57 protein-coding genes (2 of these 57 only partly in view) are annotated in these 55642 nt (G+C 67.9%); 23 read left to right on the top strand and 34 right to left on the bottom strand.

Going from position 1 to position 55642, the window contains the following annotated elements:
- Positions 1-607 carry the 5' portion of a 2-hydroxychromene-2-carboxylate isomerase gene (locus CFB39_RS31075; protein ID WP_089475823.1) on the bottom strand. It extends 32 nt beyond the left edge of the window, so the window shows 607 of its 639 coding nt (coding positions 1-607); its start codon is at positions 605-607; its stop codon lies off the left edge, out of view.
- A 141-nt stretch (positions 608-748) separates the two neighbouring features.
- Positions 749-1570, bottom strand: a complete 822-nt coding sequence (locus CFB39_RS31070; protein ID WP_089475822.1) for an IclR family transcriptional regulator — start codon at positions 1568-1570, stop codon at positions 749-751.
- Between the two features lie 172 nt (positions 1571-1742).
- Between CFB39_RS31070 and CFB39_RS31065 the strand changes: the two genes are divergently transcribed.
- From CFB39_RS31065 to CFB39_RS31050, 4 genes are all read left to right on the top strand, one after another.
- A complete protein-coding gene (locus CFB39_RS31065; RefSeq protein ID WP_089475821.1) occupies positions 1743-2729 on the top strand; it encodes a hydroxymethylglutaryl-CoA lyase in 987 nt (328 codons plus the stop codon).
- Positions 2726-4006 carry a CaiB/BaiF CoA-transferase family protein gene (locus tag CFB39_RS31060; protein WP_089475820.1) on the top strand — a complete coding sequence of 427 codons (1281 nt, stop codon included), beginning with the start codon at positions 2726-2728 and terminating at the stop codon, positions 4004-4006. Before CFB39_RS31065 ends, CFB39_RS31060 begins: the two co-directional genes overlap by 4 nt.
- Before the next feature lie 82 nt (positions 4007-4088).
- Complete coding sequence (locus CFB39_RS31055) at positions 4089-5396, top strand: MFS transporter (protein ID WP_089475819.1); 1308 nt, start codon at positions 4089-4091, stop codon at positions 5394-5396.
- Between the two features lies 1 nt (position 5397).
- Positions 5398-6528 carry an amidohydrolase gene (locus CFB39_RS31050; RefSeq protein WP_089475818.1) on the top strand — a complete coding sequence of 377 codons (1131 nt, stop codon included), beginning with the start codon at positions 5398-5400 and terminating at the stop codon, positions 6526-6528.
- A gap of 28 nt (positions 6529-6556) precedes the next feature.
- Here CFB39_RS31050 and CFB39_RS31045 read toward each other — a convergent pair whose 3' ends face one another.
- From CFB39_RS31045 to CFB39_RS31035, 3 genes are all read right to left on the bottom strand, one after another.
- Entirely contained in the window at positions 6557-7033 is a 477-nt protein-coding gene (locus CFB39_RS31045; protein WP_089475817.1) for an SRPBCC family protein, read from the bottom strand.
- A gap of 124 nt (positions 7034-7157) precedes the next feature.
- Positions 7158-7643: an SRPBCC family protein gene (locus CFB39_RS31040; protein ID WP_089475816.1), complete on the bottom strand. Its 486-nt coding sequence runs from the start codon at positions 7641-7643 to the stop codon at positions 7158-7160.
- Complete coding sequence (locus tag CFB39_RS31035; RefSeq protein ID WP_089475815.1) at positions 7615-7980, bottom strand: helix-turn-helix transcriptional regulator; 366 nt, start codon at positions 7978-7980, stop codon at positions 7615-7617. The genes CFB39_RS31040 and CFB39_RS31035 overlap by 29 nt, the downstream gene beginning before the upstream one ends.
- Before the next feature lie 205 nt (positions 7981-8185).
- Between CFB39_RS31035 and CFB39_RS31030 the strand changes: the two genes are divergently transcribed.
- From CFB39_RS31030 to CFB39_RS31020, 3 genes are all read left to right on the top strand, one after another.
- Positions 8186-8716, top strand: coding sequence for a GNAT family N-acetyltransferase (locus CFB39_RS31030; protein ID WP_089475814.1), 531 nt, complete (start codon positions 8186-8188; stop codon positions 8714-8716).
- A gap of 11 nt (positions 8717-8727) precedes the next feature.
- Positions 8728-9513 (top strand): YhfC family intramembrane metalloprotease, encoded by a 786-nt coding sequence (locus CFB39_RS31025; RefSeq protein WP_089475813.1) that lies wholly within the window; start codon positions 8728-8730, stop codon positions 9511-9513.
- Positions 9514-9622: 109 nt separating this feature from the next.
- Entirely contained in the window at positions 9623-10201 is a 579-nt protein-coding gene (locus CFB39_RS31020) for a hypothetical protein (RefSeq protein ID WP_089475812.1), read from the top strand.
- Between the two features lie 76 nt (positions 10202-10277).
- On the opposite strand, the gene CFB39_RS31015 is transcribed toward CFB39_RS31020, so the two are convergent.
- Complete coding sequence (locus CFB39_RS31015) at positions 10278-10862, bottom strand: TetR/AcrR family transcriptional regulator (protein WP_089475811.1); 585 nt, start codon at positions 10860-10862, stop codon at positions 10278-10280.
- Between the two features lie 342 nt (positions 10863-11204).
- Between CFB39_RS31015 and CFB39_RS31010 the strand changes: the two genes are divergently transcribed.
- Positions 11205-11909: an SDR family oxidoreductase gene (locus CFB39_RS31010; protein WP_089475810.1), complete on the top strand. Its 705-nt coding sequence runs from the start codon at positions 11205-11207 to the stop codon at positions 11907-11909.
- A 64-nt stretch (positions 11910-11973) separates the two neighbouring features.
- Here the strand turns inward: CFB39_RS31010 and fabV are convergent, their stop codons facing one another.
- Positions 11974-13176: an enoyl-ACP reductase FabV gene (fabV, locus tag CFB39_RS31005; RefSeq protein WP_089475809.1), complete on the bottom strand. Its 1203-nt coding sequence runs from the start codon at positions 13174-13176 to the stop codon at positions 11974-11976.
- Between the two features lie 164 nt (positions 13177-13340).
- On the opposite strand from fabV, the gene CFB39_RS31000 reads away from it, so the two are divergent.
- The 6 genes from CFB39_RS31000 (at position 13341) to CFB39_RS30975 (ending at position 18902) form a co-directional block, all read left to right on the top strand.
- Positions 13341-13874, top strand: coding sequence for a GbsR/MarR family transcriptional regulator (locus CFB39_RS31000; protein ID WP_011353812.1), 534 nt, complete (start codon positions 13341-13343; stop codon positions 13872-13874).
- Between the two features lie 88 nt (positions 13875-13962).
- A complete protein-coding gene (locus CFB39_RS30995; RefSeq protein ID WP_089475808.1) occupies positions 13963-15270 on the top strand; it encodes an SDR family oxidoreductase in 1308 nt (435 codons plus the stop codon).
- Positions 15267-15737 (top strand): DUF2269 domain-containing protein, encoded by a 471-nt coding sequence (locus tag CFB39_RS30990; RefSeq protein ID WP_089475807.1) that lies wholly within the window; start codon positions 15267-15269, stop codon positions 15735-15737. Before CFB39_RS30995 ends, CFB39_RS30990 begins: the two co-directional genes overlap by 4 nt.
- Before the next feature lie 100 nt (positions 15738-15837).
- Positions 15838-16710: a thiol-disulfide oxidoreductase DCC family protein gene (locus CFB39_RS30985; protein ID WP_089475806.1), complete on the top strand. Its 873-nt coding sequence runs from the start codon at positions 15838-15840 to the stop codon at positions 16708-16710.
- Positions 16707-18206 (top strand): TIGR01777 family oxidoreductase, encoded by a 1500-nt coding sequence (locus CFB39_RS30980; protein WP_089475805.1) that lies wholly within the window; start codon positions 16707-16709, stop codon positions 18204-18206. The genes CFB39_RS30985 and CFB39_RS30980 overlap by 4 nt, the downstream gene beginning before the upstream one ends.
- 72 nt (positions 18207-18278) lie before the next feature.
- Complete coding sequence (locus tag CFB39_RS30975; RefSeq protein ID WP_089428914.1) at positions 18279-18902, top strand: glutathione S-transferase family protein; 624 nt, start codon at positions 18279-18281, stop codon at positions 18900-18902.
- 94 nt (positions 18903-18996) lie between these two features.
- Here the strand turns inward: CFB39_RS30975 and CFB39_RS30970 are convergent, their stop codons facing one another.
- Both CFB39_RS30970 and CFB39_RS30965 read right to left on the bottom strand, forming a co-directional pair.
- Positions 18997-20397, bottom strand: a complete 1401-nt coding sequence (locus CFB39_RS30970; RefSeq protein ID WP_089475804.1) for a serine hydrolase — start codon at positions 20395-20397, stop codon at positions 18997-18999.
- A 192-nt stretch (positions 20398-20589) separates the two neighbouring features.
- A complete protein-coding gene (locus tag CFB39_RS30965; protein WP_179257765.1) occupies positions 20590-21765 on the bottom strand; it encodes a hypothetical protein in 1176 nt (391 codons plus the stop codon).
- Positions 21766-22060: 295 nt separating this feature from the next.
- Here CFB39_RS30965 and CFB39_RS30960 point away from each other — a divergent pair, with 295 nt between their 5' ends.
- From CFB39_RS30960 to CFB39_RS30945, 5 genes are all read left to right on the top strand, one after another.
- Positions 22061-22480, top strand: coding sequence for an HIT family protein (locus tag CFB39_RS30960; RefSeq protein ID WP_089475803.1), 420 nt, complete (start codon positions 22061-22063; stop codon positions 22478-22480).
- Between the two features lie 255 nt (positions 22481-22735).
- Positions 22736-22900: a hypothetical protein gene (locus CFB39_RS40385; protein ID WP_011353821.1), complete on the top strand. Its 165-nt coding sequence runs from the start codon at positions 22736-22738 to the stop codon at positions 22898-22900.
- A 162-nt stretch (positions 22901-23062) separates the two neighbouring features.
- Positions 23063-23722 (top strand): isoprenylcysteine carboxylmethyltransferase family protein, encoded by a 660-nt coding sequence (locus CFB39_RS30955; protein ID WP_089475802.1) that lies wholly within the window; start codon positions 23063-23065, stop codon positions 23720-23722.
- A 378-nt stretch (positions 23723-24100) separates the two neighbouring features.
- A complete protein-coding gene (locus CFB39_RS30950; RefSeq protein WP_043181055.1) occupies positions 24101-24547 on the top strand; it encodes a hypothetical protein in 447 nt (148 codons plus the stop codon).
- An 872-nt stretch (positions 24548-25419) separates the two neighbouring features.
- Positions 25420-26256, top strand: a complete 837-nt coding sequence (locus CFB39_RS30945) for a bifunctional allantoicase/(S)-ureidoglycine aminohydrolase (RefSeq protein WP_089475801.1) — start codon at positions 25420-25422, stop codon at positions 26254-26256.
- Positions 26257-26460: 204 nt separating this feature from the next.
- On the opposite strand, the gene CFB39_RS30940 is transcribed toward CFB39_RS30945, so the two are convergent.
- The gene (locus CFB39_RS30940; protein ID WP_179255130.1) at positions 26461-27528 is read right to left on the bottom strand and encodes a zinc ribbon domain-containing protein; all 1068 of its coding nucleotides are present in this window, start codon (positions 27526-27528) and stop codon (positions 26461-26463) included.
- A 157-nt stretch (positions 27529-27685) separates the two neighbouring features.
- Positions 27686-28480, bottom strand: a complete 795-nt coding sequence (locus CFB39_RS30935) for an aminoglycoside phosphotransferase family protein (RefSeq protein ID WP_089475800.1) — start codon at positions 28478-28480, stop codon at positions 27686-27688.
- A gap of 237 nt (positions 28481-28717) precedes the next feature.
- Here CFB39_RS30935 and CFB39_RS30930 point away from each other — a divergent pair, with 237 nt between their 5' ends.
- On the top strand, positions 28718-30841 hold the full coding sequence (locus CFB39_RS30930; protein WP_089475799.1) for a penicillin-binding protein 1A: 2124 nt from the start codon (positions 28718-28720) through the stop codon (positions 30839-30841).
- A gap of 8 nt (positions 30842-30849) precedes the next feature.
- A complete protein-coding gene (locus CFB39_RS30925; RefSeq protein ID WP_089475798.1) occupies positions 30850-31461 on the top strand; it encodes a trimeric intracellular cation channel family protein in 612 nt (203 codons plus the stop codon).
- 85 nt (positions 31462-31546) lie between these two features.
- Here the strand turns inward: CFB39_RS30925 and CFB39_RS30920 are convergent, their stop codons facing one another.
- From CFB39_RS30920 to CFB39_RS30875, 10 genes are all read right to left on the bottom strand, one after another.
- On the bottom strand, positions 31547-31933 hold the full coding sequence (locus tag CFB39_RS30920) for a VOC family protein (RefSeq protein ID WP_089475797.1): 387 nt from the start codon (positions 31931-31933) through the stop codon (positions 31547-31549).
- Between the two features lie 119 nt (positions 31934-32052).
- The gene (locus CFB39_RS30915) at positions 32053-32874 is read right to left on the bottom strand and encodes a heme ABC transporter ATP-binding protein (RefSeq protein WP_089475796.1); all 822 of its coding nucleotides are present in this window, start codon (positions 32872-32874) and stop codon (positions 32053-32055) included.
- Positions 32875-32893: 19 nt separating this feature from the next.
- Positions 32894-33982 carry an iron ABC transporter permease gene (locus CFB39_RS30910; protein WP_089475795.1) on the bottom strand — a complete coding sequence of 363 codons (1089 nt, stop codon included), beginning with the start codon at positions 33980-33982 and terminating at the stop codon, positions 32894-32896.
- Positions 33983-33997: 15 nt separating this feature from the next.
- Complete coding sequence (locus tag CFB39_RS30905; RefSeq protein WP_089475794.1) at positions 33998-34915, bottom strand: hemin ABC transporter substrate-binding protein; 918 nt, start codon at positions 34913-34915, stop codon at positions 33998-34000.
- Positions 34912-36003, bottom strand: a complete 1092-nt coding sequence (locus tag CFB39_RS30900) for a hemin-degrading factor (RefSeq protein WP_089475793.1) — start codon at positions 36001-36003, stop codon at positions 34912-34914. Before CFB39_RS30900 ends, CFB39_RS30905 begins: the two co-directional genes overlap by 4 nt.
- A gap of 49 nt (positions 36004-36052) precedes the next feature.
- A complete protein-coding gene (locus tag CFB39_RS30895) occupies positions 36053-38320 on the bottom strand; it encodes a TonB-dependent hemoglobin/transferrin/lactoferrin family receptor (protein WP_089475792.1) in 2268 nt (755 codons plus the stop codon).
- A gap of 245 nt (positions 38321-38565) precedes the next feature.
- Positions 38566-38793 carry a hypothetical protein gene (locus CFB39_RS30890; RefSeq protein ID WP_089475968.1) on the bottom strand — a complete coding sequence of 76 codons (228 nt, stop codon included), beginning with the start codon at positions 38791-38793 and terminating at the stop codon, positions 38566-38568.
- Positions 38794-38986: 193 nt separating this feature from the next.
- Positions 38987-39370, bottom strand: coding sequence for a DUF6232 family protein (locus tag CFB39_RS30885; protein WP_089475791.1), 384 nt, complete (start codon positions 39368-39370; stop codon positions 38987-38989).
- A gap of 124 nt (positions 39371-39494) precedes the next feature.
- Positions 39495-39755: a DUF2866 domain-containing protein gene (locus tag CFB39_RS30880; RefSeq protein ID WP_011353838.1), complete on the bottom strand. Its 261-nt coding sequence runs from the start codon at positions 39753-39755 to the stop codon at positions 39495-39497.
- Between the two features lie 210 nt (positions 39756-39965).
- Positions 39966-41123 carry a porin gene (locus tag CFB39_RS30875; protein ID WP_089428929.1) on the bottom strand — a complete coding sequence of 386 codons (1158 nt, stop codon included), beginning with the start codon at positions 41121-41123 and terminating at the stop codon, positions 39966-39968.
- 307 nt (positions 41124-41430) lie between these two features.
- On the opposite strand from CFB39_RS30875, the gene CFB39_RS30870 reads away from it, so the two are divergent.
- Positions 41431-42237: a MetQ/NlpA family ABC transporter substrate-binding protein gene (locus tag CFB39_RS30870; RefSeq protein ID WP_089475790.1), complete on the top strand. Its 807-nt coding sequence runs from the start codon at positions 41431-41433 to the stop codon at positions 42235-42237.
- Between the two features lie 133 nt (positions 42238-42370).
- Here CFB39_RS30870 and CFB39_RS30865 read toward each other — a convergent pair whose 3' ends face one another.
- The 6 genes from CFB39_RS30865 to CFB39_RS30840 form a co-directional block, all read right to left on the bottom strand.
- Positions 42371-43486: a succinylglutamate desuccinylase/aspartoacylase family protein gene (locus CFB39_RS30865; protein WP_069252629.1), complete on the bottom strand. Its 1116-nt coding sequence runs from the start codon at positions 43484-43486 to the stop codon at positions 42371-42373.
- A gap of 226 nt (positions 43487-43712) precedes the next feature.
- Positions 43713-44495 (bottom strand): ABC transporter substrate-binding protein, encoded by a 783-nt coding sequence (locus CFB39_RS30860; protein WP_089428931.1) that lies wholly within the window; start codon positions 44493-44495, stop codon positions 43713-43715.
- Positions 44496-44721: 226 nt separating this feature from the next.
- The gene (locus tag CFB39_RS30855; protein WP_179257764.1) at positions 44722-45642 is read right to left on the bottom strand and encodes a LysR family transcriptional regulator; all 921 of its coding nucleotides are present in this window, start codon (positions 45640-45642) and stop codon (positions 44722-44724) included.
- Between the two features lie 221 nt (positions 45643-45863).
- Positions 45864-46457, bottom strand: coding sequence for a hypothetical protein (locus CFB39_RS30850; protein ID WP_089475789.1), 594 nt, complete (start codon positions 46455-46457; stop codon positions 45864-45866).
- A 213-nt stretch (positions 46458-46670) separates the two neighbouring features.
- Entirely contained in the window at positions 46671-48059 is a 1389-nt protein-coding gene (locus CFB39_RS30845; RefSeq protein WP_089475788.1) for an NCS2 family permease, read from the bottom strand.
- Positions 48060-48588: 529 nt separating this feature from the next.
- Positions 48589-49266, bottom strand: coding sequence for a TetR family transcriptional regulator (locus tag CFB39_RS30840; protein ID WP_089475787.1), 678 nt, complete (start codon positions 49264-49266; stop codon positions 48589-48591).
- 48 nt (positions 49267-49314) lie between these two features.
- On the opposite strand from CFB39_RS30840, the gene CFB39_RS30835 reads away from it, so the two are divergent.
- Positions 49315-49980, top strand: a complete 666-nt coding sequence (locus tag CFB39_RS30835) for an O-methyltransferase (RefSeq protein ID WP_089475786.1) — start codon at positions 49315-49317, stop codon at positions 49978-49980.
- A 120-nt stretch (positions 49981-50100) separates the two neighbouring features.
- Here CFB39_RS30835 and CFB39_RS30830 read toward each other — a convergent pair whose 3' ends face one another.
- The 7 genes from CFB39_RS30830 to CFB39_RS30800 all read right to left on the bottom strand — a co-directional run.
- A complete protein-coding gene (locus CFB39_RS30830) occupies positions 50101-50637 on the bottom strand; it encodes a DUF3455 domain-containing protein (protein ID WP_089475785.1) in 537 nt (178 codons plus the stop codon).
- Positions 50638-50808: 171 nt separating this feature from the next.
- Positions 50809-51819, bottom strand: a complete 1011-nt coding sequence (locus tag CFB39_RS30825; RefSeq protein ID WP_089475784.1) for an aldo/keto reductase — start codon at positions 51817-51819, stop codon at positions 50809-50811.
- A 22-nt stretch (positions 51820-51841) separates the two neighbouring features.
- The gene (locus CFB39_RS30820) at positions 51842-52957 is read right to left on the bottom strand and encodes an alkene reductase (protein WP_089475783.1); all 1116 of its coding nucleotides are present in this window, start codon (positions 52955-52957) and stop codon (positions 51842-51844) included.
- Between the two features lie 71 nt (positions 52958-53028).
- Entirely contained in the window at positions 53029-53835 is an 807-nt protein-coding gene (dkgB, locus tag CFB39_RS30815) for a 2,5-didehydrogluconate reductase DkgB (RefSeq protein ID WP_089475782.1), read from the bottom strand.
- 133 nt (positions 53836-53968) lie between these two features.
- On the bottom strand, positions 53969-54928 hold the full coding sequence (locus CFB39_RS30810; RefSeq protein WP_089475781.1) for a TIGR03571 family LLM class oxidoreductase: 960 nt from the start codon (positions 54926-54928) through the stop codon (positions 53969-53971).
- A gap of 13 nt (positions 54929-54941) precedes the next feature.
- The gene (locus CFB39_RS30805) at positions 54942-55265 is read right to left on the bottom strand and encodes an adenylate cyclase (protein WP_089475780.1); all 324 of its coding nucleotides are present in this window, start codon (positions 55263-55265) and stop codon (positions 54942-54944) included.
- A gap of 29 nt (positions 55266-55294) precedes the next feature.
- Positions 55295-55642, bottom strand: the final stretch of a protein-coding gene (locus tag CFB39_RS30800) for an MFS transporter (RefSeq protein ID WP_039349950.1). It continues 855 nt past the right edge of the window; only the last 348 of its 1203 coding nucleotides appear in the window; its start codon lies beyond the right edge, outside the window — the gene reads right to left on this strand; the stop codon is at positions 55295-55297.

Genomic DNA, 55642 nt, shown 5'->3' with positions numbered 1-55642 from the left:
TGATGCGGCGCACCTCGGGCGAATCGAGCCACGCGCGCGACGTCGCGCAGTCGGCGAACATGTCGGTCGCATCCTCGCCCCAGAACAGGTCGCCGTCGAGTGCGAAGGTCGGCACGCCGAATACGCCGTGCGCGATCGCGTCGTCGGTGTTTGCGCGCAGTGCGTCCTTCACCGGCTGGGCGTCGACGGCCGTCACGCCTTCCGGAAAATCGACCGCTTCGCACAGCGCGGCGAAGCCTTCCGGCGTCGACACGTCCTGGCCGTCGCGCCAGATATGCCGGAAGATCCGCCGGATCGCGTCGGGAGAATTGCCCATCGCGATCGCGAGGCGCAGCGGCTTGATCGGATTGAACGGGTGCGCGGGCGGCATCCGGAACGCAATGCCGAGCTTGTCCGCGCGATATTGCGCGTGGCGATAGGTGAAGACGCGTTTCGCCGCGATCTCGGCCGGCGCTTTCTGGCCCCAGTGGGCGAGTAGTGCGCCGAGCACGATGGGCCGCGGCTCGAACGCGGCGGCGGCGGGCAACCGGTCGAATTGTTCCTGCTGCAGGTAGGCGAACGGCGAAACGAAATCGAAATACCAGGTGGCGGTGCGCGCGGCGTTCATGGTGGCGGCCCTCAAGCGTGTCCGGTTGGCGGTGGCTCGCGCGGCATGCCCGCAGGCGGCGCGCGATGCATGCATCGGCGGCCAGTGTCGCACGCGGCTGCCTTTTGCGCTGTTGCGTGGCCAGGCGCGCGCCGCCGCCGGTTACGACGCCGCGTCGCCGTGGTCCGCTGGCGATGCGAGCCGCGCGAGGCTGTCGCGCACGGCCGCTGCGTCGTAGCGTGCACCTGAGCCGCCGAGCGCGACGGTCGCCTTCTGTGCGAACGGCAACAGCATCGCGAGCGCCGCCGCCATGGCCGGTGCGTCGGCGAGCCGCGATTTCGGGCCCGATACGGTCAGCGCGCCGACGCACTCGCCGGCGGCGCCGAACACGGGCACGGATGCCGACGCCGTCTCCGGGTCGCGCTCGCCGTACGACGCGGCCCACAGCTGTTCGCGCACGTCGTGCCATTGCGCATCCTGCATGTCGGTGAACGCCAGCAGCACCTTCCCGGACGCGCCCTGGCGCACCGGAAACTCCTCGCCGACCCGAATCGACACGCGCACTGCACGCGCGGGCTCGACCCGGTACAGCACCGAGCGCATGTCGCCCTGGCGCACGTAGAACGACGCCGTTTCGCCGAGTTCGCGGCTCAGCGTCTCGAGCAGCGGCTCGACCACCGGGCCGACCCGGAACGAACGCTGATACAGCGCGGCGAGCCGCAGCGGCTCGTGTCCGATCGCGTACTGGCCGTCGTCGAGCTTGCGCATGAAGCCGCCATGTTCGAGCGCCGTGAGCAGGCGCAGGATCGTGCTCTTGTACAGCCCGGTGCGGCGCGACAGCTCCGCGAGCGACAGCCGGTCGTCGGTCTGCCCGAACGCCCGGAGGATCGCGAACGCGCGATCGAGAACGGCGACGCCGCTGGACGCTTCTTCGACCGGCGAATCGGGCTCGCTGCCGGGGTGATCGGTTGGTGTTTTGGGCACTGCCTGCTTCCTTCTGAGGATGTTCGATCGACTATATCGTTCTGCCTGACAGAACTCAAGTTCCAAAAAATCGCAATTTCACGGGTATACCCCGCTTACGGCCCATTCGACGCGCGCATAGAGTTCTATCAAACAGAACGATGTTCTTTCAGATAGAACGATGGAGTATCAAATGAGCGTTTCCGAATATCCGAAGGTGCTGGTCAGCGAGGTCGGGCCGCGCGACGGCCTGCAGAGCATCCAGGCCGTGATGCCGACGGCCGGCAAGCTGCGCTGGATCACCGCGCTGGCCGTGGCCGGCCTGCGCGAGATCGAGGTCGGGTCGTTCGTGCCGGCGAAGCTGTTGCCGCAGATGGCCGATGTGCGCGAAGTCGTCGCGCACGCGCTGGCGATTCCCGGGCTGCACGTCGCCGCGCTCGCGCCGAACCTGCGCGGCGCCGAGGGCGCATTCGAGGCCGGCGTGCACAAGCTGACGCTGCCGGTCTCGGTGACGGAAGCGCATTCGCTGGCGAACATCCGCAAGACGCCCGCGCAGATGATCGACGAGGTGCGTGCGATCGTCGCGCTGCGCAATGAGCGGTTTCCATCGGTGCAGATCGAGGCGGGCGTGTCGGTCGCGTTCGGCTGCACGATCGCGGGCGCGGTGAGCGACGACGAGACGATCGCGATGGCGGTGGCGATGGCCGAATGCGGTGTCGACGAGATCGGGCTGTCCGACACGAGCGGCTATGCGAATCCGGCGCAGGTGCGCCGGCTGTTCCTGCGCCTGCAGCGCGAAGTCGGCGACAAGGCCGGCGGCGCGCATTTCCACAACACGCGTGGGCAGGGGCTCGCGAACGTCGTCGCGGCGCTCGACGCGGGCGTGACGACGATCGACGCGAGCCAGGGCGGCCTCGGCGGTTGCCCGTATGCGCCGGGCGCGACCGGCAACATCGTCACCGAGGATCTCGTGTTCCTGCTCGAGGCGATGGGATTCGACACGGGTATCGACGTCGACGCGCTGCTCGCCGCGCGCGCGATCCTGCACGCGGCGCTGCCGGCCGAGGCGTTGTACGGCCATGTGCCGGACGCCGGGTTGCCGAAGGGCTTCCGTTACGCGGACGGCCGCGCTCCGAGCGCGGTGCAACCGGAAGGATGCCTGACGGGAGTCGCGCAATGAACGACCACCAACCGGCTTCGACGCTGCCGTACGCAGGCACGCGCGTGATCGAGATGACGCACATGGTGATGGGCCCGACCTGCGGAATGCTGCTCGCGGATCTCGGCGCGGAGGTCATCAAGATCGAGCCGATCGCGGGCGACAGCACGCGCGCGCTGCGCGGTTCCGGCGCGGGCTTCTTCGGGATGTTCAACCGCAACAAGAAGAGCCTTGCCGTCGACGTGAAGGATCCCCGCGGGCTGGAGATCGTGCTGCGGCTCGTCGCGACCGCGGACGTGTTCAGCGAGAACTTCAAGAGCGGCACGATGGACCGGCTCGGCCTGGGCTATCCGGCGCTCTTCTCGCTGAATCCGCGCCTCGTGTACGTATCGCACAAGGGCTTCCTGCCGGGGCCGTACGAGCATCGCACCGCGCTCGACGAAGTGGTGCAGATGATGGGCGGCCTCGCATACATGACGGGCCCGGAAGGGCGGCCGCTGCGCGCGGGGGCGAGCGTGAACGACATCATGGGCGGCATGTTCGGCGCGATCGGCGCGATGGCCGCGCTCGCGCAGCGCGAACGCACCGGCCGCGGCCAGCAGGTGCAGAGTTCGCTGTTCGAGAACAACGTGTTCCTCGTCGCGCAGCACATGATGCAGTTCGCGGTGACCGGGCAGGCCGCATCGCCGATGCCGAGCCGGATTTCCGCGTGGGCCGTCTACGACGTGTTTTCAGTCAAGGATGACGAACAGATCTTTCTCGCGGTCGTATCGGACACGCAGTGGGCGCTGTTCTGCGATGCGTTCGGCCTGGCCGCGCTGAAGGACGATCCGCGCGTCGCGACCAACAACCTGCGCGTGCAGGCGCGTGAGTGGCTGCTGCCCGAATTGCGCGCGCGGCTCACGCCGTATTCGGCCGCGGAGATCGGCGCGATCTTCGAATCGAACGGCCTGCCGTACGCGCCGATCACGAAACCGCAGGACCTGTTCGACGATCCGCACCTGCTCGCCACGGGCGGCCTCGAGGCCGTGACGTTGCCGGCCGACGCGAGCAGCGCCGGGCGGCCGGTCGACACGCGCACCGCGCTGCTGCCGCTGACGCTTGCCGGCGAACGCCTGAGGCTGCGCGCGGCACCGCCCGCACTCGGCCAGGACACGCGCGCGCTGCTCGGCGAGCTCGGCTACACGCCGGACGATGCGCGTGCGCTGATCGAAGCCGGTGTCGTCGCGGGCCAGCATGGCGCGGACGATGCGGCGCCGGGCGGCGCGCCGTCACCGAACGAACTGGCGAGCGCGTAGCGCGGCCGCGATTCAACGAACGAACAAAGGCGTCCCGGCCGTGCCACGCACGGGCGCGGCCGCCCCATCCACGGAGACAACCATGACATCCGCTTCCCCGGCACTGGCCGACGATCGCGAGACCGACGCGTCGCTCGAGCAACGGGCCGTGCGCAAGGCCGCGTGGCGCTTCATTCCGCTGCTCGCGCTCGCGTACTTCTTCAACTACCTGGACCGCACGAGCGTCGGCTTCGCGGCGCTCACGATGAACCGCGATCTCGGCCTGACCGCGACGCAGTTCGGCTGGGGCGCGGGGATCATGTTCGCCGGCTACTGCTTGTTCGAGGTGCCGAGCAATCTCGCGCTGTACCGTTTCGGCGCGCGGCGCTGGCTTGCCCGCATCATGATCACGTGGGGGCTGATGGCGGCCGCGACCGCGCTCGCGACCGGGCCGACGAGTTTCTACGCGATCCGGCTGCTGCTCGGCATCGGCGAAGCCGGATTCTTTCCGGGCGTGATCTTCTTCCTTGCCGTGTGGTTTCCGGCGAGCTACCGCACACGCGTGCTGGCGTGGTTCACCGTGTCGACGCCGCTGTCGTCGCTGATCGGCGGTCCGTTGTCGACGTGGCTGCTGCAGCTCGACGGCGTGCTCGGGCTGGCCGGCTGGAAGTGGATGTTCATCGTCGAAGGGCTCCCGGCGTGCGCGCTCGGTTTTCTCGTGCTGAAGCTGCTGTCCGATTCGCCGGCGCATGCTGCGTGGCTGTCGGACGACGAGCGTGCGGCGCTGCAGCGTGCGTTCGAGCGCGACGGCGCGGCCGCCGGCCGCAAGAAGCGCTTCGGCGTCGCGCTGCGCGACGTGCGCGTGTACCTGCTCGCGCTGATCTCGTTCGGCTTCACGATGGGGTCCTACGGGATCGGCATCTGGCTGCCGCAGATGCTGAAGGCGCACGGCATGTCGACGATGCAGACGGGCTGGCTGTCCGCGGTGCCGTACTTCTTCGCGACCGTCGCACTGCTGTGGTGGGCGAAGCGCGTGGACCGGCGCGGCGGCCCCATCGCGAACCTGGCGATCGGGCTGTTCATCGGCGCGGTGGCGCTCGGCGTGTCGACGCACTTCCTGACGCTCGGGCCGGCACTCGTCGGCATCACGCTCGCGCTGATCGGCACGATCGCCGGCCGCACGATCTTCTACACGCTGCCGTCGCGCTTCCTGTCCGGCCAGGCCGCGGCCGGCGGGCTCGCGTTGATCAACTCGATCGGCGCGCTCGGCGGCTTCGCGGGCCCTTATCTCGTCGGCTACCTGAAGGACAGCTTCGGCACCTTCACCGCCGGCATGCTCGGCCTCGCGATCGTGCTGGCGATCACGACGCTGCTCACGCTGTCGCTGGTTGCATTCGACCGGAGCGAATGACATGGACACCACGATGTCGATCAAGCGACGCCGGCTGCTCGGCGCGGCCGCCGCATCGCTCGCGCTGCCCGCGTTCACCAAGGCGCGCGCGGCCACCCAGGAAGGAGTTTCCCGCATGACGACGCAAAGCAACTATCTCGCGGTCCGCCCCGACTGGCTCGCGTCGGCGCTCGAACCCGCGCTCGAGCCCGACTTGCCGATCGTCGACGCGCATCATCATTTCTATGAGCGGCCGGGCTGGATCTACATGCTCGACGACTATCTGCAGGATGCGCGCTCGGGCCACAACATCCAGGCGTCCGTCTACATGCAGGCGCAGACGCGCTATCGCGACTCGGGCCCGGCCGAACTGAAACCGGTGGGCGAGACGGCCTACGTCGCGGGCGTGACCGAGCCGCTGCAGCACGGCCCGGTGGCGGTCGCGAAAGGCATCGTCGGCCACGCGGACCTGCGCCTCGGCGAACGCGTGCGCGAGGTGCTCGAAGCGCATCTCGAAGCCGGTCGCGGGCGCTTCCGCGGGGTGCGTCACCTGACGACCTGGGACGCCGATCCGACGCTCGCCAATCCGCTGTCGGCGGTGCCGCGCGGGCTGCTGCTCGATCCCGCGTACCGGGCGGGCGTCGCGCAGCTCGCGCCGCTCGGGCTTTCGTATGACGCGTGGCTGTTCTTTCCGCAGCTGCCCGAACTGTTCGAGCTGGCGAAGGCGAACCCCGATACGCGCGTCATCGTCAATCACTGCGGCGGTGTCGTGCGGATCGCCAGTTATGCCGACAAGCGGCCGGAAGTGTTCGAGCGCTGGTCGGCGTCGATGCGTACGCTCGCGCAACTGCCGAACGTGTACGTGAAGGTCGGCGGGCTCGGGATGCGCATCAACGGTTTCGATTTCGAGAAGGGCGAACGGCCGCCGTCTTCCGTGCAGCTCGCCGACACGTGGAAGCCGTGGATGATGACCTGCATCGACGCGTTCGGCCCCGGGCGCTGCATGTTCGAGAGCAATTTCCCGGTCGACAAGGGCTCGTATTCGTTCGTGAACGGCTGGAATGCGTTCAAGCGGCTGACCGCGCAGGCGAGCCCGGACGAGCGCGACGCGCTGTTCCGCGGCACGGTCACGCACGCTTACCGGCTCGGCTGACGCGCGCCGCGACGGGCCCGGCGCTTGCTTACCCGGCCTCCACCAGCGCCGCGAGCCGCGCCAGCGCCATCTGCCAGCCGGTCTCGTTGTCGGCGGCCGGCACGCCCGGCGGCACCCCATCGTGCACCGCGTCCACGCGCGTGCCGCCCGCTTCGTCGGACAGCGTGATCGTGATCGTCATGGCGCCGCGCAGCATCGGGTCGTCGGTCTCGAACACGTCGATCTCGACGATCTGCTCGTCCGGCACGAGCGTGACGAAGCGGCCGTGATAGGTATCGGTGTGCGCGGTGGTCTTGCCGGTGCCGGCCGAAGGCGCTTCATAGCTCAGCGATACCCGCAGCGCACCGCCTTCGCGCGCGTCGTACGCGTGCACACGGCACGTCATGCCGTCGGGCACCTTCCATTGCTCGACCGCGTGCGGATCGAGGAGGGCGCGGTAGACGCGGCCGCGCGGGGCGTTCAGGTGCCGGCTGACCCGGGTCGAATGCGTGTGCGTGTGCAACATGTGGCCTCCCGCGGAGTGCGCACGACGGTGCACGCCGGCGGCCGGCGTGTCGTCATGCTTCCTTCAGGAATCCTAGGCGCGCGAGCGGCGGCATGCAATGACCGCACACGCGGCCGCGGCCGGCTCAGCGCAATGCGGCCGCGAATTCGTCGAGCTGCGTGATGCAGGTGTTCCAGCCCTCGAAGAAGCCGAGCGCTTCGTGGCGCTCGCGCGTGGCGGCGTCCGGATGCATCACGCGCGCTTCGTAACGGCTGCCCGCATCGTCGTCGGCCATCGTGATGATCGCGGTGAAGCCCATCCACGGCGCCTGCGGCCGCCAGCCGCCCGTGAGCATCGACGTGAACGCGATGCGCGATTCGGGCACGATCTCGAGGAAGCAGCCGGGATTGTCGCTGGTGCCGCCATCGGGGCCGCGCATGTACGTGTGGAAGGCGCCGCCCGGCCGCAGGTCGAACGCGCGCACTTCGGTGGTCCACGGTTTCGGGCACCACCATTGCTTCAGCAGTTCGGGGTCGGTCCATGCACGCCACAGCGCGTGGCGCGGCGCACGCAGCGTGCGCGTGATGACGAGATCGTGGGTTTCAACGGGGTCGACGGGGCTGGCTGACATCTTGCTCCTCCTGGTGACGGCGTTCGACGAATTCGACGAGACGATCGGATCGGGCTTCCCACAGTGCGCGCTGCTCGGCGAGCCATGCCTCGGCTTCGGTCAGCCGGCTGCCGACCAGCGTGCAGGTGCGCGAGCGGCCGGCCTTGTGGGTCTGGACGAGACCGCTGCGCTCGAGCACGGCGACGTGCTTCATGAACGACGGCAGTGCCATGTCGAACGGTTCGGCCAGCGCGGAGACGGTCCGTTCGCCGTGGCCGAGCATGCTGATGATCGCGCAGCGCGTCGGATCGGCGAGGGCGTGGAAAACGTCGCTGATGCCGGGTTGAAAGTTAGCCATGTGGCTAAGTATAGGGGAGGCGAACGGCGATGCAACGGAAATTTTCGTCGCGTAGGATGATGGGGCGGTAACACGCGCCGGCCGGGTGCGGCGTTGCCGCGCGCCTGTCGCCGTTGCGCGAGCCGCGACGGCCTGCCGGTGTTTTCTTCCCATCCGGCCGCACGCCGAACCCGCGTGTGCGACCCAACTGACTACCGGAGTTGGCATGACCGAATCCGTTACCGTCCGCCGCGTCGGCGCGGGCGAAGCGAAGCGCTGTGTCGAAGCACTGGCCGACGTGTTGATCGATTGCGTCGAGGGCGGCGCGTCCGTCAGCTTCATGTTGCCGATCGAGCGGGCGACCGCCGTCGCGTTCTGGACGAATGTCGCCGACGGCGTCGCGAACGGCGAGCGCATCCTGCTCGTTGCGGAGGACGCGGCCGGCCGGATCGTCGGCACCGTGCAGGTCGTGACCGCGCAGCCGGAGAACCAGCCGCATCGCGCCGATATCTCGAAGATGCTCGTGTCGCGGCACGCGCGCCGGCAGGGCATCGCCGCGCGGCTGATGGCGGTGGCCGATGCAGCCGCGCGCGACGCGGGCAAGACCGTGCTCGTGCTCGACACCGTGACGGGCGGCGACGCCGAGCGGCTGTACGAGCGGGCCGGCTGGCAGCGTGTCGGTGTCGTGCCGAACTACGCGCTGATGCCCGACGGCACGCTCTGCGCGACGACGTATTTCCACAAGCAGCTCGCGTAACGGCATTCGTCATGCATCCCGTCGCCCCGTTGCTCCTGTTCGTCACGCTCGCGGCGGGTGTCGTGGCGCTGACCGCGCCGGTGTTGCTCGCGGTCGCATGGCGGCGCCGCGCGCAGGTGCCGTTGCGGGTGTTTTTCTACGGGATGCTGACCTTTTTCGTGTTCCAGCCGGTGCTGCGCCTGTCGTGGCAGGTGCCGTTGTTCCGCTGGCTCGCGCACGATCCCGGCTGGCACCTGCCGATGCTCGTGTTCGCGGCGCTGACGGCCGGACTCTTCGAGGAATGCGGGCGCTGGGTCGCTTTCCGGTATCTGCTGCCGAAGCGACATGACCCGCCGACGGCCGTGATGCTCGGGCTCGGGCACGGCGGGCTGGAAGCGATGCTGCTCGTCGGCGTCGGATTCATCGCGCTCGCTGCCGCGTACCTGCTCGCGCGAGCAGGCGTCGTGGTGCCTGAAGGTGCGCAGTCGCTGATCGGGGCGCAGTTCTCCGGCATGACACTCGCGTCGCCGTTACTCGCGCTGTTCGAGCGCGTGAGCGCCATGGCCGCGCACGTGGGGCTGTCGCTGATCGTGCTGCAGGCATTCGTCCGCGGCACGAAGCGCTGGCTCGCGTATGCGATCGCGTTTCATTTCCTGTTCGACCTCGCCGCCGTGCTGCTGACGCGGTACTGGCATGTCGATACCGTGCTGGTCGAGGTGCTCCTGTTCGTGTGCGGCGTGGCGCTTCTGTGGCTGGGTGTTCGCTGGAGCCGCCGGATGACGGGTGCCGGCGAGGCCAGCACGGGGCCTGTTGCCTGATTGGCAAGGCGCCGTCGGGGAATCAAGCAGGGCCGCGGACATCGCCGGTCCGATATATTCACGCAGGAAGACTTCAGCAGAACGAGAACGCCCCGGAACCACCGCCCCGATGAAACGCTCCCATGTCGCTTTTGCCCTCACGGGCCTGCTCGTCGCGCTGCCGATTGCCGCGTATGCGCTCGTCAAGCCGTTGCGCGTCGTCGCGCCTGGGCTGGTCCCCGGTGTGTCGTGCCCGAGCGCCGATATCTGCACGGACGATGCCGCGAAGCTCGGCGACGCGCGGCAGCTCTATCGCGACGGCTATGCGCGCGCGGCGGCGGCCGTCGGTGCATTCCAGGCGGCGCCGCGCGTCGTGTTCTGCTCGACGCGGGCGTGCGCCGATGCGTTCGGCTTGGGCCAACGCGCGGCGCTGACGCTCGGGAATTTCGGCGTGGTGATCGCACCGCGCGGCTGGCAGACCTACTTTCTCGCGCACGAGCTGATCCATCACCGGCAGGCCGAAGTGCTCGGCAACCTGGCCGTCGCGACCCGGCCGCGCTGGTTGATCGAAGGGATGGCGTATTCGCTCAGTGACGATCCGCGCCACCCGCTGGCGGAGCCGTTCGAAGCGTGGCGCACGCGTTTTGATGCGTGGAATGCGGCGCGCGGTGCCCAGCCGCTGTGGGAGGCCGCACGGGCGGTCGAATAGCGCGGCGAGACGTTGAACCATCACCGCGCACGCCGACACGCGGCACCGGCCGACGCACCATGACGTCTTGGCGCGGCTACATCCGCGCGCCCGGATCGTCGCGCCCAACGGTGAGCGTCTCCCGCGCGGCGGCGAGGATCTCGTCGGCCAGCGCCGGATCGGTGCCGGCGATCGCGCGCGACAGCACGAGCGCGCCGACCATCTGGCTGAAGACCGCGACCGCATCGCGACGCGTCTGCGCGGGCGTCGCGCTTTCCGTGGCCACCATCCGTTCCAGTCGATCGAGATACGTGGCGAGGCCGCGCGCATAGCACGCCTGCGCCGCGTCGGTCAGCCGCGGCGCATCGCCGGCGAAACCGGACAGCGGGCATCCGGCCTCGACGTTGTCGCGGTGCGCGGCGGACAGATACAACGCCACCTGCGCGTCGAGACTGCCGGCGTTCGGCGAATCCGCCCGGTCCTGCATCGCCTTTTCCATCACCTCGGCAACCAGCGCGTCCTTCGACTTGAAGTGGTTGTAGAAGCCGCCCTGCGTGAAGCCGGCTTCCTTCATCAGCTCCGTGAGCCCGACCGCGTCGACGCCGCGCGCGCGGAACAGCCGCTCGGCGGCCGCGACGATCGCGCTCCGGTTCTCGGCAGCCTGCTGTCTTGACACGCCCATAGATCCCTCCCTGATTTTGTCGATCGCGTCGATTGGAAAACACAATTGTGATCACCATTGACATGCCCGAGGGGCGAGAACACAATGCACCGCAAAGACGATGGTGATCGACATTGACATCGAGTGTAGCCGACTTGGCGGCGGGCGCAAAGCCGCGGCCGGAACACCGGATGGCAATCGGTCGGGGTCTTGGGCGCCGCCGGGTCACGGGCAGCGGGCGGCTCGCCGTCTGCCGGCGGCGGCGCCACGGTTCGGCAAGCAAAGGGCAGGCTGGTTTTCCACCGGATCTCAGGCGCGCGGCGAGCCGGCGCGCATGCGATTCATCATGCGAAAGGAACGAACATGAAGATCGAAGGTGCAGTGGTGTTCATCACGGGCGCAAACCGCGGGCTCGGGCTCGAGTTCGCGAAGCAGGCCCTCGCGAGAGGGGCGCGCAAGGTCTATGCGGCGGCGCGCGATCCGGCCACCGTGACGCTGCCGGGCGTCGTGCCGGTGAAGCTCGACGTGACCGACCCGGCGGCCGTCGCCGCGGCGGCCGATGCCGCACGCGACGTCACGCTTCTGATCAACAACGCGGGCATTGCGCGGCTCGGCAGCCTGACCGACGACGGCGCGCCCGACGCGTTGCGCGATCACTTCGAAACCAACGTGTTCGGGATGCTGGCGATGTCGCGCGCGTTCGCGGGCATCCTCGCCGGGAATGGCGGCGGCGCGATCCTGAACATCCTGTCCGTCGCGAGCTGGGTGAACCGGCCGATCCTGGCGGGCTACGGCGTGTCGAAATCGGCTGCGTGGGCGCTCACCAACGGGCTGCGTCATTCGCTGCGCGAGCAGCACACGCAGGTCGTCGGGCTGCATGCCGGTTTCATCGATACCGACCTGACGGCCGGCCTCGACGTGCCGAAGGCGACGCCGGCCGACGTCGTGCGCCAGGCATACGAAGCGATCGAAGCGGGAGAGGAGGAAGTGTCGACCGACGAGTTCACGCGGCAGGTGAAGGCCACGCTGTCGTCGGGCGTTTATCTGGAAGAACCGGCGCCGCGTTGACGTCGCCGGTACCGCGAACCTGCCACCCGCGCTACTTGGGCAGCACGGGCGGCGGGCCAACCCATCAGACGGTGGTGTCGATGATGCCCGGGATCTTCACGTCCGGGTTCACGTCCGCGTCGTAGTCGACGCCGGCGATCTCGAAGCCGAACAGCCGCAGGAACTCGGTCTTGTAGCCGGTGAAGTCGGTCAGCTCGTACAGGTTCTCGTTCGTCACGTGGTTCCACTGCGCGACGACCTTCGCCTGCACCTGCGGATCGAGCTCCTTGTAGTCCGCGCGCAGGCGGCCTTCTTCGTCGACGTGCGGCTTCGCGCCGTACAGGCTGTCCTTGAACAGGCCGTACACCTGCTCGATGCAGCCTTCGTGCGTGCCGGCTTCCTTCATCGTCTTGAACAGCAGCGACAGGTACAGCGGCATCATCGGGATCGCCGAGCTGGCCTGCGTGACGACCGCCTTCAGCACCGACACGCGCGCGTCGCCGCCGTGCGCGGCGAGCTTGTCGCGGATCGACAGCACTTTCTTGTCGAGATCCTTCTTCGCTTCGCCGATCGAGCCGTTCCAGTAGATGTCGTGCGTGATCTGCTCGCCGAGATACGTGAACGCGGTGGTCTTCGCGCCGTCGGCCAGCACGCCGGCTTCATCGAGCGCATCGATCCACATCTGCCAGTCCTCGCCGCCCATCACGGCGACGGTGCCGTCGATCTCTTCCTGCGTCGCCGGTTCCAGCGTGACGTCGCGGATCACTTCCTTGTCGGTGTCGAGGCCGCGGAACGTGACCGTCTTGCCGATCGGCTTGAGCGTCGAGCTGATGGTTTCGCCCGTCTTCGGATGCGTGCGGCGCGGTGCCGCGAGGCTGTAGACGACGAGATCGACCTTGCCGAGATCCTGCTTGATGGTGTCGATCGTGACCTGCTTGACCTTGTCGGAGAATGCGTCGCCGTTGATGCTGCGCGCATAGCGCCCCTTTTCGGCGGCGAATTTCTCGAACGCGGCGCTGTTGTACCAGCCGGCCGTGCCCGGCTTCGTCTCGCTGCCGGCGCGCTCGAAGAACACGCCGAGCGTGTCCGCGTCGGCGCCGAAGGCGGCCGAGATCCGGGCGGCGAGGCCGTAGCCGGTCGACGCGCCGATCACGAGCACCTTTTTCGGGCCGTTGGCGATCGGGCCGTGCGAAGTCACGTAGTCGATCTGTTCCTTGACGTTGGCTTCGCAGCCGACCGGATGAGTCGTCACGCAGATGAAGCCACGCACGCGCGGTTTGATGATCATGGAAACCTCTACTCTAGTCAGAAAGGCTGGGACGGCCTGAATTCGGAAAATCCCGCGCATTGTAAAGGAAGCGGCCGATCGCGGGCGGGCGCCGCCGGAACCGGGCGGATCGTGTGGTTATTTCTCTCTTGACAGAAATAACTGAAATGCCTAAATTTCACGTCATGGAACTCACACCGATTGCCGAACGATTCATTCTCCACTGGGGCGAAATGGGCTCGCGGTGGGGCGTCAACCGCACCGTCTCGCAGATCCACGCGCTGCTCTATCTGGCCGGCCGGCCGATCGCGGCCGACGAGATCGCCGAGACGCTCAACGTGGCGCGCTCCAACGTCAGCACGAGCCTGAAGGAGCTTCAGGCGTGGCGGCTGGCGAAGGTCGTGCACGTGCTGGGCGACCGCCGCGACCACTTCGAGACGTCGACCGACATCTGGGAACTGTTCAAGCTGATCGTCGAAGGGCGGCGGCAGCGCGAGATCGAGCCGACGCTGACGGTGCTGCGCGACTGCCTGACGAATCCCGAGATCGCGAACGAGAGCCGTGAGACCGAGCAGCGCATCCGCGACACGCTGCAGTTCGTCGAGACGCTTACGACCTGGTCGGACGAGATGCTGCGGCTCAAGCCCGATACGCTGATGAAGGCGCTCGGCATCGGCGCGAAGATCAGCCAGACGGTCAGGCGCAAGCCGTCGAAGTAAGCAGGACACGCAGTGCGGGCAGCCAGCCCGCTTTTTTTGGGGTCGTTATTTCTGTCTGTACAGAAATAACTGTAAGTAGAGGATGAAAATGGACACCGTCTTGCCGTCGACCCGCCCGCCTGGCCGCACCGCGGCGCGCAGCATGACCGTTCTCGTGTGCGGGGCGAACGGCTTCATCGGGCGGGCACTGTGCGCGCAGCTCGAAGCCGGCGGCCATCGCGTGCTGCGCGGCGTGCGTCAGGCGGCCGGCCCGTCCGACGTCGCGATCGACTTCGCGAAGGACGTCGACCCGGACGCGTGGCTCGCGCGGCTGGAAGGCGTCGACGTGGTGATCAATGCGGTCGGCATCCTTGCCGATCAGCGCGGCGCGACGCTCGACGCCGTGCATCGCGCCGCGCCGTGCGCGCTCTTCACCGCGTGCTGCCGCGCCGGCGTGCGGCGCGTGATCCAGATCTCGGCGCTCGGCGTCGAGCGTGGCGATACGCGCTACTTCGCGAGCAAGTCCGCGGCCGACCGCTTCCTGCAGACGCTGCCGATCGACTTCCGGATCGTGCGTCCCGCGCTCGTCTACGGCACGGACGGCGCGTCGGCGCGGTTTTTCCGGATGCTCGCGAGCCTGCCGGTGCAGGTCCTGCCGGCGGGCGGCCATCAGCGGCTGCGCCCCGTGCACGTCGACGATCTCGCCGAAGTCGTCGCGCGGTGCGTCGATGCGCCGGCGGCCGGCCGCCCGGTGATCGACGTGGTCGGCACCGACGAAGTCGAATACCGCGAGATGCTGGCCCGCTACCGCACGGCGCTCGGGTTTCCGCCGGCCGCTCGCATCGGATTGCCGGGCCCGCTGGCCGGTGTGGCCGCTGTGCTGCTCGGCACGCTGCCGGGGGCGATCTTCACGCGCGACACGTGGACGATGCTGCGTGGCGGGAACACCGGTGATCCGGCCGCCGCCACGGCGATGCTCGGCCGGCCGCCGCGCGGGATCGACGGCTTCATCGGCGCGGACGCCGCGGCGCTGCGTCGCGACGCGCTCGCGATGTGGCGTCGCCCGCTGTTGCGTGGCGCGCTGGCGATCGTGTGGATCTGGACGGCCATCGCCAGCGCGTTCGTCCATCCGCTGCACGCGAGCCTCGCGCTGCTCGCACCCGCGCACCTGACGGGGCTGCCCGCGTTGATCGCGCTCTACGCGGCCAGCGCGCTGGACTTCGGGTTCGGCATCGCGACGGTCGTCGCGCCGTCGCGCCGCCTGTGGGCCGCGCAAGCCGCGCTGATCGTCGCGTATTCGGCGGTCATCGCGGTCACGATGCCGGCCCTGCTCGCCGAACCGTTCGGCCCCGTGCTCAAGAACGTGCCGATCCTCGCGATCCTGTTGATCCTTTTTTCAGAAGAAGAACAAGCATGAATATCTATCTCGTCATCAAGGCGCTTCACATCCTGTCTTCGGTGCTGCTGGTCGGCACCGGGTTCGGCACCGCGTTCTACCTGTTCTTCGCGAACCGCACGCGCTCGGTGCCCGCGATCGCGGCCGTGTCGCGGCTCGTGGTGCGTGCGGACTGGTGGTTCACGACCCCGGCCGTGATCTTCCAGCCGGCATCGGGCCTGTGGCTCGCGCACACGGCCGGCTGGCCGTGGGATACGCCGTGGCTCATGGCGTCGATCGTGCTGTATGCGATTGCCGGTGGGTGCTGGCTGCCGGTCGTGTGGCTGCAGGTCGAACTGGCCGCGATGGCGAAGCTCGCGCACGCGAACGGCGATGCCGCGCTGCCGGAACGGTACTGGCTTTACGCGAAGCGCTGGGAACTGCTCGGCTATCCGGCGTTCTTCGCGATGCTGACCGTCTACTTCCTGATGGTGCTCAAGCCGATGTAAGTGCGTTGCCGCCGCTGCGCAGAAGCGGCGTCGTGGCACAGCGGAGAGCCGTCGATCGATTCATGAAGCATGCGACGGGTAATAAGAAGGAATGCGAATCATGGAATCAAGTGAACTGGTGCTGTACTTCGACGGACGATGTCCGTTGTGCGTGGCGGAGATCAGGCGTCTCAGGGCTCGCGACGCGCGACACCGGCTGGCCTTCGTCGATATCGCCGAGCCGGGTTTCGATCCCGTGCCGCTGGGCGTCGACCTGCCCACGCTGAATCGCGAGCTGCACGCGCGCCTGCCCGACGGACGCATGCTGACCGGCGTGGACAGCATCCTGGCCGCCCAGGCGCTGACCGGCCGCCGCCGGCTCGTCCGGCTGCTTCGCGTGCCGGTCGTGCGCGGTGCGCTGGCGCCGCTGTATCGCCGCTTCGCGCGCAACCGGCATGCGGTTTCGCGCTGGCTCGGCTATCGCGCCGAAGCGCCGTGCGATGCGGCGGCGTGCCGTGACGGTAGCGAACGTGCCGCTGAACATCCGACGGATCGTCCGGTGCGAGACAACGTTCGCCGCATCGTCGTGACCTGGATGTACTGCGCCGCGATCGCACATCTGCTCGTCGGCATTGCCGTTCCTTGGGTTGCAAGCGCGCCGTGGCTCGATGCGTATCACCGCGTCATCGAACTGCACTTCTGGACGGGAACGGCGCCGGACCCGGCGCGTGCGCAGCAGATCTGGTGGATGTCGCTGATGGGCGCGACGATGCAATGTGCGTCGGTCTGGATGCTGGCGCTCGTGCACCTCGGCAACCGGTTGCAGAAACAGGAAGTGTGGGGATGGCTGCTGGCCGGCCTGCTGATCTGGGCGCCGCAGGACATGCTGTTTTCATTGCAGGCCCAGGTATCGGGCCACGTGGCGATCGACGCGGCGGCACTCGTCGCGATGGTGCCGCCGCTTGTCTGGCTTTGGAGGAGGGACGCGGTATGAACACCTTGCCTGCTTACGACTGGGCGCTCAACCTGCTGATCGTGCAGGGTGCGATGGGCGCATTCGATACGCTTTATCACCACGAACTCACGCAGGATCTCCCGCACAGCCCGCGCGCGCGGCTCGAGCTGGGAATTCATGCGGTGCGTTCCGTGCTTTACGGCCTCGTGTTCGCATCGATCGCGCACGTCGCCTTTCACGGCGCGTGGGTCGCGGCCCTCGCGGCGGTGGTGGTCGTCGAGATAGTGCTGACGCTGTGGGATTTCGTCGTCGAGGACCAGAGCCGCAAGCTGCCGGCGACCGAGCGCGTGCTGCACACGCTGCTGGCCGTCAACGGCGGCGCGCTGTTCGGAATGATCGCGATGCAGCTGGCCACGTGGGCGCACGAGCCGACCGCGCTGCAGGCGCTCGATCTCGGCTGGCGCGGCTGGGTGCTGAGCCTCTTTGCCGTCGGTGTGACGATTTCGGGAATCCGCGACGGAATCGCGGCCTGCCGGATCGCGCGACGCGCGCCGGTCGTCAATCCGTTCGCGGGGCAGCCGCCGGGGAACGTGCTCGTCACCGGCGGCACCGGCTTCATCGGCGAAACCCTCGTGAACCATCTGCTCGATGCAGGGCATGCGGTCACGTTGCTGGCGCGCGATCCGCTGCGCGCGGCCTACCAGTTTCACGGCCGCGTGCGCAGCGTCACGTCCGTCGAGCAGTTGCAGCCGCACGAGCGTTTCGACACGGTCATCAATCTCTCGGGGGCGCCGGTGCTCGGTGCACGCTGGAGCAAGCGCCGGCAGGCGGTGCTGCTGGCCAGCCGCGTCGGCGTCACGGAATCGCTGATGCGCTGGGTCGAGACTGCCGAGGTCAAGCCGCGCATGTGGATCCAGGCATCGGCGATCGGTTACTACGGCGTGCGTCCTGCCGACCAGCGGCTCGACGAAGGCAGCAGCGCCGGCAGCGGCTTCATGTCGGAGCTGTGCCGGCAATGGGAGCTGTCCGCGCAGCCGCTGGAACGTCATGGTGTTCGTTCGGTAGTGCTGCGGCTGGGCGTCGTGTTCGGCCCGGGCGGCGCGCTGCGCCCGATGCTGTTGCCGCACTACTTCGGGATGGGCGGGCGCTTCGGCGACGGCGCGCAGGTGATGAGCTGGATCCACCGGGACGACGTGCTGCGGATCATCGCGCGTGCGATGGCGAATTCGGGCATGCACGGCGTCTACAACGCGGTCGCGCCCGCACCGCTGACCCAGCGCGAGTTCGTGCAGGTCGTGTCGAAGGTGCTGCAGCGCCCGGCCTGGCTGCACGTGCCGGCCGCGCCGCTGCGCGTCGCGATGGGCGAGATGGCCGAGCTGCTGCTGGACGGCCAGCGCGTGATGCCGGCGCGGCTGCATCAGGACGGATTCATGTTCCGGTTCCCGACGGCCGAGCACGCGCTGCGTGACCTGACGAATCGTCCGCACGCGGATTTTCCGCGGACGGCCTGTCGTTTGCCCCGCAGTCGCGTATAAACTCGGCGTGAACGCGTTCGGCGCGTGTCGTGCGTCCCGAATGCTCCGCATCCGACCTCACAAGGAGACTGCATGCTGCACATCCTCGGCAAGATCCCGTCCATCAACGTTCGCAAGGTGCTGTGGCTGTGCACCGAGCTGAACCTGCCGTTCGAACAGGAAGACTGGGGCGCGGGCTTCCGCACGACCCACGATCCGGCCTATCTCGCGCTGAATCCGAACGGTCTCGTGCCCGTCATCAAGGACGACGATTTCGTGCTCTGGGAATCGAACACGATCATCCGCTACCTCGCGAACCGCTACGGCGGCGACGCGCTGTATCCGGCCGAGCCGCAGGCGCGCGCGCGGGTCGATCAATGGATCGACTGGCAGGGTGCGGACCTGAACCGCTCGTGGGTCGGCGCGTTCCTCGGCCTCGTGCGCAAATCGCCCGATCACCAGGACCCGGCCGGCATCGCACAGTCGATCGCGGGCTGGACGAAGCACATGCAGGTGCTGAACGCGCAGCTCGAAGCGACCGGCGCGTACGTGGCCGGCAACGGCTTCACGCTCGCGGACATTCCGATCGGCCTGTCGGTGAACCGCTGGTTCGGCACGCCGTTCGAGCATCCGGATTTCCCGGCGGTGTCGCGCTATATCGAACGTCTCGCGACGCGCGAAGGCTTCCAGAAATACGCGGGCAGCGCGAACCCGTGATGCTTCGCAGGTAGTGCGCGGTGTGGCGGCGAGGCCATTGCATGGCCGCCGCGTCCGCGTCATGACCGGCATGCACGGGCCTATGGGCCCGTTGTCACGCGCCGGGCGCCGGCACCGCGTCGAGCACGCGCGCGAGAAACGCCTCGTGATTCCACGCGGATTCCGGCCGCGACAGCCCGAGCCGCACGATCACCAGCTGCCGGCTCGGCACCACGCTCACGAACTGGCCTTCATGGCCGACCGCATGAAACGCGTCGGCCGGCATCGCGACCGCATGCGGATCGCGATCGTTGAACGGCTCCGGCACCTTGACCCACAGCTGCGCGCCGTACTCCTGTCGCGCCGACTGCGGCGTCGTGCGCGTCAGGTAGCGCACCCAGCCTTCCGGCAGCAGCCGCTGCCCGTCCCACACGCCGTCCTGCAGCAGCAATTGCCCGAAGCGCGCCCAGTCGCGTGCGCTCGCATACATGTACGACGCACTGACGAGCGTGCCGGACGCATCGGGTTCGAACACCGCGCTGCGCATCCCGAGCGGCGCGAACAGCGCGCGGTGCGGTAACGCGAGGTAGTCGCCGTCGCTGCCGCCCAGTGCCTCGCGCATCACGCGCGCGAGGATCGCGCTCGTGCCGCTCGAGTAGGACCACCGCGCGCCGGGTGTCGCGGCGAGCGGCTTCGCCGACGCGAACCGCGCGGTATCGGGTTGCGCGTACAGCATCAATGCGACGTCGGACAGCGGGTCGTCGTAGTCCTCGTTGAATTGCAGGCCGCTCGTCATGCGCAGCAGCTCATCGAGCGTGATGGCCGCGCGCGGATCGCCGTTGCCGCGCCATTCGGGCAGCAGCGCCGACGCATCGGGCGACAGCTTGTGCTGCGCGACGAGCGTGCCGACCAGTGCGGCCGTGACGGTCTTCGTCATCGACCAGCCGGGCAGCGGCGTGTCGGCCGTGAAGCCGGGCGCATAGCGTTCGGCGATCACCTGGCCGCGCCACATCACGACGACCGCGCGCGTGCGCCGCGGCCGCGCCGGATCGGGCTCGTCGAACGCGCGGTCGAGCGCGGTCCGCAGCTTCTGCGCGTCGATGCCGGCCGGCAGCGTGGCCGGTGCCGGCTGTGTGGACGGCGGATCGGGGAGAGGCGGCAGCGCGGCCGGCAACGCGCCGGGCGACGGCCCGAGCGCGAGCGTGCAGCCGAGCCCGGGCCGGAAGTCGGCTTCGCGTTCGGCGAAGCCGGCGAAGGTCGCCGTCGCGCGATGGTGATCGGGGTCGATCGACGGGTGTACCAGTTTCAGCAGCGGATGCACGCCCGCCATGATGTCGACGTCGATCACGGACGCGGCCGGGCGGCCCGACACGTACACGCCGGAACACAGCGCCTTCGCCGCATAGCCGGTCGCGATCGGCGCGAGCCGGGACAACATATGGCCCGTGTAGCCGACCGCGGCGACGACGGCAAGCGCGACGCCGCGCAGGATCAGCTTCTTGAAGGGGATCGTCATGCGCGAGCGTCCTCGATTGTCGGGAGGCAGAACCTGAACCGGCAGTGTCGCAGGTTCGGGCCGGCGGTGGCAATCGCGGGTGGGTGCGACGCCGGGCGGCGCCGACCGCGCGCAAGGTGCCCGGCGTGTGTGACTCGCATGTGTCGATCGTCTGGAGCGAACGGGCCGCATGCGGCCCGTCCAGGCGGCGCGTTACTGCGCGTTGTTGTTGTCGGAGCGCAGAGTCCAGACCGTCGCGGTATTCGTGTTGTCGTCGACGGCTGCGAATTCCAGCTGGCCTTTGCTGCCGTGCCCGAACGCGAGGCCGAACGCGGCCCCCGGCACGGTGTCGACCTGCATTTGCGCGATGAAGCGCCCGTCCACCGTGAATTCGACGATCTCGCTCGGCTGCTGCGGGTCGGCGTTGACCGCATCGCCGTTCGCGGTCACGAGATGGCCGTTCGGCGCGAGCGCCAGCGCAAGCGGGCCGTGCAGGTGTGCCGCGTCGAAGTAGATCATCCGTCCGACGCCGCCGTTGCGATTCGTCGACGCCGCGTTCTGGATCGCGAACACGGCGTTGTCGCCGGTGGACGCGACATACAGCACGTCGCTGTTCGGGTCGTAAGCGAGGCCGGTCGGGCCGACGACGAGCGCACTGGGATCGGTTCGATTCACATAGCCCGACGCGATGACGCGCGAGCCCGGCAGCATCGTGACGCCGTTGTCGCCGATCGCGAGTTCGATGCGCGAGACCGTCCCGTTCAGCACGTTCGACACGAACGCGGTCACGCGCTGGCCGCGATCGATCACGGTCATGTCCCACGGCCCGTCGAGCAGCGCCGCACTGCTGAGTTGCGTGACGAGATTGCCTTGCGGACCGATGACGAGCAGCGACCCCGGCGGCACGACGGTCTTGCCGTCCGGCGCCGGGACGTTGCCGACCAGCACGAAGCCGCTGCGCAGCACCGCGAGCGCGGTCGTCAGGCCGAGATTGCTGCCCTGGAAGAAGGCCGCCGGCGTCTTGCCGGGCGACAGCTTCACGATCGTCGTGCCGGTGCCTTGCGTGTTCGACGCCGCGTTGAAGTTGGACACGACGACATCGCCGGGTTTCAGCGTGCTCCAGCTCGGCACGCCGCGCGGCACGAACGCGATGCCGTACGGATTGACATCGCCGTTGGCGGGCACGGTCGACGCGGTAAACGATGGAATCGGCAAGATGATGTCGCTGCCGCCGGCCCAGGCGAACGCCGACGACAACGCGACCAGCCCGGCGCCGCATGCCGCGCGGCATAGCGAATGCGCAAGCGTGCGCCGGACGCGCGCGACGACCGGCGGATCAACCGCAAGGACGGGCGTGGCGGGGGAACGACAGGAGGGGAGAGGGTCCATGGCATGACTCCGGTTGATGATCGCGAGCAGTCATCCCGGCTGCCGGCCTGCGCAGCCGACGGGTGTCCGGCGCAGGTTCGCGATCATGCTGTTGCCGCGTGAACCCACGCTCGAAATAAACGGATGGCGACGGCCGGATATTCCATTCCGTTACCGATGTTGCAGGCGAGCCGGCGGCCATTGTTCGTCGCAAGGGCGATGCGGCCTGACAAGTTGAAATCCGACCCGCCGTCGGCCGATAATCGTCCGGCATCGCTTTCCCCCTCTCCCAGTCCAACCGTAATCGGAAAACGCCATGTCCTACGACAACAACAACCCGTTCGCCAAGATCCTGCGCGGCGAGCTGCCGTGCGTGAAAGTCGCGGAAGACGACGCGACCCTCGCGATCATGGATCTGATGCCGCAGGCCGACGGCCACGTGCTCGTGATCCCGAAGGAGCCGGCCGTGCAGATCTTCGAGTTGTCCGGCGATGCAGCCGCGGCCGGCATCCGCATGACGCAGCGCGTCGCGGCGGCGGTGCGCGCGGCGCTCGAGCCGGACGGCGTGTTCATCGGCCAGTTCAACGGCGCGGCCGCCGGCCAGACGGTGCCGCATGTGCACTTCCACGTGATTCCGCGCTGGGAAGGCGCCGAGTTGCGGATGCATGCGCGCGAGATCGCCGACGCGGCGACGCTCGAAGCGCTTGCCCAGCGCATTCGCGCGCGTTTCGTGTAACGCGTCGATTGCACGCGGCGACTGCACGGCATGGCGTACCGGCCCGCCGCCGTGCCAACGCCTGTTTCAGCGGTCATGCGAGGTAACACGTGTAACCGCCGGCGAAACTCGTCTCGGCCCACCCGGCGCTAGACTCCGCGCATTGCTTCACCGAGCGACAGGAAGGGCGGATCGCCTCTTCGTGCCGGCCGCCGCTTTTCACGGCGACAAGGCTTTCGCGAGGTGCCATTCGTCTTTCGCGCCGGGAATCGAGCCATGACCAGACTTCTCATCACGCTTGCCCTGATCGGCGGCCTGTCCGGCTGCTATGTCGCGCCGCCGTACGGCTACGCGCCCGCGCCGGCCTACTACGGCTATGCGCCGGCGTATTACGCGCCGCCCGTCAGCGTCGGGATCGGCGGCAACTTCCGCATCCGCTGATCGGGCACTGGGCGTAGCTGCTGGCCGCATCGGTCAGCGCCACCGCGTGGCGCCGGCGACGCGCGCGGATTCGCGTATCGCATGACGGTGGTGCGCAGCGCGGCGTGCTCGCGCTTCCTATACTTCACAGGAAAGCGCATTCCGCGTTCCGGTGAGGCAGCCATGGCAGTCACCCGCAAGGTCGCAGTCGCGTCGGCCATCTCCACGCTCGTCTACCTCGGGCTCGCGGTACTCGGCAGCGGCGGGTTCGCGGCCTTCTTCTCGCATCCACCGCTGACCGTCGTCGTCGTCGCGACGCTCGCGATGGCCGTCGCCGCGCTGTTCACCGAAGGCAACCTGAGCAGTGGCGAGCGCGAGAATCGCGACAACCGCTGGGTGCTCGCGGCGTTCGGGGTGAGTGGGTTTCTGCTCGCATACCTGCCCGCGCTGACCGACCGGCTCGACTTCTGGACTTTCGGCGGCGAGGCGGTGCGCTGGATCGGCGTCGTGTTGTACATCGTGGGCGGTGTGCTGCGCATCTGGCCCGTATTCGTGCTCGGCAAGCGCTTCAGCGGGCTTGTCGCGATCCAGCCGGGCCATACGCTCGTGACTGATGGCATCTACCGCCGCATCCGCAATCCGAGCTATCTCGGCCTGGTCGTCAATTCCGTCGGGTGGGCGCTGGCATTCCGCTCGGGTGTGGGCTTGCTGCTGGTCGTGCTGACGATGGTGCCGCTCGTCGCGCGCATCCGCTCCGAGGAGGCGCTGCTGCGTACGCAATTCGGCACCGAATACGACGCGTATTGCGCGCGGACCTGGCGTCTGCTGCCGGGCGTGTACTGACCCTCTTCATTTCTTTCCCACCGCCGTTTCGGGCGCTGCCCACGATCCGTTCCCGATGTGTTGCCACGTGTGTCGCAAACGTGCGACGCCGTGCATGGGCGGCCTGTCGTTCCACAGGGCCGGACCCTCGGCGAAGCCAATGCTGGCGTGGGTTTGCGGGCATTCCGGTGCGGCCGTTCGAACGCGCTGATTCGTAAACAACTTGTTACCAGAATGTCCACGGCAAGGATGGGGGACCGGTGCTATTCTTCGCCGCAAGCTCATTGAAATGAATTGGTCCGCGGTTCGGCACAATGCCTGACACGACGTCGATCGATTCAGATCGTCGTACCGAGCGGACCTTCAATAACCAGATTGCGAACAAGGAAGAATACGGGAATGTGGAAGAAAATCGCCCCCGCTCTCGTCGTCGCCGCTTTGACCGGCGCGACTGCACTGCCGGCCATGGCAGGTGACATGAACAACGCGCTTGGCGGCGCGCTCGGCGGGGTAGCCGGCGCAGCGGTCGGCGGTGCGCTCGGTGGCAGCACGGGCTCGGTGATCGGCGGCGCCATCGGCGGCGGCGCGGGTGGCGCGGTGACGTCGAACCGTCGCGAGCGCACCGGCGCGATCATCGGCGGCGCCCTCGGCGGCGGCGCAGGTACCGCGGCAGGCAACGCGATGGGCGGCCGCACGGGCGGCCTGCTGGGTGCGGCGGTCGGCGGCGGCGCCGGCGCGGCGCTCGGCGGCAACATGTCGCGCAGCTCGTACGAGCGCGATTACGGCGGTCGCGGCGATCGTGGCTACCGCCACCGCAAGCATCACCATCACCGCGACTGGGACTGATTGCCGCTGGCGCGGCTCGGTGCGCGAACCGCGCACCGGCGCGCCGACGGCGTCGGCACCCGACGCGAGATTCGGCCCAGCGGCCTGCCGGGCCGTCATCGCCGGCCAGATCGGCGAATACCCTTCCGGCTTCCTCAGCCGCGGCCAGATGCCCGATCGACGGGCCGGCAAGTTTCCCGCCTCGCTGTATTTCCCCGCTTTCCGACTCCATCGACTCTCGTGACTGAATGCGTCCGAGTAGTGCCGATACCATTCGCGTTCCATTCGATTTCCGTTGGCCCCGTTCTGCGGCCTGACGGGGGCTCGTGACTGGCGCGGTGCGGCTTGCCGCCGTGCGCACGTTGGCGCGATCCAGTCCGCGTAACCGGATGTATCGCGCACCGCGTGTGTCGCTGCAGCGGCTGCGGCTTTTCACCTGTCCTGTAGCGTCCCGGCGAACGTGCGCGTTGCCCCGCCCGTCAGGATTTCCCTGATAGCCAGACCGTCGCTTCGCGCGTCCTCACCGCGTATCGCGGCTGCCGGCTGGTAGTGGGAAATCGAATGGAATCCATCGCAACATTTAATTGGTCGATTGCGAACGACTTCGCTATCGTCGGCGATGCTCGCGTACGGCATCGCACCGTGCCGCTGGCCGCGCCTCGCCGCATGATCGCGAGCGCCACGGCCCGGTCGCCGGCCCCACAAGCACGGGCCGCTACGTCCGAAGAACCGGACGAACCCGTCGCGAAGCCTGGCCGACCGAACGAAGGCGCATGCGCCTTCAAGCCACCCCGGCAACGATGTCCCGCCGCCGCATGCGTGCCCCACGCGCGTACGTGCCGCCCGATGCCGTTGGCACCCGGGGCCGGACCAACCCATTGCCTGGATGCACTATGTCTAAGACAACGTATTACGCGCCGCATGGCGGCCACCCGCCGCAGACCGATCTGCTGACCGATCGCGCGATGTTCACCGAGGCGTACGCGGTGATCCCGAAGGGTGTGATGCGCGACATCGTCACGAGCTGGCTGCCGTTCTGGACGAACACGCGCCTGTGGGTGATCGCCCGCCCGCTGTCGGGTTTCGCGGAAACCTTCTCGCAGTACATCGTCGAAGTGAACCCGGGCGGCGGTAGCGACAAGCCCGAGCAGGACAAGAACGCCGAAGCGGTGCTGTTCATCGTCGAAGGCGAGGCCGAGCTGACGCTGCAAGGCACGAAGCACGTGCTGAAGCCGGGCGGCTACGCGTTCATTCCGCCGGGCGCGGATTGGACGCTGCACAACGTCAGCGATGCCGCGGTGCGTTTCCACTGGGTGCGCAAGCACTATCAGGCCGTCGACGGCATTCCGCTGCCGGAAGCCTTCGTGACCAACGAGCAGGACGTCGAGCCGATCCCGATGCCGGGCACCAACGGCGCATGGGTGACGACGCGCTTCGTCGACATGAGCGACATGCGCCACGACATGCACGTGAACATCGTGACGTTCGAGCCGGGCGGCGTGATTCCGTTCGCTGAAACGCACGTGATGGAGCACGGGTTGTATGTGCTCGAAGGGAAGGCGGTTTATCGACTGAACCAGGATTGGGTCGAGGTCGAAGCCGGTGACTTCATGTGGTTGCGTGCTTTCTGCCCGCAGGCGTGTTATTCGGGTGGGCCTGGGCGTTTCCGTTACCTGCTGTACAAGGACGTGAACCGTCACATGAACCTGTTGCTGAATCCGGCGCGGTAAGCGTCGTTCAGGCAGTTGGATGTGAAAGCCCGCCGGTGAATGCCGGCGGGCTTTTTTTCGGGTTCTTCGCGGGTTTCCAGGGGGCCCGTTTGACGCCCCGTTTCCGACGGTCGGGTGGCCGCGGTTCCAACGGCAGGTGTCACCTGCGGATTCAACCCGGCATCGACGGAATCCAGCCAGTGCGTGTTGCGAACCCGCCGACCGTCAGTCGGATGCCGCCGGCGACTCATTGCCCTGCGTCGCGCCACATTGATGGCAATGCGGGAAGAAGAAGAAATTCCGGCCACCGCATCCGCATACGTTGAAGAGCCGCAATCCGCAATGCACGCAGAACGTGGAGTCGTCGCCGCCGAGATTCCATTGTTTGTCGCAGGACGGGCAGCGCTTTTTCTCGAGTGAGCGAACGGCCTTTTCGTATCCGATCGTGCGCGCACGTTCTCCCTGGTCCTGCTGCAATTCGAGCCGCTTGCGTTCGGCATAGCGCTGAAAGGCCTTCATCATGTAAAGGCCGGCGAACACCGTGAGCGCAATGCCGACCAGGACCCGGACATAGCCGCCGAAATTCGGCAAGTACGGGACCAGTTCGATGAAAAATGCGCTCAGTGAAAACAGGCCGAAGCCATACACGAAAGGCCAGTAGCGCATCTTGCGATAGCGCACGAACAGCCAGATCGCCATCAGCAGAATCGGCAGCGTGAGCGCAAGCCGCAGTCCGAACACCTGCAACTCGTAATGCCGGTTCGCCTTTTCGAAGCGCTGTTGGGCTGCCGCGTCCGCGTCGGCGATTTGCGTGTCGACTTGAGTCTGCTGCGACGCCAGGGCCCGTTGCTGGTCGCCGATCGCATCGATCTGATGCTGCCAGTTGACGACCACGGCCTGGAGCGTATCCAGCTTGCGAGTTCGCGCCAGAATGTCCGGGTCCCTCGCACTGTCTCCCGTCACCGAGCGGGTTGCCAGCCAGTTGCGGAAACTTTCTTTCTCGGCCGCGTACTCCTTCGCGGCGCGTCCGCGAGCCACCTCCATCGCGTCGGCCTTCTCGGCAAGCGCGTCGTGCCGAGCCTGCAGATCGCGCCGGGCTGCATCCAGCCGCGCCTTCAATGGCGCATCCGCGAATTGCTCGACGACGGGCGGCCCGCCCCTCGGAGCGAAGGCCATGTCGCGAATCACGAGACTGCCGAGCATGTTCAGAAAGACAGCGAAGATGATCGCAATTACCCACGAGGCTATCCGCAGGAGACGTGCCGGACTGGTCAGGCCGTCGCTGGAAGTCATCATTGTTTTGCCTTTGTTGGAATGGTTATATAAGCGGGCTTGATTGTCGACGATTCCCGCACCCTTGTCGAACGTCCCCTCCTGGCCGGGAGCCGTCGGTCTTCCCGCGTTCCCCGGGAATTCATGATGAACCCGTTTTCACGGGCGATGCGTGTGGCTACAGGCCGAGCGCAGCCGCCGCGAGCGTCGCGACCTGCAGCCGTGTATCGGGCGACAGGCCGTCTTCGATCAGCCACACGGCCGACAAACCCGACCACGCGAGAATCCACTGCAGCAACCGGCGCCTATCGAGCCGTGCAGCATCGGCCACGACCATGACACGCCGTTCGAACCGCACCGGATCGACCGCAACGTCGTGCGACGGATTGCAGAACAGGTTCGCATAGTCGAACGCGCGATCGCCGCGCAGCCCTTTCGGGTCGATCGCACGCCAGCCGCGATCGCCGAAATGGAGGATGTTGCCGTGATGGATGTCGCCGTGCAGGACGACTTCGTCGACGGCCGGCCCGTCCAGCAGCTGGCGCGCGATCGTTCCCGAGCAACGAAGCATGTCATTGCCTGAAGCGTCGGACAGCAGCGCCTGAAACCAGTCATGCAGCGGCACGACCGAAGGCGGCTCCGAAGCACGATACGCATGCAGCCGCGCGACGACATCGCACGCGATGCGCATCGCATCGTCGTCATGCCCCGATGCCGAAAAGCCGGCCAGCGTCGGTTCCGGCTGCGCCCGTTCGAGCAGAATCGCATCGCCGTCGTGCAGCCACACCTGTGCGGCGCCTTGCCCGTTCCACCAGGTCATCAGCGCATTGCCGCGACGTTCTTCGTCGCAGGTAGCGACTTTCAACATCGCCGGCCGCGATTGCCAGACGACGGGCAGCAGGCCGCCGCTAGCGGTCAGGATCGGGCCGCCGTCAGGAACGAGGCCCCACAGGCCAAGGTATCGATCGAACATCACACGATGCTACCGCCGAACCTGCTCGCGCGCAGCATGGTTCGTCCAACGGTGCGTCACGCGGTCGCAGATGCGACGTGCAGGGCCCCGGCTCACTTTCCTAAATAAAATTTAGCCAGCCAAACTTTGGCTAAAGAATGTTCCGGTTTCGCCCCATCCCTTCGACAATGCGCGCCTTTCGTGACCGTCGGTGCCTCTCGCGCACCGGCCGTCGCAGCATCGAAGAAGGAGCCCGACATGACCGACCACACCGCATCCCCGCCGCCGCCATCCGCGCCACCGCCACGCCGTCGCCGTGTGTGGCGCACGCTCGCGGGCGCGCTGCTCGGCCTGACGGTCGCCTGCGCGGGCATCGGCGCATGGACGATCCAGCGCATCTGGACGCAGTTGCCGTCCGTCGAGCACCTCGCCGTCTATCGTCCCGCGCTGCCGCTGCGGATCTTCTCGCGCGACGGCGACCTGCTGGCCGAATACGGCGTCGAGCGGCGCGAGTTCGTGCCGCTCGAACGCATCCCGCCGCTGATGCGGCAGGCGCTGCTCGCGGCCGAGGACGCGAAGTTCTACCAGCACGGCGCGGTCGATTTCAACGGCCTCGCGCGCGCGACGTTCGCGAACGTCGTGACGGGGCAGCCGGGGCAGGGCGGCAGCACGATCACGATGCAGGTCGCGCGCAACTTCTACCTGACACGCGACAAGGTGCTGAGCCGCAAGCTCGCCGAGATCCTGATGGCGACCAAGCTCGAACGCGAGTACAGCAAGGACAAGCTGCTCGAGCTGTACATGAACGAGATCTATCTCGGCGAGCGCGCCTACGGTTTCGCGGCGGCCGCGAACGTGTATTTCGGCAAGCCGCTCGACGCGCTGAGCGCGGGCGAGGCGGCCGTGCTCGCGGGGCTGCCGAAGGCGCCGTCCGCGTTCAACCCGGTCGTCAATCCGGCACGCGCGACCGCGCGGCGCAACTACGTGCTCGGCCGCATGCATGCGCTCGGCCAGCTCGACGACGCGACGTATCACGCGGCCGTCGACGCGCCGATCGTGCTGGCAACCACGCCGCCGCCGGGGATCATGGCGGCGCCGTACGTCGCCGAGCGCGCGCGCCGGATGATGGTCGAGCGTTTCCATGACGACGCCTATACGCTCGGTCTCGACGTGACGACGACGATCTCGATGCGCGACCAGCGCGCGGCCGAATCGTCGCTCGCCCGCACGCTGAGCCGCCAGCCGCGCGCGCAGCGCGATGCGCGCAACGGGCTCGAAGGCGCACTGGTATCGCTCGACGCGGCAACCGGCGACATGCTCGCGCTCGTCGGCGGCGCGGATTTCAACCGCAACGTGTTCGACCACGCGCTGCAGGCGTATCGCCAGCCGGGTTCGAGCTTCAAGCCGTTCGTCTATTCGGCGGCGCTGGAAAAGGGCTACTTCCCGGGCGTACTCGTCGACGATACGCAGCGCACGCTGACGCATGAGGAAACCGGCGCGCGTCCATGGCGCCCGCGCAATTTCGCCAACAACTACGAGGGCTTCATTCCGGTGCGGCGCGGCCTCATGCGCTCGAAGAACCTGGTGGCGGTCAGCCTGATGCAGGCCACCGACGCGCGCTACGTGCAGCAGCACGCGGTGCACTTCGGCTTCGACGCGCAGCGCAATCCGGCGTCGCTGCCGCTCGCGCTCGGCGCGGGCGCCGTGACGCCGCTCGAACTGGCGAGCGCGTACAGCGTGTTCGCGAACGGCGGCACGCGGATGGAGCCGCGCCTGATCCTGTCGGTGAAGCAGCGTCATGGCGGCGCGATATACGAGGCGACGGCGCCGTCGGGCGAGCGCGTCGTGTCGGCGCGCAACGCGTTCGTGATGGACAGCATGCTGCGCGACGTCGTGAAGTCCGGCACCGCGCGCGGCGCGCTCGCGCTGCGCCGCGACGACGCGGCCGGCAAGACGGGCACGTCGAACGGGTCGAAGGACGTGTGGTTCGCCGGCTACTCGTCGGGCATCGTCGCGGTCGCGTGGCTCGGCTACGACACGCCGCGTCCGATGGGGCGCGCGACCGGCGCGTCGCTGGCGCTGCCGGTCTGGCTCGACTACATGAAGACGGCCGTCGACGGGCGTACGCCGGTCGAGGCAACGCCGCCGCAGGACGTCGCACTCGTCGACGGCGACTTCGTCTATGCCGAATACACGCGCGGCACGTGCACGGCCGACGTGCCGTCGTACATCCGCAGCCGTTTCGCGTGCGGCGGGGCGGCGGCGGTGGGCGGTGCGTCCGACGCGTCGGGCAACAACGGCAAGCCTGCCGAGCCGATGCCTGCCGCGGTCGATGCGGCCGAGCGCGAACGCGTGCTCGACCTGTTCCGGACGGATGACTGACGCGCACCATGCATACGCTTTATCTGATTGCGATCGTCGCGGAAGCGATGTCGGGGGCGCTGATGGGCATGCGCCGCGGGATGGACCGCTTCGGGCTCGCGCTCGTCGGCGCGGTGACGGCGCTCGGCGGCGGCACCGTGCGCGACGTGCTGCTCGGCCACTATCCGCTCGGCTGGATCGCGCATCCCGAGTACCTGGTGATCACGCTCGTCGCGGCGACGGTCGCGTCGTGGGTCGCACGGCATGTCACGCGCATGAAGACGCTGTTCGTCACCGTCGATGCGATCGGCCTCGCGGCGTTCACGATCATCGGCTGCGACGTCGGCGCGTCGACGGGCACCGCGCCGATCATCGTCGTGCTGGCCGGCGCGATCACGGGCGTCTGCGGCGGGATGCTGCGCGACCTGCTGTGCAACGAGATGCCGCTGATCCTGCGCGAGGAGCTGTATGCGAGCGTCGCGTTCGTCACGGGCGGGCTCTATGTCGGGATGCAGCATCTCGGTGTCGATGCGGGCATCGCGACGGTCGTCGCGCTGGCGGCCGGCTTCTCGATGCGGATGCTCGCCGTGCGGCTCGGCTGGAAGATGCGGACGTTCGGCGCGGCGGATCTCGAGCATTGAGCAGGGAGGCTTGCCGGTCGCGCGGCGCTGGGCGACGGCGATGTCGGCCGGGGCGTTTGAGTGAACGCCCAGGCCGAACGGAACGTCAGTCGGCCTGCATCACCTGGAAGACGTTGCCTTCCGGATCGATGCCGTCGTACATCGTGTACGCGAACCCTTCATAGCGCTTGAGATCGTGCACCGCCACGCCGCTGCCGGCCAGTCGGTTGCGATGTACGGCGATGTCCTGGCCGATCGAGAACACGAACTTCACGTGGCTGGCTTCCGCGCGCGCTTCCGTGTGAGCCGTCACTGCGTGGCGGAACGCCGGGCCGGCGAGATGCAACGCGAGTTCGACGGCGCCAGCGCCGAGCACGACCCACTCGTTTTCGATTTCCTCGATGACGGGCAGATCAAAATACCGTTGGTAGAACGCCTTCAGCAATGCGACGTCCTGGACGTACAGGATGATGCGGGTCATCGGAAGCGGCACGTGGGTCTCCTTGAAGGGGATGCGCGAAGCGCGAATGATGCGTCGTGACAGTCATTGCCATCGATCAAGCAGGACATCGCGCGACACAAAGCTCATGCGACCTGCGGCACACGCCCGCGCTACGCCGGCACCATTACCGGCGGCGCACCGTCGCCGGTTTCCACCATCTTCACCGCGAATCCGTAGCACTGCGCGATGTGCGCCGGCGTCATCACGTCGCGCGGCGTGCCGTGCGCGACGATCGTGCCGTCGGCGAGCATCGCGATCGTATCCGCATGCCGCGCGGCGAGGTTCGGGTCGTGCACGATCGCGAGCACGCCGAGCCGCCATTCGCGTGCAACGGCGCGCACGGTTTCGAGCAGGCGGTGCTGATGTGCGAGATCGAGCGCGGCGGTCGGCTCGTCGAGCAGCAGGTAGCGCGGGCCGCTTTCCGTCGCATCGTCGTCCGGCCACAGCTGCGCGAGCACACGGGCGAACTGCACGCGCGCGAGTTCGCCACCCGACAGCGTCGTGACGTCGCGGCCGACGAGTGCATCGGCGCCCGCGCGTTCGAGCGCGCACCACGCGATGTCGCGATCGCGATGCGACGTCGCACCGCTGCGCCGCGCATGCGGATAACGGCCGAGCAGCACGATTTCGTCGACGCTGAACGGGAACGCCGGCTGCGCGGCCTGCGGCAGCACCGCGCGCAGGCACGCGAGCCGCGGTGCGTCGATGCGTGCGAGCGGTTCGCCGTTCAACGTGATGTCGCCGGTCACGCGCACGCCGTTCGGCGCGACGCCGCCGGTGAGTTCGCCGGCGAAGGTCTTCAGCAGCGTGCTTTTGCCCGCGCCGTTGCGGCCGAGCAGCGCGGTCACGCGGCCGGGTTCGATCGACAGCGACAGGTCGCGCAGGATCGCGTTGTGTCGACGGGCGACGTCGAGGTGATGGGTGGTCAGCATGATCGTCGTGAAAGAAGGGTTAGCCGCCGAGCGCGCCGCGGCTCTTCCACAGCAGCGCGAGAAAGAATGGTGCGCCGAGCAGCGCGGTCAGCACGCCGAGCGGAATTTCGGCGGGCGCGGCAACGGTGCGCGCGGCGAGATCGGCGGCGAGCGTCAGCAGCGCGCCGAGCAGCGCGGCGCCCGGCAGTACGACGCGCTGGTCGGGGCCGCACGCGAGCCGCACGCAATGCGGCGCGACGAGCCCGATGAAGCCGATGATGCCCGCGCACGACACCAGCGCGCCGACCGCGAGCGCGACCGCGACGAGCACGCGCCGCTTCAGCCGCTGCACGGGCACGCCGAGGTGCAGCGCCTCGGTTTCGCCGAGCTGCAACGCATTCAGCGCGTCGCGTTCACGCGCGAGCAGCACGCAGCCGATCGCGACGCACGGCGCGACGGCCGCCAGCGCGGACCATTGCGCGCCGCCGAGGCTGCCGAGGCTCCAGAAGGTCAGCGAGCGCAATTGCGCGTCGTCGGCGACGAACGTGAGGAGCCCGATCGCCGCGCCGACCAGCGCGTTGATCGCGATGCCGGCGAGCAGCAGCAGCGGCAACGCGAGCCGGCCGCGCGACGCGGCGAGCCGGTAGACGAGCGCGGCAACCGCGAGCGCGCCTGCGAACGCGGCGACGGGCAACGCGGCCGCGCTCACGTGTGCGGCAAAGAGCGCGGGGCCGAGCACGATCATCGTCGTCGCGCCGAGCGCGGCGCCGCTCGACACGCCGACGAGCCCCGGATCGGCGAGCGGGTTGCGGAACAGCGCCTGCATCGCGGCGCCGGTCGCGCCGAAGCCGCCGCCGACCAGCAACGCGAGCGCGACGCGCGGTGCGCGGATGTCGAACAGCACCGCGCGTGCCTGCTGCGCGGCCGCATCGCCGGTCAGCGCGGCCCAGGCTTCCGCGAGCGGAATGCGATAGGCGCCGACGCACAGCGCGACGACGGACATCGCGCATACGAGGCAGGCGAGCGCGGCCAGCGCGAACGGGGCGAAACGGCGCGACGTGCCGATGCGCGCGGCACCGGCGCTTGACGCGGGCGACGATGCGGGGAAAGGCGAAGCGTGAGCGGGCATCGGGTCGATCCGGAATCAGGCGAGCGCATCCGACAGGCGTCGGTGCAGGGTCGTGACGGCGAGCGGCAGACGCGGGCCGAAGCCGAGCAGGAACAGCGCGTCGAGCGCCACCACGCGCTGCGCGCGGCCGGCCGGCGTCGCGCCGAAGCCGGGCGTCGCGAGCAGCGCGGCGCGACCGCCGACGGCCGCGAGCCCTTCGTCGGAGATCAGCACGACGTCGGGCGCGGCGGCGGCCAGCGCTTCGGTCGTCAGCGGCTTGTAGTGATCGAAGCCCTGCATCGCGTTGCGCGCGCCCGCGTAGCGGATCATCGCGTCGGCGGCCGTGCGCTGGCCGGCGACGAGCGCCTGGTTGCCGGTATGGTTCAGCACGAACAGCACGCGCGGCGGCTGAGCGCCGCCGGGCGCACGGGCAGCGACCGCGTCGCGCGCGGCCTGCCAGTCGCGGTCGAAACGGTGCAGCAGCGCGGTGCCCGCGTCGCGCACGTCGAGCGCCTGCGCCACGCCGGTGATCTTCGCGCGCACCGATTCGACGTCGTGGCGTTCATCGAACGTCGTTACCGCGACGCCGGCGTTCTTGACTTGCGCGATCGCGGTGGGCGGGCCGGCTTCGGCCGACGCGAGCACGAGATCGGGCCGCAGCGACAGCAGCCCCTCGGCCGACAGCGCGCGCTGGTAGCCGACCTTCGGCAGCCGCTTCGCGGCGTCGGGGTACGTGCAGGTCGTGTCGGCGCCGACGAGCCGGTAGCGCGGCGTTTCCGCGCCGCCGAGCGCGAACGAGGTTTCCGCGAGTGCGCCGCCGATCACGACCACGCGTTTCGGCGCAGCTGAAGCACCCTGAGCGAGCACGCTGCCGGGCAGCGCGCCCGCGAGCGCGCCGGCCGCCGCGCTCGCCAGCACCGCGCGGCGGCGCGGATCGAACGGCCGCGCGCTCACCGCGCGCTCCCGCGTGCCGCGGCCGGCAGCGTCGCGACGAGCGCGCGCCAGTCGTCTCGTTCGACCTTGCCGGGCTTGCGCTCGCCGAACAGCAGCGCGACGTGGTCGCCCTGCCGGTCGAACAGTTCGAGCGACGTGACGATGCCGTCGCTGGTCGGCTTCTTCACGACCCACGCGGCGGCGATCAGGTCTTCGCGCACGTGCAGGTTGAAGCCCGGGTCGAGAACGTTGATCCACGCGCCGACCTCGCGCACGTTCGCGACGGGGCCGGTATGGATCTGGATCATCCCCGCGTTGCCGACGAACACCATGATCGGCTGGCCGCTCCGAGCGGCCTGCTGGAGCACGTGGCGCAGCGCATGCGCGGTTTCGACCGGATACGCGTATTGCGGATCGGCGAGCCGCAGCGCCTGCATGCGGCTCACACCGAAGCGCTGCGTGATCCCGAAGAACTGGTGCGTGTCGGTCATCGCGTCCCACGCGGCACGGAAGCCGGCGACGTCGATCTCGGTGTCGGCGCGCTCGGGCGTTTTCGGCGCGGCGGGCGCGACGTCGAGGCCCGGCTCCTGCGACGGCGCACGCCAGCGCTCGACGAATGCGTCGTACGCCGCGTGGTCGCTGTGCGCGCGCAGGTAGACCTTGTGGATCGCATGACCCTGCGCGTCGAAGAACTGCAGGCTCTTCAGCGGGCCGTGCGCGGTCTCGTCGCGTACCGCGAACGCCGATACCCAGTGACGATAGAAGATGCGCAGGTCGATATCGCCGAGCGCGAGGCCGACGGGGCCGTCGTGGCTCATCTGCGCATATTCGCCGTCCTTTTCGTGGACAGCCGTGTCGTTGCGCGTGAGCGCCATCACGCGGCCGAGGCGCGGCATTTCCTCGAACATCGCCGGAAAGCGCGCGTCGAGCCGCACGACGTGCTCGCCGACGAACGCGGCGAGCGCCTCGCCTTCGCTGACGCCGAGCGCCTGCGCGACGTCGCGGTTGCGCAGCTGGCGCTCGGTCTTGAGCTGGATGAACGCGTCGCGCAGCGCGGCGGCTGCGCGGGCCGGCGTGGCCGGTTGACCGGGAAGGGCGGATTGCATCATGTCGGACTCCTTCAAGTAACGGTTGGGGTGGCAGCGCGGGCGACGCGCATCAGAAATCCACTTTCATGCTGACGGCGACCGTGCGGCCGGACGACGTATACGCATCGAGCACCTGCGAATCGGCTGCGATGCCGCGCACGTCCGACCAGTTCCAGTACTTCCGGTCGAACAGGTTGCGGATGCCGATCGTCGCGCTCACGTGCTTGTTGAAGCGGTAGCCGCCGCGCAGGTCGACGACGAACGACGACGGCGGCGAGAAGCACGCCTTGTTCGAGCAGTCGGACTTGTCGATGTCCTTGTCGCGTTTCGCGGCCTGGAACAGCAGGTCGGTCTGCACGTACCAGCGCTCGGTCGGCTCGTAGCGCACGCCGAACACGGCCGAGAACGGGTTGACGGTGTTCAGCGGCTGGCTGGCCGCGCCGTCGTTCTGCGTCGAGCCCTTCGTGAACGCCATCGCCGTCTTCAGCGTGATGCCGTTCGGCATCACCCATTCGGCGCGGCCTTCGAGGCCGTGAATGCGCGCGTCGGCGAAGTTCACGTACTGGAACACGAACGGGTCGGTTGGCCGGCCGCTGCCGGCGATCGTCGTGCGCGAGATGAAGTTGCGGTAGCGGCCCGTGAACGCGGCGGCGCTGTAGCGCACGACGCCGTAACCGGTGCCGGCCTTGCCGCGCAGGCCGGCTTCGAACGTGTCGCTCGTCTCGGGCTTCAGGTTCGGATTGCCGATCGACGTGTAGCCGTACACCGGGTTCGAGAAGCTGCTGTTCACCTGGTCGGGCGTCGGCGCGCGGAAGCCGTGCGCGTACTGCACGTACGGAATGACCGCGGGCGTGATCTCGTAGAGCACGGCGACGCGCGGCGACAGTTCGTTCGCGCTCGTCGACACGGCCTTGCCGGTGAACAGCGGGTCGTTGGCGGTCGGGCTCAGCCGGTACGTGTCGAAGCGCAGGCCCGGCGTGACGAGCAGGCGGCCGTAGCCGATCTGGTCCTGCACGAACGCGCCGAACAGCGTGTAGTCGGTGTCGGGGAACGCCTTGTTCGGGAACGCCTCGCCGACGCCCGGCACCGTGCCGTCGCGCAGGTTCGTCACGCGCGACACGCTGCCGTCGACGCCGTAAAGCAGCTTGTGCGCGAACGGGCCGGTCGCGAAGCCGCTTTCGGCGAACGCGGAGCCGCCGAACGTGCGCTCCTTGTACTGGTTGTCGCGCGAACGCGAAGCCGCCCGGCCGCGCGTCTCGAACGCGTACTGGTCCTGCTTCGCGTCCTGGTAGTAGAACTGCACGTGCGCGGTCTGGAACCAGCGGAACCCATCGTCGCGGAAATCGTAGTCGACGCTGAAGCGGTTGCGCTCGAGCCGGTCGTAGGTCGTGAGGCCGAGCGTGGTCGGCGGGCTGATCGCCGACAGCACGTCGGTGCTCACGCGGCGCTGCACCGTTTCGGCGGTGAACCTGATCGTGTCGCGCGTGGTCGGCGTCAGCACGAGCTTGCCGAGCAGCGATTCCGAATAGACGTCCTGCGGGTTCGACGTGGTGCGCAGCGTGCTCGCCGAGTTGTTGCTGCCGCGCGTGTCGACCTCGTGGCCGCGCCGCCCGTCGGCGATGATCATCCCCTGCACGCGATCGTTGCCGCCCGCGGCCGACACGGTCGCGCCGACGCTGCGGTCGGCCGAGTCGTAGCTCGGCCGGAACGAGAAGTAATAGGGTTTGTTGTAGATCGACAGCAGGTCGCGCGGATCCTTCGTGATGAAGTTCACTGCGCCGGTCAGGCCGTCGCTGCCGTACAGCGCCGAGGCCGGCCCGCGCAGGATCTCGATGCGCTTGAGCGTGTCGAGATCGGCGTAGTCGCCGCGCCCCGCTTCGAGCGGGCCGAACGAAAACGCATTCGGCAGGCGGATGCCGTCTTCCATCAGCAGCACGCGATTGCCTTCGAGGCCGCGGATGTTGATGCTCGAATCGCCGTCGCGGCCGCCGCCGAGCGCGGCGCTGCCGGGCCGGTACGCGGTGCGGCGCACCGTGACGCCCGGCTCGTAGCGCAGCGCGTCCTTGATGTTGGTGGCCTGCTGTTCTTCCAGATCCTCGTCGGTGATCACCGACACGGACGCCGCCGTGCGGCTCGCGGCCGTGGCGGTGCGGGTGGCCGTGACGGTGACGGGATCGAGCAGCGCCGCATCGCCGCGCGCGGACGCGGCGACGAGGAGGGCGGCAGGCGGGTTGGCGCCTTGCGGCGTCGAATCGGCGTGAGCCGTGGCGGCGGACAGGCCGAACGCGCCGAACAGCGCGGCACAGATCGGCCGCCGCGCCAGCGTATAGCAATGCACAGGTGGTCTCCCATTGATGATGACAAGCCCGAAGGCTGGCTGGGTGACGCGTTCACCTGGCTGGCCCGCCCGCGCACGGAAGGCGGCGAGCGGCGAATTGAAAGGCAACTGATAACTTTACCAGTGTAAATGAGAATTATTATCAATACAAGAACGGAAAGCGGCTCACGTGGGTGAGCGCTTACCTGCGTGGCTCGGGCGAGCCGCGGCGGGAAATTCAGGAAAAACGCGGGCGCGAACAGGCCCTAAGCCAGCGCTTCGATGCGGATCAGCAGGTTGCGCGCATGCGTGATGAACGCATCGTGCGTCGCGCGATCGCCGTGGCTTTCGAGGCCGGCCTGCTCGGCGAATGCGATCTGTTCGGTGTAGAGGTCGACGAGCGCTCGGCGTGCGTCAGGGGGAAGCGCGCGGATCATCGACACGATCAGCAGTTCCTGCGCGCGAAGCGTGCCGGACAGCGTCTGGACGTTCATGCTGGCCTCCATCGGACGATGCGGCGGCGAGCCGCTCTTTCCATACTAGGCGGTCGCAGCGCAGGCGCGGTGTTGGCGACGAGGAGGCGGAATGTGATTCGACGCGGTAATCGACGCTGCCGTTGCGCGGCGCGAAATGCGCCACGCGTGGCCGGCGCACCGCGAATCGAAGCGTGCAGGGAGGCGAACGGAATCAGCCGACGGCTTTCGCCGCCTGCGCATCGCGCACGACCTGCGCGACGCGTTCGACGAACTCGACGTCGACGCTCGACAGCGCTTCGCGCTTGCCGTCGGGCATCTCGACCATCAGGCGATACGTGACGTCCTGCGTGGCCCAGGCGAGATAGCCGACGACGGCGAGCATCACGCCGACGACGAGCGCGGCGCTCGATCCGGCGATGCCGCCTGCGACGGCGACGGCCGCGCCGATCAGCGCGATCAGCGACGGCACGAGGCGGTTCTTCGGAATCTTGACGACATCGACCTGGCGGATGTCACGGAGTGCGAATACCTGCCCGGCGGCCGACAGGCCGTTGCGCGTGATCATCACGCCACGTTCGTTGAATGCGTTTTCCATCGTGTGTTGCGTGGACGAAAACGCGCAGCGTAGCAGGTTTCGTTGCGGCATCAAACGAGACCGACTGCCGCACGATGGGTGCGGCGCGGGTGAAACCAGGCAAGCGGATGGAGCGGGAAGGGGTTCAGAACTGCAGGCGGCCGTCGCCGTAAAGCCGGCCCGGCACGTGCGAGGCGACGACCTCGGCGATCTCTTCGTCGGTCGATTCGGCCGGCACGATCTGGCGCCGCGCGGGCGCGTCGAGATGCATCGTCCATTCGACGAGGCGATACGGCCGGCCCCACGGGCGCTGCATTTCGACCGATACGCGGCAGCTCTGGACCGGCATCGAGTGTTGGCACGTCAGAATCGCGTGCAGATGGCTGAAAACGGTATCTTCGATCATCATGGCCTCCGATCCTGTCTTGTCTTGTGGGCAATCGATGGCGGCGCCGTCGGCGGTAAAAAAAAAGCCGCCGATGTTCAGGCGGCCAACAGGGGGGGTGAGAGCATCCTCTCAGCCCAGAATTAAGCGAAACTTAAAAGCCCATAAAAAAGCGCCCCGCGTGGAGCGGGGCGCTTCTTGCCGTCGTGATCCGCGTGTTAAGCGGATGCTTTAGAACTTGTGACGGATACCGATACGTGCGGCGATCTGGTTCTTCGAACCCGTGCCCGACGTATTGAAGTAGCTCGTGCTCGAGCCGATCTGCGCTTGCACGCCCTTGCCCGACGCTTGCTGGTACACGACCAGGCCGTACACGTCCGTACGCTTGCTGAGTGCGTAGTCGGCGATACCGTTGACCTGGTTCCAGTGCCACGAGTTGCCGCTCTGCGTGGCGTTCGTGTACGTGTAGCCGAGGCCGCCCGACAGAGCCGGCGTGAAGGCGTACTTCGCGCCTGCTTCATACGCGTTGTAGAACGTGCCGCCCGCGCCCGACACGGTCGAGAACTGCGTACGCGTCCACAGCAGCCATGCCGTTGCCGGGCCCCAGACGTAGCGGCCACCGACGCCGTACGTGCGCAGGTCGCGGACGTTGCCCGTTGCGATATTCGCGATCGTCGTCGAGAAAGCCGGCGTCGACTGGCTCGGGAAGCGGATGTCCGTGTACGCTGCGCCCAGCGAGAACGGGCCGTTCGCGTAGTTCAGGCCGAAGCTGTATGCGCGCGACGAGCCTGCCGTCGTCGTCGTGCCCGTCGTTGTCGCCGGTGCGCCTGCGAAGTCCGTCGAGTTCGAGAAGCCGTACAACGCGCCGAACGTGAAGCCCGAGTAGTTCGCGCTCTGGAACTTCACGGCGTTGTTGATGCGGCTCGACGTGAGCTGGTCGAGGTCGTTCACGTGGTACGCGTAGTTACCCGCGACCGTGTTGCCGCCCGTCGAGTAGTTCGAGCCGAGGATGTCGGTCGAGAACGAGTACTGGCGGCCGAACGTGACCGTGCCGTATTGCGACTGGCTCAGGCCGACGTAAGCCTGGCGGCCGAAGATCGCGCCACCCTGGCCGATCGTGCCGTTACCGCTGTTGAAGCCGTTTTCGAGCACGAAGATCGCCTTCAGGCCGCCACCGAGGTCTTCGGTGCCGCGCAGGCCCCAACGGCTGCCCTGGGCAACGCCGTCGTCGTACTTGAACAGCTTGCCCGTACCGCCGTTGGCGGTCTTGCTGTGGTTCACGTAGCTGATACCGGCATCGATGACGCCGTACAGGGTCACGCTGCTTTGTGCGTGCGCCGTGCCGGCCGTTGCTGCCAGAGCGGCGATGGTCAACAGTTTCTTGTTCAAAGGGTTCTCCGAGCGAATAAATGGCGTGTCCAGTTGCGGTTCCGGCGCTCTCTATGGGCGCTTTCACGTACCGGCGGCAACTTTATCGAGGGGCCACGTAATGAATATGACAGCGACTGTCATATGAAGAATCTGTGGCGTCGATGCGACACCGAATTCTGCCCGGTTGTATAGCCGGTGGTTATACCGATTCAGACTGAGATTCGACCGGAATCAGGAATATGCACATGAAATAAGCTTGGTTGGCGGCGTTCCGGCCCCATGCCACGATCCGTGTTCCAACAAACGACACGGGACAGAGGACACCATGCGACGTTCATTCCTGACCGGCCTCGGCGCACTCGCCGCCGCGCTGGCATTCGCGGCGCCCGGCGCCCACGCCGACTCCCAAACGCTGAAAATCGGCACGATGAGCGGCCCCGACGCCCAGATCTGGACCGAGGTGACGAAGGTCGCCGCGCGCGAAGGTCTCGCGATCAAGGTCATCGAATTCAACGACTACGTGCAGCCGAACGCGGCGCTCGATTCCGGCGATCTGGACGCGAACGGCTTCCAGCACCAGCCGTTCCTCGACAGCCAGATCAAGCAGCGCGGCTACAAGATCGTCAACGTCGGGCTCACGTACACGGCGCCGATGGGTTTCTACTCGAAGAAGATCAAGTCGCTCAAGGACTTGCCGGTGGGCGCGAAGGTCGGGATCCAGAACGATCCGTCGAACGGCAATCGCGCGCTGCTGCTGTTGCAGAAGTACGGCGTGATCAAGCTGAAGCCGGGCGTCGGCGCGAACGGCGTGAATGCCACGCCGCTCGACATCGCCGAGAACCCGAAGAAGATCAAGATCGTCGAGCTTGATTCCGCGCAGCTGCCGCGTGCGCTGCCCGACGTCGATGCCGCGTCGATCAACACCGACTACGCGGTGAAGGCCGGGCTCACGCCGGTGAAGGATGCGATCGCGATCGAGGATCTGCGCGGGCCGTACGCGAACCTGATCGCGGTGCGCGCGCAGGACAAGGACAAGCCGTGGGTGAAGAAGCTCGTCGCGGCTTATGAATCGGACGACGTGCGCAAGTTCATCGACCAGAAGTTCGGCGGCGCGATCATCCCGGCGTTCTGAACGTTTTCACGTACCGGATGGCCGGATATCGACGATCCGGAAAGCCAATCGCCCGCGCAAGCGGGCGATTTCGTTGGTGCGGGCGGGTATGCGCGATACGTGCGCGCCGTGCTCCGGCGCGCACACCGGCCGCTCAGGCCGACAGCAGCGAACCCGTGCGGATCGCGGTCGCGCCGGCAATCCGCGCGACTTCCATGCCGGCCGTCGCGAAGCGTACGATCTGGCGCGCGTACAGCACGCCCGACACGCTGCTCTTCAGCGTGACGACGCGATCGGTCAGCGGATCGACGATGTCGGCCACGGCCTGGCCGGCCTCGATCATCACGCCGACCGGCGTGCGGAACACGATCACGCCCGACACCGGCGCGACGAGCGGATCGGTGCCCGCGAGCGGCGTGGCCGGATGCGCGAGCGGCGGCAGCGGCGCCGGCGTGCCGTCGACGACCCCACGCTCGGTCAGGTATTCGACGATCGCCTGTGCGTCCTTTTCGGCGAACTCGTACGACACGTCGCGCTCGCTGCGCAGCTCGATCGTGACGGAAATCGCGCCGTTCGGGATCGGGAAGCGGTCGCCGAAGCGGTTGCGCAGGTCCGACCAGCAGAAGCTGTGGATCTCGTCGAACGGGTTGCCGACCGAATTCAGCGCGAGCAGCGACGCCTGCGCGTCGAGGTAGCGCGACAGCGGCTCGACGTCCGGCCACAGATCGGGATTCGTGTAGAGGTGCATCACCGCATCGCTGTCGCAGTGCAGGTCGAGCACGATATCGGCGTCGAACGACAGCTTCTGCAGCGCGAGGCGCTGCGAGTCGAGCTCGGTGCGCGGCTTCTGCTCGTCGAGCGCTTCGCGCATCGCGGCGCGCACGGCGACGAGGTTGTGCTGCGCGTCGTGAGTCAGGCGGTGTTCGACGCGCGGCAGCACGAGCGCCGCGAGATCGTAGAAATTGCGGTTGAAGTTCTGCATCGAGCCGAGCTCGAAGCGGCCGAGGTGATCGCCGAACACGTGTTGCGACAGGCCGATCGGGTTCGGCACCGGCACGATGACGACTTCGCCGCGCAGCTTGCCGGCCGTCTCGAGCGCGGCGATCTTGCGGCGCAGCAGGGTGGCGACCAGCATGCCGGGCAGTTCGTCCGCGTGCAGCGACGACTGGATATAGACCTTCTTGCCGCCGCGCGGGCCGTAGTGAAAGCTCGTGATCTGGCGTTCGGTACCGACGGCGGGGGAAATCAGCGGATGGGTCTGCGTTTGCATGATGGGGGAGTGCGGCGCAGCCGCGAATGATCCGGTGTGCGTGGAAGATCGATTGTACGTTGCCTTCCTCGCCGCCATCAAACCGGCGCCAGAACACGCCGTTTCCCTTTGAGAATCATCAGGTTGAGGCGGAAAAAATAACGCTGCCGGCACGGCCCGCGCAAAAAAAACGGGCTCCTTGCGGAGCCCGTTCGTGCCGAGGCGAAGCGTGCGCTTGCCGGGCGGATTACTTGCCGTAGACGTCGAAATCGAAGTACTTCTTCGCGATCTTGTCGTACGTGCCGTCCTTGCGCATGCCGGCGATCGCGCCGTCGATCTTCGCCTTCAGGTCGGTGTCTTCCTTGCGCAGGCCGATGCCGGCGCCGTTGCCGAGCGTCTTCGGATCGTCGATGTCCTTGCCGGCGAAATCGAAGTTCGCGCCGCGCGGCGTCTTCAGGAAGCCGATTTCAGCCTGCACCGCGTCCTGCAGCGCGCCGTCCAGACGGCCCGAGATCAGGTCGGCGTAGACCTGGTCCTGGTTCTGGTAAGGCACGACGTTCACGCCCTTCGAGGCCCAGTACGTCTTCGCATAGGTTTCCTGGATCGTGCCCTGCTCGACGCCGACCGACTTGCCCTTCAGCGATTCGGCCGTCGGCATCAGGCCGGTGCCCTTCTTCGTGACGAGGCGCGTCGGCGTGTTGAACAGCTTCGCCGAGAAGGCGATCTGTTCCTGACGCGCCGGCGTCATCGACATCGACGACAGCACGCCGTCGAACTTGCGGGCCTTCAGCGCCGGAATCATCCCGTCGAAGTCGTTTTCGATCCACACGCACTTCGCGTTCATGCGGCGGCAGATTTCGTTGCCGAGGTCGACGTCGAAACCCACAACCTTGCCGTCAGCGCCTTTCGATTCGAAAGGCGGGTAGCTTGCGTCGACGCCGAACCGCACGGTCGTCCAGTCCTTCGCATACGCGGTGCCTGCCGATACGGCGAGCAGGGCTACGGTCACAGCCGCAAGAATCTTTTTCACTCGGTGACTCCTCGTTTTGTTCGATGGGTGCGCGGTTGTGCCGCGCCGTAAGCCTTCGGCCCGGCGCGGCTTCGCGACAGGCTGTCCGTTTCGCCCACCCGATGCGGGCGCGCGACGTGCGGAAGATTATCAAGACAAAATACCGGCAGGGCGCCTAGGACAAGCCCCGATACCGGGCCCGGCGGCGGCGCATGAGGGGCGCCGCCGTTTCAGACACAGGAACGATTCAGCCGAGCGTTTCGTTGACCGCGCGCTGCAGGCACGTGACGAATTGCGTGACGGCCGGCGTGGGCAGCAGGTCGCGCCGCGCGATGATCGACAGGTCGAAGCGCGGCATGGTTTCGTCGAGTTCGGCCGTGCGGATGCCCAGCGGCGCGACCATCGCGGCGAGCGGGCGCGTGAAGCAGCCGATCACGTCCGAGCGCGCGACGAGCCCGAGCGTCACCGCGAACGACATCGGCGAGCGCAGCAAACGTTTGGGCAGCGGCAGCCCGTGCGCCTCGAACATCCCGACCATCACACTGTGCGGAAACTGCTCGGCGCCGACGGTGACGATCCACTCGGCATCGAGCAATGCCTCTAACCGGCGGGCACGCGCAAGCGGGTGGCCTTCGCGCATCACGACGGTGAATTCGGTCGACAGCAGCGGCGATTGCGTGAAATCGCGGTCGAGCGCGGGCACGTGGTGCATCGCAGCGATGTCGAGCGTGCCGTTGCGCAACTGCGCGAGCGCGTCGGGCACCGTCACTTCCTCGAGATGCAGGCTCACGTTCGGCATCGACTGGCGGAACGCCGTCACCGCGTGCGGCAGCGCGGTCAGCGCGATCGACGGCATCGTGCCGACCGCCACGCGCCCCGACATCTCGCCTTTCACCTGCTCGACGGCCTCGACCGTGCGGCGGATATCGCCGAGCAGCTGCTCGGCGCGCGGCAGCAGCGCGTGGCCGCACGCGGTCAGTTCGACGCCGCGTACGCTGCGCGCGAGCAACTCCGCGTTGAGCGCCGTTTCGAGCTCGCGGATCGTATGCGTGACCGCGGGCTGCGTGACGCCGAGTTCGCGCGCGGCGGCGCGCAGGCTCTTGTGATGCGCGGCGGAGACGAACGCCTGGAGCTGCGCGAGGTTCAGGGGGTTGCGGATGCGGGTCATCGATCGGGTCCGGTTGGCGCGATGCTGTGGCGGGCGACGGGGTGTGGCGGAATTTGATTGTAATCCTGAAGGTTGCGTGCGCATGGGTCTACGGCGCCCTGGCTCGGGCAGGCGGCGGGCGCGGTCGTGGGCGCGACGGCGTTCGTCGCCGGGCTGGTCGTGATCAAGCCGTTTAGATGCGGGTAGCCTGCACGTGCCGCAATCGCAGGTGCGGCGAGACCCTACGCCAGCGCCAATTCGACAGCCGTCAGCGTGCGGCGCCGAATCCAGCCGCTCGCCATCCGGATCGCGAGCCAGTACGGCATGAACAGCAGCCGCGTGTGTACGGTCGGGCAATGCACGAAGGTTTCGGTGCGCAGCAGGTGCGCACCCGACGCGAGCCCGACGACTTCGAAGCGGAGCACCAGCTTCGCATCGCGCGGATCGTCGTGCCGCACGAACGCCGCCGCGTCGGCGATCTTCAGCACGCCGAGATCCGGGCGCCAGAAGCGGCCGACGAGGCCGAGCAACAGCGACGTCTCGTCACGATGCAGCGGGGTGAACGCATGGAGGCCGAAGCGTTCGCGTTCGACGCGTGTGGCGCCGGAGCGCAGCGACGCGGCAACGGCTGCCGGGAATTCGCGGACGTTGAGCAGCGCGTCGACGATCGGATCCGTGCGCATGTCGAGCGTGGCGACCGTGTCGATGATGCGCGCCGGCGCGGCATCGATCGGCTTCGATTCGTGCACTTCGTGAAAGCCGAACGACGGGATGAACGGCGGCTTGTGCGCCGACGTCCGGGTGCTCGATTCGGAGACGATGCCGAGCGCGTTCATGGGGGCTCCCGAAGGCAAAGCCCGATCGTAGCACCGGGGGCGGATTCGCGCCGCGCCGTTTCCGCGATGCGCGTCGCACTGCGCCCCATCAACAAAAAAAGCCTGGAAACTTGCGTTCCCAGGCCTGGAGACCATCAACGATGATGGTGGAGGAGACGATGTCGTCCCGATGCGCGCCGTCCTTCTGCCGGCGACGTCGCGCACGATGCGCGGTCAGATCGCCCAGCCGCCGAGATAGAACGTCACGAGCACGGTCGCGATGAGCACGGTGCCGACGTTGAGCTTGCGGAATTCGCCGCTGGCGATGCGGCCGATCACGAGCGTCGAGAAGCCGAGCATGATGCCCGTCACGATGTTCGCGGTCAGCACGATGAACACCGCGCACACGAGGCCCGACATCGCGTCGACCATGTCGTCCATGTGCAGCTTGCTCACACTGCCGAGCATCAGCAGGCCGACGTACATCAGCGCCGGTGCGGTGGCGTACGACGGCACGAGGCCCGCGAGCGGCGAGAAGAACATCACGACCAGGAACAGCAGGCCGACCACGGCGGCCGCGAGGCCCGTCTTCGCGCCGGCGGCCACGCCGACGCTCGACTCGATGTAGGCTGCCGCCGGCGCACCGCCGAGGAAGCCGGAGAAGATCGAGCTGAGCGAATCGGCGGTCAGCGCACGGCCGCCGTTGATGATGCGGCCGTTCTCGTCGAGCTGGCCGGCCTGGCCTGCGACCGCGCGGATCGTGCCGGTCGCGTCGAACACGGCGGTCATCACCAGCGCCAGCACGCTCGGCAGCACGGCCATCGACAGCGCGCCCTTGATGTCCATCGCGCCGATCAGCGACGCATGGCCCGGTGCGCTCAGCGACGGCAGCGCGAAGATGCCGCGGTACTTCACGCTCGGATCGAAGATCAGCCCGAAGATCGAGATCGCGATCACGACGAGCAGGATGCCGCCCGGCACGCGACGCTTCTCGAGGCCGAAGATCGCGGCGAGGCCGATGATCGACATGATGACCGGGAACGCGGTGATCTGGCCGAGCGAGACCGGCAGGCCGGCGCCCGGGTTCTTGATCACGAGGCCGACGTCGTTCGACGCGATCAGCAGCAGGAACAGGCCGATGCCGATCCCGGTGCCGTGCGCGACGCCCGCGGGCAGGTTGCGCAGGATCCACGAACGCACGCCGGTGACCGAGATGCCGGTGAACACGAGGCCCATCAGGAACACGGCGCCGAGCGCGACCGTCGGCGACAGCCCCTTGCCGAGCACGAGGCCGAACGCGGTGAACGCGGTCAGCGAGATCGCGCAGCCGATCGCGATCGGCAGCTTCGCCCACAGGCCCATCAGCAGCGAACCGAACGCGGTCGTGAGGCAGACCGCGACGAACACGGCGCTCGTGTCGAAGCCGGCCTTGCCGAACATGCCGGGCACGACGAACACGGAATAGACCATCGCGAGGAAGGTCGTGACGCCGGCAATGATCTCGCGGCGCTGCGTGCTGCCGCGCGACGAAATGTCGAAGTACCGGTCGATGACTCCCTTGGTGCCAAAGTCAGTTTCTTCCGCGCCGACGCCGACCGTCGGCTGCACCGGGGTATCACTCATGAGCTTGCTCCTTTATCAGCATGCTGAAACGGCCCGTAGCGAACCGTCGTCAGGGTGTCTCGTATCTAGTTGGGATTGTCGGCAACGTCGTGGGGACGAATGACGCGTGATCCGTGTCGTTCCGTGCGAATCGAAACGATCGCGTGGGTGTCGCGTCGTGCGACGCGTTGTGGTGTCGACCCCGTCACGTGTGCTTTGCCGTAGCGAAGGTTAGGCGAACCGCCCATCACGTCCCATTGGGGGAAGAGCATGCAGCGCATGTCTCAGCGCTTATATCGGCGTGCAACGGGGCTCCGTCGCGTCGACCCACGTGTATACGCCTAGTTCGAATCCGTTAAGGCGATTATTTGAATGCAGGGTCGACGGGCAAAGGGGAAGCGGGGGATGCATCGAAAATTACAAATGTCTTTCATGGTGGCCGGGCAGGCCGGTGGAATCAGGGGCCGGTGACGGGATCGGCCGCCGCGCGCAACCTGCATTCGGACGAGGGCGCCATCGCGCCGAGGCGGTTTTCGTCGCCGCCCCGGCCTCAATTGTGCGCGAGATGGTCGAGGTAGGCGCGGAACATGTCGGCCATCGCGTTCGCATACGCGTCGATTTCATCGGGCGAGCGCTCGCTTTCCGAAAACGCCTTGCCGGCCGCGGTGAGCGTGGTGATGATCAGGTCGCAGGCCAGTTCGCGCGTGGCGTCCGGTGCATCGGGCAGCGCCTCGCGCATGAACGCCTGGAATATGCGATTGCCGGCCGCCTTCGCTTCGTGTGCCTCGGGCGCGTCGCGATAGAGCGGCGCGGCGTCGTCGAGCGCGATGCGCATCCGCGCCTCGTCGCATTCCGAACGGACGAACGCGTGAACGGCCGTGCGCAGCCGCTCGGGCGGTGTCCGGTTCACGTCCTCCAGCATCCCGCGCAGCATCTCGGCCGTCTGCCGCCACTCGTCATGCTGCAGCCGGAACAGCACGGCCGCCTTGTTCGGGAAGTACTGGTACAGCGAGCCGACGCTCACGCCGGCGCGTTCGGCGACGCGCGCCATCGTGAAGCGCTGCGCGCCTTCGCTCGCCAAAACCTGAACAGCGGCCTGGAGGACGGCCTCGACGAGCTGGGTCGAGCGAGCCTGCCGAGGCTGCTTGCGCGTGGCAATCCGGGCGTTCGGGCGGTCGGTCATGCGTGGCTGGCCAATGCGAATAGTAAAACCTGAATAGTTCGTCATATTCTAACCAGGTGCACCGACGCACTCAACCTGAACCCGGAGATTCGCATGACCACCCTGACGCTCGACCCGCTGGCCTCGCTGCTGGCACGCCTGTTCGACGAAGCCGACGCCTCGTCGCCCGCGACGAGCCCGGACTTCGCCGGCCTGTCGCGCGACGAGCAAGCGCGGCTGATGCGCAGCAAGACCGACTACACCGACTTGTATGCGCGCCTGAAGGACTATCCGCTCGCGGTGTCGCGCGAGACCGGCACGCTGCTGTACATGCTCGCGCGCAGCGGCGGCGCGCGGTCGGTCGTCGAATTCGGCACGTCGTTCGGCATTTCGACGTTGCACCTCGCGGCTGCGCTGCGCGACAACGGCGGCGGCCGGCTGGTCACGAGCGAGTTCGAGCCGTCGAAGGTCGTGCGGGCGCGGGCGAACCTGGCGGCAGCCGGGCTGGCCGATCTCGTCGAGATTCGCGAGGGCGATGCGCTGCGTACGCTGGCCGCCGATCTGCCGGATTCGGTCGACCTGCTGCTGCTCGACGGTGCGAAGGCGCTGTATCCGGAGGTGCTTGCACTCGTCGAGCAACGGTTGCGGCCCGGCGCGTTCGTCGTTGCCGACAATGCCGATTTCAGCCCCGACTATCTCGCTTACGTGCGCTCGCCGGAGAACGGCTATCTGTCGGTGCCGTTCAGCGACGATGTCGAGTTGTCGATGCGGATCGGCTGAGCTTTGCGGTATCTGAACGACGGCAGGCATCCGACCGTCAACGATAGGATGACTGATCAATAGGATGCGAGAGGCGGACGACACCGCAGTGACGCCCGTCGCTTCGTGCGCCGTCGTGTGTTATTTCAGGAACACGTAGCGCGCGAAATACGGGAAGCGGCCGACCGCATGCTCGGTCGAACACGTTGCATCCGGCGGCATGCCGCCCGCGGTATCGAGCCGCTGCACGAAGCGCACGCCGGCGAGCGTGCCGGCCGTGGCCTTCGCGTCCGTTGCGGCCGGCGCCGCGGCGAGCAGGAGTTGCGGAATGCTGCCCGGGCGTGCGCTCGGCGCTTCCGCGAGTTTCTTGCCGGTGATGCGGCTGCCGTCGAGCGCTTCCCATGACGGCCCCGTGCCGTGCCGGACGACGAGCGTGCCGCTCGCGTCGAACAGCATCGCTTCCGGGTACTGGAACACCCATGCGAGCTTGTGTTCGGCATCGTAGTCGCACGTGTAGACCTGTAGGCCAGCCGCGGTCGTCGACAGCACGGGCGTGGCCGGCTGCGGCGGCGCGAGGCCGGCGGGGTCGTCGGCGCGGGCGGACGACACGCAGAAGGCGAGTGCAACGCAGGCCGCGGCGGCCGGCAGCATGGGGCGTTTCGGGAAGCGGCTTCGCATGGCGAGGCATCCTTTCAGGGCGGGTGACGGGTATTCGTCGACGAACCCTTAAACGCTAGACGCCAATTGCACCGGCTGCAATGCGCAAATGGCAATCGTGGCGATTGCCGTTGCGATTACGCGCGGCCCGGGATGCGCGGCCGCTGGTTGACGCGGCCGCGCAGGCCCGATTCAACCTCGATCCGGGCCAACCGGCGTCGGTGCGTGCGCGGCAATCAGGCGCTCGGCCTTCAGGGTATCCCACAGTTCGGCCGGGATCGACACCGCGGCAAGGCGCAGGTTGTCGTCGATGCGATCGGGCCGGCTTGCGCCGGGGATCGCCGCCGCGACGGCCGGGTACGCGAGCGAGAATTGCAGCGCCACCGCGCGGACATCGACGCCGAATCGTTCGCAGATCCGGCGGATGCGCGCGACGCGGTCGAGCATGGCCTGCGTGGCCGGCTGATACTCGTAATGGGTGCCGCCCGCCAGCACGCCCGAGTTGTACGGGCCGCCGACGATGATGCCGAGCCCGCGCGCGGCGCTTTCCGGCATCAGCCGTTCGAGCGCGCCGGCATGGTCGAGCAGCGTGTAGCGTCCGGCGAGCAGGAAACCGTCGGGGTCCGCGCGTTCGAGCGCGAGTTCGCACGGCTCGACGCGGTTCACGCCGAGGCCCCAGCCCTGGATCACCTTCTCGTCGCGCAGCCGCGTGAGCGCCCGGGCCGCGCCCGACATCGCGACGTCGAACACGTCGCGCCACGCGTCACCGTGAAAGTCGACGGCCGGGTCGTGAATCCATACGGTGTCGAGCCGGTCGGTGCGAAGCCGCTTCAGGCTCGCGTCGATCGAGCGCAGCGTGCCGTCCTCGGTGTAGTCGTAGACGATCCGGTTCGGCAGCCCGTGGCGGAACAGGCCGCCTTTTTCGCCGAGATCGCGTTGCGATGCGTCCTCGTGTTCGTCGAGGACGAGCCGGCCGACCTTGGTGCCGAGCGAATACGCGTCGCGCGGGCGCCCCGCGAGCGCTTCGCCGAGGCGCAGCTCGGCGAGGCCGGCGCCATACAGCGGTGCGGCGTCGAAGTAGCGGATACCGCTGTCCCACGCTGCGTCGACCGTGGCCAGCGCTTCTTCGTGCGGGATGTCCCGGTACATGTTGCCCAGCGGCGCGGTGCCGAAGCCCAGGCGGGAAGGGAGCGTGATTCTCATGGGGAGTCTCGGGTGCGCCAGCTCAGGCCGCGGCCTGGGCCAGCGTCGGGTAGTCGGTCAGCCCGCGCTCGCCGCCGCCGAACAGCGTGTTGCGGTCGTGCGGTGTGAGCGCGGCACCGGTGCGCAGCCGCTCGGGCAGGTCGGGGTTCGCGACGAACGGGCGGCCGAACGCGACGAGGTCGGCCCAGCCGGCGGCGATCGCTTCGCGTGCGCGCTCGGCGGTGTACGCGCCGGCATAGATCAGCACGCCCGGGAACGCGGCGCGCAGTTGCCGCTTGAATTCGACCGGCATCAGCGGTGCGTCGTCCCAGTCGGCTTCCGCGATGTGCAGGTAGCCGACACCGAGTTCGCCGAGCAGCTTTGCAGCGGCGAGGTAGGTCGTTTCCGGATCGTCGTCGACGCAGCCGTTCAGCGTCGTCAGCGGCGCGAGGCGGATGCCGACGCGCGACGCGTCGCCCGTGCCGTCGATCAGCGCCTGCGTGACTTCGCGCAGGAAGCGCAGCCGGTTTTCGAGCGTGCCGCCGTACGCGTCGGTGCGCGTGTTCGCATTCGAGTCGATGAACTGGTTCACGAGATAGCCGTTCGCGCCGTGCAGCTCGACACCGTCGAAGCCGGCCTCGATCGCGTGGCGCGCGGCGGCGCGGTATTGATCGACGATCTCGCCGATTTCGTCGATCGTCAGCGCGCGCGGCTCGGACGCCTGCACGAAGCCCGGCGTGCTGCCGTCTTCACCGGCGATGAACACGTTCACGCCTTGCGCCTGGAGCGGCGACGACGACACCGGCTGCCGGCCACCGAGCAGGCTGGTGTGGCTCAGCCGGCCGACGTGCCACAGCTGCGCGAAGATCCGGCCGTGCGCGGCATGCACGGCGTCCGTCACCTTGCGCCAGCCGGCGACTTGCGACGGCGTGTGAATGCCGGGCGTCCATGCGTAGCCCTTGCCGAGCGGCGCGATATAAGTGCCTTCGCTGACGATCAGGCCCGCGCTCGCGCGCTGCGCGTAATACGCGGCCATCAGTTCGTTGGCTTCGTCGCCGGGCTGGCTGGCGCGCGAGCGCGTCATCGGCGGCATCACGATGCGATTCGGCAGCGTCAGCGCGCCGAGTCGCAGCGGTTGGAAAAGCGGGTCCTGGGTCATGGTGCTGATGTCCTGTCGGTGCCGCGGCCTTCGGGCCGCGGTGAATCCAATGTGAGTGGCGGGCGGCGCGGTCAGTCCCACTTCGGCGCGAGGCCGGCCGGGTCGACTTCGCGGCCGTTGCGTTCGAGCGCGGCGATCCGCGCCATGTCTTCGTCGGTCAGGCGCAGCGTCTGCGCGAGCAGGTTGCTTGCGAGGTTCTCGCGCTTCGTCGACGACGGGATCACCGAGTAGCCGAGCTGCAACGCCCACGCGAGCGCGACCTGGGCGGGCGTCGCGTCGTGACGCTGCGCGATCGCGCCGATCACCGGATCGCCGAGCACCTTGCCGTACGCGAGCGTCATGTACGACGTCACGTGGATGCCTTCGGCGTTCAGGAATTCGACGAGCTTGCGGTTCTGCAGGTACGGGCTCAGCTCGATCTGGTTCGTCGCGATCGCGTCCTTGCCGACGGCCGCGATCGCTTCCTTCGTCAGGGCGATGTTGAAGTTCGAGATGCCGATCCGGCGCGTGAGGCCCTGCGCCTTCGCATCGGCGAGCGCGGTCATGAACGTGTCGAGTGCGACGCCGTTGTCGGGGGCCGGCCAGTGGATCAGCGTCAGGTCGACGTGGTCGGTGCGCAGCTTGCGCAGGCTTTCCTCGAGGCTCGGCACGAGCTTGTCCGGCGCGTAGTGGTCGACCCAGATCTTGGTCGTGAGGAACAGCTCGTCGCGGCGCACGCCCGACGCGGCGATCGCTTCGCCGACTTCGGCTTCGTTGCCGTAGATCTGCGCGGTGTCGATCGCGCGGTAGCCGACTTCGAGGCCGTTGCGGACCGAGTCGATGACCGTCTGGCCTTGCAGGCGGAACGTACCGAGGCCGAATGCGGGAATCTTGCTCATCAGGTGCTCCTGGGAGAGTGGAACGGGTTCGCTATGGAAGTCATTCTGGCGTTTTGGATTGATGAGATAAACGCCGTTGCAGGTCAAAAATATTTGATCTGGAATCAAGTATCGGGAGCGGCTCGGGGCGGTGTCATGCAGCGCGCGTCCGTGCGTTTTCATCCGCGTGGAACACCGGCAGCACCTCTGCCGCGATCTCGGCCATCGTCTCGTCGAGCGGGCGCAGGTTGCGGCGGAAATGCAGGCCGATGTGCTGCACGCCCGCGTCGCGCATGGCCGCCAGCTCCCCGATGAGCGCGAGACGCCCCGCGCGGGCGCCGAAGCGGTGACGCTGCAGCGGCGCGTGCGGGTCGTCCGCGAGATCGAGGTGGATGAAGCTCACGTACGGCTTTTTGCCGGCCACCGCGCGCCAGTTCGCGGCACGCTGCCGGTGGTCGTCCGGCGTGCCGGGATACGCGAGGCAGCCGTCCATGTGTTCGCCGATCCACGCGGGCGTTTGCTGCGCGAGACCCGCGACGAGCAGCGGCAGCGGCGCACGGGCGGCGGGCAGCACGTCGAGACCGGGCGGCAGATGCCCGCGCGCGCCGTCGCGCAGCAGCGCGATCTGGTCGCGGAAATTCGCGCCGCGCGATGCGAAGTCGCGGCCGAACAGCGGATATTCGACCGGCCGGTCGCCGCTGGCGACGCCGAGCAGCAGGCGGCCGCCGCTCAGTTCCTGGATCGACGCGGCCGATTTCAGCGTGAGCAGCGGCTCGCGCAGCGGCAGCACGACGGCCGCCGTGCCGAGCAGGATGTCGTTCGTGATGCCGGCGAGGTAGCCGAGATACGAGAAGGTTTCGAACACTTGCGCGGCGTCGCCGAACGCGGGGTCGTACACCGGCACGTCGCGCACCCAGAGCGCGCGGAAGCCGAGTGTGTCGGCCTGTTGCGCGAGGGTTGCGTGGCGCGCGAGGTCGGGTACGCCGGGGTAGCGACGGTCGTGCTGGCGCTTCGCGTTGCCGGCCGGCGACCAGTCGTTGTCGAGCGGCAGTTCGATGCCGATGCTGAAGCCGCCGTCGGCCAGGTTGTCGAGTGCGGTGAATGAAGTGGACATGGTCGGGCTCCGTTCAGATCGCGCGCAGGCTGCCTTCGAGCCGGTAGAAATCGAGCGACGACGCGGTGAAAAAGGACCGCGACGTGCCGGCGGCGAAGTCGTCGATATGCACGACCGTCGCGCGGTCGGCTTCCTGCCACGAGATCGCGTAGGTGTCGCCGGCGATGGGCTGCCACGTGTATTCGATTTCACCCTTCGCACCCGCGTACGGGCCTTCGGTGATCTCGTAGCGCATGTGGCGGCCGTCATCGTCATACGCGTTGAGCGCGGTGAGGCCGTCGTAGCGCACTTCGAACGTCTTGCCGGCGAACGGCGGGCGTGGGATCGATGCGTTCATGTGTGCAAACTCCTGCAAGAAAGTGACGTTCAGTGCGCGAGCTGGACAGGTTCCGCCGTGCGTTCCGGCAGGCCTGCGCTGCGGTCGAGGCGACCGCTCAGTGCGGTGAGCGCGAATGCGCCGAGCGTGACGGCTGCCGCGATCCACGGCGTATGGCCGAGGCCGACGTGCGCGACGATCACGCCGCCGAGTGCCGAGCCGCCCGCGACGCCGAGGTTGAACGCGGCGATGTTGAAGCCGGATGCGACGTCGGTGGCGTCAGGCGCGAAGTGCCGTGCCTGCTTCACGACGTACACCTGCAGCCCCGGCACGTTGCCGAACGCCACCGCGCCCCACGCGAGCATCGTCAGTACAGCGAGCCATTTGACGTGGATCGT

The sequence above is a fragment of the Burkholderia sp. AU6039 genome (assembly GCF_002223365.1).
In the GTDB taxonomy this organism is placed as follows: Bacteria; Pseudomonadota; Gammaproteobacteria; order Burkholderiales; family Burkholderiaceae; genus Burkholderia.
Note: the sequence above shows the minus strand (reverse complement) of the source record. Positions and strands in the feature narration are given on the sequence as shown.

Bases quoted from the DNA above. Each gene is read 5' to 3' on its own strand.
- CFB39_RS31065 (WP_089475821.1), top strand. From the start codon at position 1,743: ATGAGCGTTTCCGAATATCCGAAGGTGCTGGTCAGCGAGGTCGGGCCG.
- CFB39_RS31060 (WP_089475820.1), top strand. From the start codon at position 2,726: ATGAACGACCACCAACCGGCTTCGACGCTGCCGTACGCAGGCACGCGC.
- CFB39_RS31055 (WP_089475819.1), top strand. From the start codon at position 4,089: ATGACATCCGCTTCCCCGGCACTGGCCGACGATCGCGAGACCGACGCG.
- CFB39_RS31050 (WP_089475818.1), top strand. From the start codon at position 5,398: ATGGACACCACGATGTCGATCAAGCGACGCCGGCTGCTCGGCGCGGCC.
- CFB39_RS31045 (WP_089475817.1), bottom strand. From the start codon at position 7,033: ATGTTGCACACGCACACGCATTCGACCCGGGTCAGCCGGCACCTGAAC.
- CFB39_RS31040 (WP_089475816.1), bottom strand. From the start codon at position 7,643: ATGTCAGCCAGCCCCGTCGACCCCGTTGAAACCCACGATCTCGTCATC.
- CFB39_RS31035 (WP_089475815.1), bottom strand. From the start codon at position 7,980: ATGGCTAACTTTCAACCCGGCATCAGCGACGTTTTCCACGCCCTCGCC.
- CFB39_RS31030 (WP_089475814.1), top strand. From the start codon at position 8,186: ATGACCGAATCCGTTACCGTCCGCCGCGTCGGCGCGGGCGAAGCGAAG.
- CFB39_RS31025 (WP_089475813.1), top strand. From the start codon at position 8,728: ATGCATCCCGTCGCCCCGTTGCTCCTGTTCGTCACGCTCGCGGCGGGT.
- CFB39_RS31020 (WP_089475812.1), top strand. From the start codon at position 9,623: ATGAAACGCTCCCATGTCGCTTTTGCCCTCACGGGCCTGCTCGTCGCG.
- CFB39_RS31015 (WP_089475811.1), bottom strand. From the start codon at position 10,862: ATGGGCGTGTCAAGACAGCAGGCTGCCGAGAACCGGAGCGCGATCGTC.
- CFB39_RS31010 (WP_089475810.1), top strand. From the start codon at position 11,205: ATGAAGATCGAAGGTGCAGTGGTGTTCATCACGGGCGCAAACCGCGGG.
- fabV (WP_089475809.1), bottom strand. From the start codon at position 13,176: ATGATCATCAAACCGCGCGTGCGTGGCTTCATCTGCGTGACGACTCAT.
- CFB39_RS31000 (WP_011353812.1), top strand. From the start codon at position 13,341: ATGGAACTCACACCGATTGCCGAACGATTCATTCTCCACTGGGGCGAA.
- CFB39_RS30995 (WP_089475808.1), top strand. From the start codon at position 13,963: ATGGACACCGTCTTGCCGTCGACCCGCCCGCCTGGCCGCACCGCGGCG.
- CFB39_RS30990 (WP_089475807.1), top strand. From the start codon at position 15,267: ATGAATATCTATCTCGTCATCAAGGCGCTTCACATCCTGTCTTCGGTG.
- CFB39_RS30985 (WP_089475806.1), top strand. From the start codon at position 15,838: ATGGAATCAAGTGAACTGGTGCTGTACTTCGACGGACGATGTCCGTTG.
- CFB39_RS30980 (WP_089475805.1), top strand. From the start codon at position 16,707: ATGAACACCTTGCCTGCTTACGACTGGGCGCTCAACCTGCTGATCGTG.
- CFB39_RS30975 (WP_089428914.1), top strand. From the start codon at position 18,279: ATGCTGCACATCCTCGGCAAGATCCCGTCCATCAACGTTCGCAAGGTG.
- CFB39_RS30970 (WP_089475804.1), bottom strand. From the start codon at position 20,397: ATGACGATCCCCTTCAAGAAGCTGATCCTGCGCGGCGTCGCGCTTGCC.
- CFB39_RS30965 (WP_179257765.1), bottom strand. From the start codon at position 21,765: ATGGACCCTCTCCCCTCCTGTCGTTCCCCCGCCACGCCCGTCCTTGCG.
- CFB39_RS30960 (WP_089475803.1), top strand. From the start codon at position 22,061: ATGTCCTACGACAACAACAACCCGTTCGCCAAGATCCTGCGCGGCGAG.
- CFB39_RS40385 (WP_011353821.1), top strand. From the start codon at position 22,736: ATGACCAGACTTCTCATCACGCTTGCCCTGATCGGCGGCCTGTCCGGC.
- CFB39_RS30955 (WP_089475802.1), top strand. From the start codon at position 23,063: ATGGCAGTCACCCGCAAGGTCGCAGTCGCGTCGGCCATCTCCACGCTC.
- CFB39_RS30950 (WP_043181055.1), top strand. From the start codon at position 24,101: ATGTGGAAGAAAATCGCCCCCGCTCTCGTCGTCGCCGCTTTGACCGGC.
- CFB39_RS30945 (WP_089475801.1), top strand. From the start codon at position 25,420: ATGTCTAAGACAACGTATTACGCGCCGCATGGCGGCCACCCGCCGCAG.
- CFB39_RS30940 (WP_179255130.1), bottom strand. From the start codon at position 27,528: ATGACTTCCAGCGACGGCCTGACCAGTCCGGCACGTCTCCTGCGGATA.
- CFB39_RS30935 (WP_089475800.1), bottom strand. From the start codon at position 28,480: ATGTTCGATCGATACCTTGGCCTGTGGGGCCTCGTTCCTGACGGCGGC.
- CFB39_RS30930 (WP_089475799.1), top strand. From the start codon at position 28,718: ATGACCGACCACACCGCATCCCCGCCGCCGCCATCCGCGCCACCGCCA.
- CFB39_RS30925 (WP_089475798.1), top strand. From the start codon at position 30,850: ATGCATACGCTTTATCTGATTGCGATCGTCGCGGAAGCGATGTCGGGG.
- CFB39_RS30915 (WP_089475796.1), bottom strand. From the start codon at position 32,874: ATGCTGACCACCCATCACCTCGACGTCGCCCGTCGACACAACGCGATC.
- CFB39_RS30910 (WP_089475795.1), bottom strand. From the start codon at position 33,982: ATGCCCGCTCACGCTTCGCCTTTCCCCGCATCGTCGCCCGCGTCAAGC.
- CFB39_RS30900 (WP_089475793.1), bottom strand. From the start codon at position 36,003: ATGATGCAATCCGCCCTTCCCGGTCAACCGGCCACGCCGGCCCGCGCA.
- CFB39_RS30890 (WP_089475968.1), bottom strand. From the start codon at position 38,793: ATGAACGTCCAGACGCTGTCCGGCACGCTTCGCGCGCAGGAACTGCTG.
- CFB39_RS30885 (WP_089475791.1), bottom strand. From the start codon at position 39,370: ATGGAAAACGCATTCAACGAACGTGGCGTGATGATCACGCGCAACGGC.
- CFB39_RS30880 (WP_011353838.1), bottom strand. From the start codon at position 39,755: ATGATCGAAGATACCGTTTTCAGCCATCTGCACGCGATTCTGACGTGC.
- CFB39_RS30870 (WP_089475790.1), top strand. From the start codon at position 41,431: ATGCGACGTTCATTCCTGACCGGCCTCGGCGCACTCGCCGCCGCGCTG.
- CFB39_RS30865 (WP_069252629.1), bottom strand. From the start codon at position 43,486: ATGCAAACGCAGACCCATCCGCTGATTTCCCCCGCCGTCGGTACCGAA.
- CFB39_RS30855 (WP_179257764.1), bottom strand. From the start codon at position 45,642: ATGACCCGCATCCGCAACCCCCTGAACCTCGCGCAGCTCCAGGCGTTC.
- CFB39_RS30850 (WP_089475789.1), bottom strand. From the start codon at position 46,457: ATGAACGCGCTCGGCATCGTCTCCGAATCGAGCACCCGGACGTCGGCG.
- CFB39_RS30845 (WP_089475788.1), bottom strand. From the start codon at position 48,059: ATGAGTGATACCCCGGTGCAGCCGACGGTCGGCGTCGGCGCGGAAGAA.
- CFB39_RS30840 (WP_089475787.1), bottom strand. From the start codon at position 49,266: ATGACGAACTATTCAGGTTTTACTATTCGCATTGGCCAGCCACGCATG.
- CFB39_RS30835 (WP_089475786.1), top strand. From the start codon at position 49,315: ATGACCACCCTGACGCTCGACCCGCTGGCCTCGCTGCTGGCACGCCTG.
- CFB39_RS30830 (WP_089475785.1), bottom strand. From the start codon at position 50,637: ATGCGAAGCCGCTTCCCGAAACGCCCCATGCTGCCGGCCGCCGCGGCC.
- CFB39_RS30825 (WP_089475784.1), bottom strand. From the start codon at position 51,819: ATGAGAATCACGCTCCCTTCCCGCCTGGGCTTCGGCACCGCGCCGCTG.
- CFB39_RS30820 (WP_089475783.1), bottom strand. From the start codon at position 52,957: ATGACCCAGGACCCGCTTTTCCAACCGCTGCGACTCGGCGCGCTGACG.
- dkgB (WP_089475782.1), bottom strand. From the start codon at position 53,835: ATGAGCAAGATTCCCGCATTCGGCCTCGGTACGTTCCGCCTGCAAGGC.
- CFB39_RS30810 (WP_089475781.1), bottom strand. From the start codon at position 54,928: ATGTCCACTTCATTCACCGCACTCGACAACCTGGCCGACGGCGGCTTC.
- CFB39_RS30805 (WP_089475780.1), bottom strand. From the start codon at position 55,265: ATGAACGCATCGATCCCACGCCCGCCGTTCGCCGGCAAGACGTTCGAA.